At 57.1% G+C, this 57,671-nt stretch carries 45 protein-coding genes and 2 pseudogenes (1 of these 47 running past the window's edge); 35 read left to right on the plus strand and 12 right to left on the minus strand.

Annotated features, from left to right (window positions below; genetic code table 11):
• From PMI22_RS15370 to PMI22_RS15350, 5 genes and pseudogenes are all read left to right on the plus strand, one after another.
• Nucleotides 1-359: pseudogene (locus PMI22_RS15370) on the plus strand (PLP-dependent aminotransferase family protein); the annotation flags it as partial.
• A gap of 82 nt (nt 360-441) precedes the next feature.
• Complete coding sequence (locus PMI22_RS15365; protein ID WP_007945776.1) at nt 442-903, plus strand: hypothetical protein; 462 nt, start codon at nt 442-444, stop codon at nt 901-903.
• A 166-nt stretch (nt 904-1,069) separates the two neighbouring features.
• Nucleotides 1,070-1,324, plus strand: coding sequence for a YkgJ family cysteine cluster protein (locus tag PMI22_RS15360; protein WP_007945777.1), 255 nt, complete (start codon nt 1,070-1,072; stop codon nt 1,322-1,324).
• Nucleotides 1,325-1,364: 40 nt separating this feature from the next.
• A complete protein-coding gene (locus tag PMI22_RS15355; RefSeq protein WP_007945778.1) occupies nt 1,365-1,973 on the plus strand; it encodes an START domain-containing protein in 609 nt (202 codons plus the stop codon).
• Nucleotides 1,974-2,256: 283 nt separating this feature from the next.
• A complete protein-coding gene (locus tag PMI22_RS15350) occupies nt 2,257-4,350 on the plus strand; it encodes an LTA synthase family protein (RefSeq protein WP_007945779.1) in 2,094 nt (697 codons plus the stop codon).
• A 71-nt stretch (nt 4,351-4,421) separates the two neighbouring features.
• On the opposite strand, the gene PMI22_RS30550 is transcribed toward PMI22_RS15350, so the two are convergent.
• Nucleotides 4,422-4,580, minus strand: coding sequence for a DUF3309 family protein (locus tag PMI22_RS30550; RefSeq protein ID WP_177323429.1), 159 nt, complete (start codon nt 4,578-4,580; stop codon nt 4,422-4,424).
• A 280-nt stretch (nt 4,581-4,860) separates the two neighbouring features.
• Here PMI22_RS30550 and PMI22_RS15340 point away from each other — a divergent pair, with 280 nt between their 5' ends.
• The 3 genes from PMI22_RS15340 (at nt 4,861) to csrA (ending at nt 6,411) form a co-directional block, all read left to right on the plus strand.
• On the plus strand, nt 4,861-5,676 hold the full coding sequence (locus tag PMI22_RS15340; protein WP_007945782.1) for an SDR family oxidoreductase: 816 nt from the start codon (nt 4,861-4,863) through the stop codon (nt 5,674-5,676).
• Between the two features lie 63 nt (nt 5,677-5,739).
• A complete protein-coding gene (locus PMI22_RS15335; RefSeq protein ID WP_007945783.1) occupies nt 5,740-6,072 on the plus strand; it encodes a YnfA family protein in 333 nt (110 codons plus the stop codon).
• A 153-nt stretch (nt 6,073-6,225) separates the two neighbouring features.
• Entirely contained in the window at nt 6,226-6,411 is a 186-nt protein-coding gene (gene csrA, locus PMI22_RS15330) for a carbon storage regulator CsrA (protein ID WP_007945784.1), read from the plus strand.
• A gap of 5 nt (nt 6,412-6,416) precedes the next feature.
• On the opposite strand, the gene PMI22_RS15325 is transcribed toward csrA, so the two are convergent.
• From PMI22_RS15325 to PMI22_RS15310, 4 genes are all read right to left on the minus strand, one after another.
• Nucleotides 6,417-6,644 carry a YheU family protein gene (locus PMI22_RS15325; RefSeq protein ID WP_007945785.1) on the minus strand — a complete coding sequence of 76 codons (228 nt, stop codon included), beginning with the start codon at nt 6,642-6,644 and terminating at the stop codon, nt 6,417-6,419.
• A 213-nt stretch (nt 6,645-6,857) separates the two neighbouring features.
• Nucleotides 6,858-8,048: an osmoprotectant NAGGN system M42 family peptidase gene (locus PMI22_RS15320; protein WP_007945786.1), complete on the minus strand. Its 1,191-nt coding sequence runs from the start codon at nt 8,046-8,048 to the stop codon at nt 6,858-6,860.
• Nucleotides 8,049-8,190: 142 nt separating this feature from the next.
• On the minus strand, nt 8,191-9,936 hold the full coding sequence (ngg, locus tag PMI22_RS15315) for an N-acetylglutaminylglutamine synthetase (RefSeq protein WP_007945787.1): 1,746 nt from the start codon (nt 9,934-9,936) through the stop codon (nt 8,191-8,193).
• Between the two features lie 3 nt (nt 9,937-9,939).
• Nucleotides 9,940-11,712, minus strand: coding sequence for an N-acetylglutaminylglutamine amidotransferase (locus tag PMI22_RS15310; protein ID WP_007945788.1), 1,773 nt, complete (start codon nt 11,710-11,712; stop codon nt 9,940-9,942).
• A gap of 295 nt (nt 11,713-12,007) precedes the next feature.
• Between PMI22_RS15310 and PMI22_RS15305 the strand changes: the two genes are divergently transcribed.
• Nucleotides 12,008-16,810, plus strand: coding sequence for an NEL-type E3 ubiquitin ligase domain-containing protein (locus tag PMI22_RS15305; RefSeq protein WP_007945790.1), 4,803 nt, complete (start codon nt 12,008-12,010; stop codon nt 16,808-16,810).
• Between the two features lie 6 nt (nt 16,811-16,816).
• Here the strand turns inward: PMI22_RS15305 and mnmC are convergent, their stop codons facing one another.
• The gene (gene mnmC, locus PMI22_RS15300) at nt 16,817-18,796 is read right to left on the minus strand and encodes a bifunctional tRNA (5-methylaminomethyl-2-thiouridine)(34)-methyltransferase MnmD/FAD-dependent 5-carboxymethylaminomethyl-2-thiouridine(34) oxidoreductase MnmC (RefSeq protein WP_007945792.1); all 1,980 of its coding nucleotides are present in this window, start codon (nt 18,794-18,796) and stop codon (nt 16,817-16,819) included.
• A 129-nt stretch (nt 18,797-18,925) separates the two neighbouring features.
• On the opposite strand from mnmC, the gene pap reads away from it, so the two are divergent.
• The 3 genes from pap (at nt 18,926) to PMI22_RS15285 (ending at nt 22,988) form a co-directional block, all read left to right on the plus strand.
• Nucleotides 18,926-20,440, plus strand: coding sequence for a polyphosphate:AMP phosphotransferase (gene pap, locus PMI22_RS15295; protein ID WP_007945794.1), 1,515 nt, complete (start codon nt 18,926-18,928; stop codon nt 20,438-20,440).
• A gap of 102 nt (nt 20,441-20,542) precedes the next feature.
• Nucleotides 20,543-21,727, plus strand: coding sequence for a thiolase family protein (locus PMI22_RS15290; RefSeq protein ID WP_007945795.1), 1,185 nt, complete (start codon nt 20,543-20,545; stop codon nt 21,725-21,727).
• A gap of 301 nt (nt 21,728-22,028) precedes the next feature.
• Nucleotides 22,029-22,988: a DMT family transporter gene (locus PMI22_RS15285; RefSeq protein WP_007945796.1), complete on the plus strand. Its 960-nt coding sequence runs from the start codon at nt 22,029-22,031 to the stop codon at nt 22,986-22,988.
• A 122-nt stretch (nt 22,989-23,110) separates the two neighbouring features.
• Here the strand turns inward: PMI22_RS15285 and PMI22_RS15280 are convergent, their stop codons facing one another.
• Nucleotides 23,111-24,505, minus strand: a complete 1,395-nt coding sequence (locus PMI22_RS15280; protein WP_007945798.1) for a class II fumarate hydratase — start codon at nt 24,503-24,505, stop codon at nt 23,111-23,113.
• A gap of 192 nt (nt 24,506-24,697) precedes the next feature.
• Between PMI22_RS15280 and PMI22_RS15275 the strand changes: the two genes are divergently transcribed.
• From PMI22_RS15275 to PMI22_RS15245, 7 genes are all read left to right on the plus strand, one after another.
• Nucleotides 24,698-25,219: a DUF2059 domain-containing protein gene (locus PMI22_RS15275; protein WP_007945799.1), complete on the plus strand. Its 522-nt coding sequence runs from the start codon at nt 24,698-24,700 to the stop codon at nt 25,217-25,219.
• 12 nt (nt 25,220-25,231) lie between these two features.
• Nucleotides 25,232-25,531, plus strand: a complete 300-nt coding sequence (locus tag PMI22_RS15270; RefSeq protein WP_007945800.1) for a BolA family protein — start codon at nt 25,232-25,234, stop codon at nt 25,529-25,531.
• A 173-nt stretch (nt 25,532-25,704) separates the two neighbouring features.
• Nucleotides 25,705-26,646, plus strand: a complete 942-nt coding sequence (trhO, locus tag PMI22_RS15265) for an oxygen-dependent tRNA uridine(34) hydroxylase TrhO (protein WP_007945801.1) — start codon at nt 25,705-25,707, stop codon at nt 26,644-26,646.
• Nucleotides 26,647-26,685: 39 nt separating this feature from the next.
• Complete coding sequence (locus PMI22_RS15260; RefSeq protein WP_177323430.1) at nt 26,686-27,288, plus strand: DsbA family protein; 603 nt, start codon at nt 26,686-26,688, stop codon at nt 27,286-27,288.
• Complete coding sequence (locus PMI22_RS15255; RefSeq protein ID WP_007945803.1) at nt 27,281-29,098, plus strand: ABC transporter ATP-binding protein; 1,818 nt, start codon at nt 27,281-27,283, stop codon at nt 29,096-29,098. The genes PMI22_RS15260 and PMI22_RS15255 overlap by 8 nt, the downstream gene beginning before the upstream one ends.
• 139 nt (nt 29,099-29,237) lie before the next feature.
• Nucleotides 29,238-31,697 (plus strand): EAL domain-containing protein, encoded by a 2,460-nt coding sequence (locus PMI22_RS15250; RefSeq protein WP_007945804.1) that lies wholly within the window; start codon nt 29,238-29,240, stop codon nt 31,695-31,697.
• 78 nt (nt 31,698-31,775) lie between these two features.
• On the plus strand, nt 31,776-32,537 hold the full coding sequence (locus PMI22_RS15245; protein ID WP_405046872.1) for a TenA family transcriptional regulator: 762 nt from the start codon (nt 31,776-31,778) through the stop codon (nt 32,535-32,537).
• 75 nt (nt 32,538-32,612) lie between these two features.
• Here the strand turns inward: PMI22_RS15245 and PMI22_RS15240 are convergent, their stop codons facing one another.
• The 5 genes from PMI22_RS15240 to PMI22_RS15220 form a co-directional block, all read right to left on the minus strand.
• Nucleotides 32,613-33,539, minus strand: coding sequence for a GGDEF domain-containing protein (locus PMI22_RS15240; protein WP_007945806.1), 927 nt, complete (start codon nt 33,537-33,539; stop codon nt 32,613-32,615).
• A 371-nt stretch (nt 33,540-33,910) separates the two neighbouring features.
• Complete coding sequence (locus tag PMI22_RS15235; RefSeq protein ID WP_007945807.1) at nt 33,911-34,651, minus strand: YciK family oxidoreductase; 741 nt, start codon at nt 34,649-34,651, stop codon at nt 33,911-33,913.
• Between the two features lie 259 nt (nt 34,652-34,910).
• The gene (mupP, locus tag PMI22_RS15230) at nt 34,911-35,582 is read right to left on the minus strand and encodes an N-acetylmuramic acid 6-phosphate phosphatase MupP (protein ID WP_007945808.1); all 672 of its coding nucleotides are present in this window, start codon (nt 35,580-35,582) and stop codon (nt 34,911-34,913) included.
• Between the two features lie 4 nt (nt 35,583-35,586).
• Nucleotides 35,587-36,285: a bifunctional 2-polyprenyl-6-hydroxyphenol methylase/3-demethylubiquinol 3-O-methyltransferase UbiG gene (ubiG, locus tag PMI22_RS15225; protein WP_007945809.1), complete on the minus strand. Its 699-nt coding sequence runs from the start codon at nt 36,283-36,285 to the stop codon at nt 35,587-35,589.
• 57 nt (nt 36,286-36,342) lie between these two features.
• Complete coding sequence (locus PMI22_RS15220) at nt 36,343-37,677, minus strand: TRZ/ATZ family hydrolase (protein ID WP_007945810.1); 1,335 nt, start codon at nt 37,675-37,677, stop codon at nt 36,343-36,345.
• Between the two features lie 108 nt (nt 37,678-37,785).
• Here PMI22_RS15220 and mtnA point away from each other — a divergent pair, with 108 nt between their 5' ends.
• The 16 genes and pseudogenes from mtnA to wecB form a co-directional block, all read left to right on the plus strand.
• The gene (gene mtnA, locus PMI22_RS15215; protein WP_007945811.1) at nt 37,786-38,862 is read left to right on the plus strand and encodes an S-methyl-5-thioribose-1-phosphate isomerase; all 1,077 of its coding nucleotides are present in this window, start codon (nt 37,786-37,788) and stop codon (nt 38,860-38,862) included.
• 424 nt (nt 38,863-39,286) lie between these two features.
• Nucleotides 39,287-41,941: a DNA gyrase subunit A gene (gene gyrA / locus PMI22_RS15210; protein ID WP_007945812.1), complete on the plus strand. Its 2,655-nt coding sequence runs from the start codon at nt 39,287-39,289 to the stop codon at nt 41,939-41,941.
• A gap of 252 nt (nt 41,942-42,193) precedes the next feature.
• Nucleotides 42,194-43,279: a 3-phosphoserine/phosphohydroxythreonine transaminase gene (serC, locus tag PMI22_RS15205; RefSeq protein ID WP_007945813.1), complete on the plus strand. Its 1,086-nt coding sequence runs from the start codon at nt 42,194-42,196 to the stop codon at nt 43,277-43,279.
• Entirely contained in the window at nt 43,279-44,373 is a 1,095-nt protein-coding gene (gene pheA / locus PMI22_RS15200) for a prephenate dehydratase (protein ID WP_007945815.1), read from the plus strand. Before serC ends, pheA begins: the two co-directional genes overlap by 1 nt.
• A 10-nt stretch (nt 44,374-44,383) precedes the next feature.
• On the plus strand, nt 44,384-45,496 hold the full coding sequence (gene hisC / locus PMI22_RS15195) for a histidinol-phosphate transaminase (RefSeq protein ID WP_007945816.1): 1,113 nt from the start codon (nt 44,384-44,386) through the stop codon (nt 45,494-45,496).
• 28 nt (nt 45,497-45,524) lie between these two features.
• Nucleotides 45,525-47,732 (plus strand): bifunctional prephenate dehydrogenase/3-phosphoshikimate 1-carboxyvinyltransferase, encoded by a 2,208-nt coding sequence (locus tag PMI22_RS15190; protein ID WP_007945817.1) that lies wholly within the window; start codon nt 45,525-45,527, stop codon nt 47,730-47,732.
• Nucleotides 47,729-48,418, plus strand: coding sequence for a (d)CMP kinase (cmk, locus tag PMI22_RS15185; protein ID WP_007945818.1), 690 nt, complete (start codon nt 47,729-47,731; stop codon nt 48,416-48,418). The genes PMI22_RS15190 and cmk overlap by 4 nt, the downstream gene beginning before the upstream one ends.
• Before the next feature lie 120 nt (nt 48,419-48,538).
• Nucleotides 48,539-50,224 (plus strand): 30S ribosomal protein S1, encoded by a 1,686-nt coding sequence (gene rpsA, locus PMI22_RS15180; protein ID WP_007945819.1) that lies wholly within the window; start codon nt 48,539-48,541, stop codon nt 50,222-50,224.
• Between the two features lie 473 nt (nt 50,225-50,697).
• Nucleotides 50,698-52,012 (plus strand): annotated as a pseudogene (ltrA, locus tag PMI22_RS0129400) (group II intron reverse transcriptase/maturase).
• Between the two features lie 259 nt (nt 52,013-52,271).
• Nucleotides 52,272-52,550: a hypothetical protein gene (locus PMI22_RS15175; protein ID WP_007945821.1), complete on the plus strand. Its 279-nt coding sequence runs from the start codon at nt 52,272-52,274 to the stop codon at nt 52,548-52,550.
• A 142-nt stretch (nt 52,551-52,692) separates the two neighbouring features.
• Nucleotides 52,693-52,989, plus strand: a complete 297-nt coding sequence (gene ihfB / locus PMI22_RS15170) for an integration host factor subunit beta (protein WP_003369729.1) — start codon at nt 52,693-52,695, stop codon at nt 52,987-52,989.
• Between the two features lie 27 nt (nt 52,990-53,016).
• The gene (locus PMI22_RS15165) at nt 53,017-53,256 is read left to right on the plus strand and encodes a lipopolysaccharide assembly protein LapA domain-containing protein (RefSeq protein ID WP_007945823.1); all 240 of its coding nucleotides are present in this window, start codon (nt 53,017-53,019) and stop codon (nt 53,254-53,256) included.
• A 641-nt stretch (nt 53,257-53,897) separates the two neighbouring features.
• Nucleotides 53,898-55,127, plus strand: coding sequence for a glycosyltransferase family 4 protein (locus PMI22_RS15160; RefSeq protein WP_007945824.1), 1,230 nt, complete (start codon nt 53,898-53,900; stop codon nt 55,125-55,127).
• An 8-nt stretch (nt 55,128-55,135) separates the two neighbouring features.
• Nucleotides 55,136-55,993: a dTDP-4-dehydrorhamnose reductase family protein gene (locus PMI22_RS15155; protein ID WP_007945825.1), complete on the plus strand. Its 858-nt coding sequence runs from the start codon at nt 55,136-55,138 to the stop codon at nt 55,991-55,993.
• Between the two features lie 29 nt (nt 55,994-56,022).
• Nucleotides 56,023-57,033: a nucleoside-diphosphate sugar epimerase/dehydratase gene (locus tag PMI22_RS15150; RefSeq protein WP_007945826.1), complete on the plus strand. Its 1,011-nt coding sequence runs from the start codon at nt 56,023-56,025 to the stop codon at nt 57,031-57,033.
• A protein-coding gene (wecB, locus tag PMI22_RS15145; protein WP_007945827.1) for a non-hydrolyzing UDP-N-acetylglucosamine 2-epimerase crosses the window boundary here: on the plus strand, nt 57,026-57,671 show its 5' portion. 482 nt of this gene lie beyond the right edge of the window; 646 of the gene's 1,128 nt are visible here — the first part of the coding sequence; it begins with the start codon at nt 57,026-57,028; its stop codon lies off the right edge, out of view. The genes PMI22_RS15150 and wecB overlap by 8 nt, the downstream gene beginning before the upstream one ends.

The raw sequence follows: 57,671 nt of genomic DNA on the forward strand, positions 1-57,671 counted from the left end.
ACGGCGGTTACGACCGCCACTTACGCTACATCCGTCAGGAATACCGCAAGAACCTCAGCGCCTTCCAGCTGGCCGTTCAGCAATATTTCCCTGAAGGCACACAAATGACCCGACCCACCGGTGGCTTCATTTTGTGGGTCAGTTTGCCGGGGCGGGTCAACACACAGGAATTGCACGTGCGGGCGTTGCAGCAGGGCATCAGTATTGCGCCGGGGCTTATCTTCAGTAACACCGAGCAGTTCAATCACTGCATTCGGTTGAATTGCGGTACACCCTGGAACCGTGAAGCCGAGCGTGCATTGATGACCTTGGGGATGTTGGCCACGCAACTTTGCCAGGAGACGGCTGGCGGCTTCTGAGCCGGTCGTTCACGGCGGTGCTTGTCATGTGGCGTGCAACAGGGGAGCATATGACCCTCTGCCGTTTTTTGCTGTCGGGTTCATGAAACCAATTTTCCCTGCCATCTGCCTGTTTTTTTGCCTGTTGATGACCGTTCACGCTGAAGGTGTGATGGCGCAGACTGGTCAGGAAAAACCGGCGACCAGCGAAACCGCGGACAAACCGGCGCCGGCCAAAAAAGCCGAGCCCGTCAAGATGGTGAAAAAGCGTCCACCCATCGCCTCCAAGTCAAAAGCGGCCAGCGAAGTGGCGAAAACCGAACTCCCGCCCGCCCATCTTGACTTGAGACTGCCCCCGCAAATGGCACAGGAACTGAAACCGGTCGGCACGGTGCCGATGCCCAGCAATGATGCACTGCTGCCACCCATGTTTGGCGACAAGACTGGCAGCAGCCCATTTCAGCTCAACGGTCGGTTGCTCAATAATGAAATGCAGCTGCAGCTGCGCAATGAAGAGCGCCGCGAAGTCGAAGGCGCGGCGCTGGATTTCGAGTTCAAGCGGTAAATTCATCACTGTCCGTGACCCGCTGGCCAGACGCTTTGTCGGAGACTGCTCAGTCACGTTGATTTGAACGGAAAAACCCCGCTTCAGGTAATTTAAAACGACTGTTTTAGCGGTTACTCTGTGCCCCGTCCTTTTACACATCACACCTCATGAGGAGCCCGTCATCATGAAATGCCGTGAAGGCTGTGGCGCCTGTTGCATAGCCCCTTCCATCAGCTCACCGATTCCCGGTATGCCCAATGGCAAAGCCGCTGGCGAACGTTGCGTCCAACTTTCGGTCGATAACCTGTGCCTCATTTTTGGCAGTCCGCAACGCCCGGCAGTGTGCTCGGCCTTTGAAGCTGATATTGAAGTGTGCGGAAGCAGCAGTGACGAAGCGATCAAATTGCTGGGATGGTGGGAGCAAATGACGGCGGCGTGATGTGTTCAACAACGGAACTTCAACAATAAGGAATAAAACCATGGGTTCGCTGCATCGTATCGCTGTGTTGTGTGGATTGACCGCTGTGCTCGCCGCGACGGCCGCCCAGGCTGAAGACTGGAAGGTCGCCAAGAACGAAGACGGCATCAAGATCTCCCTGAGCGAAGTGCCTGGCTCGGACTACAAGTCCTATCAGGGCGTCACGCTGATAAAGACCACTGTTGCCAAACTGCGTGCTTTGCAGGAAGACGTGTCCGGTGCCTGTGCCTGGATTCACGAGTGCAAAATGCAGAAACTGCTCAAGCACGAGGGCGATCAAAGCTGGACCTACACCCAGTTCAATACCCCGTGGCCTGTCACCCCGCGTGATTCGGTGTTGCACATCACCACCATCGAAGGCGCCGATGGCAGCCTGACCCGCAAGCTCGAAGGCGTGCCTAAATACATTCCGGAAGAAAAAGGTTTTGTGCGGGTCTCCAAAGTCGACGGGTTCTGGAAGTTCGTGCCCAAGGGTGACCAGGTTGAAGTGACCTACCAGGTGCACACCGAGCCAGGCGGTAGCGTGCCTTCGATGGTCGCCAACAAGTTTGTGGTCGATGCACCGTTCAATACGTTGAAAACCCTGAAAGAGCGTGCCGAGAAGAAGTAATAGCCCCGTTGTTCTGCAAAGCGCCCCGGATGATTCGGGGCGTTTGCGTTTTCACCAGGGCGCGGCTTTATTGTGTTTCCGGATATGCGTTGCACAAAATTTTCACAATGCCTCCAAGACAATCCGCCCGCATCTGCCTGCCAAACAGTAATCAATGGCAATGAGGCGGGTGATCGTGCAACATTTGCGCACCGCGCAAGCCCCGGGGTCAGGTATTGACCAATAGAGGGCAGGGCGCCGCTGTATTTTTGAAACTTTAACTTCCAATGGGTCCTAAAACGACATGGCAATCCCGGACGCCCTGAATCAGCAGCGAGCTTCTAGTCGCCTGCTGCAACCGACCGTCAAATCGCATCTGGCCTACACGCTGTTATGCGCCTTGATCATGATGGTCATGTTCAGCCTGCTGCGTGTTGCGCTGCTGGTCTACAACCGCTCGATGATCCTCGACACACCGGCTGCGACCTTCCTTGAAGCGTTCGCCAACGGCCTGCGTTTCGACCTGCGTCTGGTGGTCTACCTCTGCGTTCCGCTGGTGCTGGCACTGTTCAGCGCCCGGGCCATGGCGGCTCGTGGGTTCTTCCGCTTCTGGCTGACCCTCACGTCGAGCATCGCGCTGTTCCTTGGTCTGATGGAGATGGACTTCTACCGTGAGTTTCACCAGCGCCTCAACGGCCTGGTCTTTCAGTACGTGAAAGAAGACCCGAAAACCGTGATGAGCATGCTCTGGTACGGTTTCCCGGTGGTTCGCTATCTGCTGGCATGGGCCTTTGGCACATTGATCCTGACCCTGGCGTTCAAGGGCGCGGATCGTGCGACCCGGCCTCGCGGCCCGTTCAGCGGTGGCAGCATCGGCACGCGCCAGATCGCCCCGTGGTATGCCCGCATCGGCGTGTTCGTCGTCTGTCTGCTGATCTGCGTGGTCGCGGCTCGTGGCACCCTGCGTCAAGGCCCACCGTTGCGTTGGGGTGATGTCTACACCACCGACTCGATCTTCGCCAACCAGTTGGGCCTCAACGGCACGCTGTCGCTGGTCGAGGCGGCCAAGAGCCGGATGTCCGAGGATCGCGACAACATCTGGAAAGCCAGACTGCCGCAGCCGTTGGCTCAGCAGACCGTGCGTGACCTGTTGGTGATGAAAGACGACAAACTGGTGGATGCCGAAACAGCCGCCGTGCGTCGCGACTACACGCCATCGGCCGACAAGACCCTACCGATCAAGAATGTGGTCGTGATCCTGATGGAAAGCATGGCCGGTCACTCGGTTGGCGCGCTGGGCGGGCCGGGTAACATCACGCCGTACCTCGACAAACTGTCGAAGGAAGGCCTGATGTTCGACCGCTTCTTTTCCAACGGTACCCATACCCACCAGGGCATGTTCGCCACCATGGCCTGCTTCCCGAACCTGCCGGGTTTCGAATACCTGATGCAGACCCCGGAAGGCAGCCACAAACTGTCCGGCCTGCCGCAGTTGCTCAGTGCCCGTGACTTCGATGACGTGTACGTCTACAACGGCGACTTCGCCTGGGATAACCAGTCGGGCTTTTTCAGCAACCAGGGCATGACTAACTTCATCGGTCGTAACGACTACGTGAATCCGGTGTTTTCTGATCCGACCTGGGGCGTATCCGACCAGGACATGTTCGACCGTGGCCTGGTAGAGCTCAAGGCTCGGGAAAACGGCAAGCCGTTCTATGCCTTGCTGCAAACGCTGTCCAACCACACGCCATATGCTTTGCCGACCCCTTTGCCGGTCGAGCGCGTGACTGATCGCGGCAACCTCAATGAACACCTGACCGCCATGCGCTACTCCGACTGGGCGCTGGGTCAGTTCTTCGAGAAGGCGCGTAAAGAGCCGTACTTCAAGGAAACCCTGTTTGTCATCGTGGGTGACCATGGTTTCGGTAACGAGCAACAAATCACCGAAATGGACCTGGGACGTTTCAACGTTCCGATGCTGATGATCGCGCCCGGTATCCAGGAAAAGTTCGGCCAGCGTGACCACACCGTGGGCACTCAGATCGACATCGTGCCGACCATCATGGGCCGTATCGGTGGCGAAGTGCGCCATCAGTGCTGGGGTCGTGACCTGCTCAACCTGCCGGAAGGTGACACTGGTTTTGGCGTGATCAAGCCGTCGGGCAGCGAACAGACTACGGCCATTATCACGGCTGACCAGATTCTGGTGCTGCCGAAAGAAAAGGAAATGGAGCCTAAGGTGTACCGCTACGAACTGGGCGCCAATCCGCGTGCCGAGATCGTTCCTAATGATCCACGCACAGCCGAGTTGAAGCTCAAGCTCGAATCGTTCCTGCAAACAGCGACCAAAAGCCTGATCGACAACACCGCCGGTGTAGTTGATGGCAAGCCGGACTAAGTTTTCGGCACAATAAAAAAGAGGCCCTTTTTCAAGGGCCTCTTTTTTTGTCTGTTAACTCGATATGTCCGTTATATCCGGCCAAGCAACAGCAGGACCAACAGCACCACCAGCACCACACCGATGATACCCGATGGGCCATAACCCCAACTTCTGGAGTGGGGGAAAACCGGCAGACCACCGATCAGCAAGAGGATCAGAATAACGATCAGAATTGTGCCCATGTCTATTTCCTTGTTGAAAGTGTTCTGGAATGACCTGTCATTTAACTGTCAGCTGGAAGGCAAAATTTTCTAGCTGCTTACAAAGTCCGACCGGTGCGCGAGTCGGAAAATTCCATGTTTTTTTAATGTTTTTCGAAGGCATGCTTATTTCATTTAATACAGCGTTAGTTGAGTGACACGCGCCCACGGTTTGCTCGGGCCATTCAGCAATCTGATGGAGCGTGGGTCGGGCAATGTCCTTCGCTACACTCAGCGCATCTTCCCCGGAACCACAAGGCTGTTTGCTATGCAAAATCGCATGATGATCACTGGCGCGGGCTCGGGCCTGGGTCGCGAAATCGCGCTGCGCTGGGCGCGCGAAGGCTGGCAACTGGCATTGTCGGATGTCAGTGAACCCGGCCTGCAGGAAACCCTGAAACTGGTTCGTGAAGCCGGTGGCGATGGTTTTGTTCAGCGGTGCGATGTACGCGATTACAGCCAGCTGACCGCATTCGCCCAGGCCTGCGAAGAAAAGCTGGGCGGCATCGATATTATCGTCAATAACGCCGGTGTTGCTTCCGGTGGCTTCTTCAGTGAACTGTCGCTGGAAGACTGGGACTGGCAGATCGCGATCAACCTGATGGGGGTGGTCAAAGGCTGCAAGGCGTTCCTGCCGCTACTGGAAGAAAGCAAAGGCAAGATCATCAACATCGCGTCGATGGCCGCCCTGATGCAAGGCCCGGCCATGAGCAACTACAACGTGGCCAAGGCCGGAGTGGTGGCGTTGTCGGAAAGCCTGTTGATCGAACTGGCACAGCAGGAAGTGAGCGTGCATGTGGTGTGCCCGTCGTTCTTCCAGACCAACTTGCTCGACTCTTTCCGTGGTCCGACCCCGGCGATGAAGGCGCAGGTCGGTAAATTGCTGGAAAGTTCGCCGATCACCGCCACTGACATTGCCGACTACATCTACCAACAGGTGGCCGCCGGCGAGTTCATGATCCTGCCTCACGAACAAGGCCGCATGGCTTGGGCGATCAAACAGAAGAACCCACAACTGCTCTATAACGAAATGACCGTCATGGCTGACAAAATGCGCGCCAAGGCCAAACAAAACGCTGGCTGAACTTGCCCGTAGGCATCAGCGTCGATAGGGTGGCCGCCACGGCCATCCTCACGAGGCATCTGCATGCTCAATTACCTGTGGTTTTTCCTCGCGGCGCTGTTTGAAATCGCCGGTTGTTTCGCGTTCTGGATGTGGTTACGCCAAGGCAAAAGTGTTTTGTGGGGTGTGCCGGCGCTGCTCAGCCTGACCTTGTTCGCATTACTGCTGACCCGAGTCGAAGCCACCTACGCCGGGCGCGCCTATGCCGCCTACGGTGGGATCTACATCATCGCCTCGATCGGTTGGCTGGCGGTGGTCGAGCGAATCCGTCCCTTGAGCTCGGACTGGATCGGCGTGTCGCTGTGTGTGATCGGGGCCAGCGTCATTCTGTTTGGCCCGCGCTTCTCCGCGTCCTGAAGGATCGGTCCTGCATTCAATCGATTTGTCGGACACTTCCGTCAGGGGTGATCATCTAGCCTTGTAGGGCAGGACTGATTTGCCGCCATCGCATTGAAGGCCCGTTAAACGCCGGGCATCTTCAAGGGCCGGCAATCCTCAAGGACCAATACCATGCTTGTACTCAGTCGCGTTGTGGGCGAGGTGATTTCCATCGGTGACAACATTTCAGTGCGTATCCTCGACGTCAGCGGCAACAGTGTGCGCTTTGGCGTTGAAGCGCCGCTGAGCGTGAATGTGCATCGGGCTGAGGTTTATGAGCGCATCCAGGCCAAACTGGCCAAGACCAAGGGTCGCTGAACCGTTCAGTCAAACAGATGCTTGGGCACATCGTGCTTGAGCATCAATTGGCATTGCTCGCTTTCCGGGTCGAAAACGATCAGCGCCTGACCTTTGGTCAATGCCTGGCGGACCCGTAACACACGGGTTTCCAGTGGCGTGTCATCGCCATTATCCGTACCGTCACGGGTCACGAAATCCTCGATCAGGCGGGTCAGGGTGTCGACTTCAAGTTGGTCGTAGGGAATCAGCATAGGCACCTCGGCTAAACAATGGCGCGATGCTACGGCGAATGATCGGTGGCGGCTAGCCTGAGCTTGATGTGGTGCCTTATCTAGCGCCATCGTGGGCAAGTCGGATCGCCGCACCGCCGCTCCCACAGGGGAATGCGATCAACTGTTGGAGCGGCGGTGCGGCGATCCGACTTGCCCGCGATGGCAATTTTTCAGGCGATAAAAATCCCAAGGTCAGCTATCGGACCGCTGCCCCACCAGACTATCCACCGACGGCACCCGCGTATCACTTTCCATCTGCGTGTCGTGTTCAATCTGATGACTGAACCGGTCCAGAGACCCCTTCGCCGGTTGCGCATCGCTGGCAAACACCGGCGGGCTCAGAATGTAGGCACCCAGCAAACGGCTCAATGCCGCAAGGCTGTCGATATGCGTACGCTCATACCCGTGCGTCGCATCGCAACCAAAGGCGAGCAGGGCGGTACGAATGTCATGGCCGGCAGTGACCGCCGAGTGCGCATCGCTGAAGTAGTAACGGAAGAGGTCGCGGCGTACCGGCAATTCATTGTCGCTGGCCAGGCGCAGCAAATGTCGCGACAAGTGATAGTCATAAGGCCCGCCGGAATCCTGCATCGCCACACTGACTGCGTGTTCGCTGGAATGCTGGCCGGGCGCGACGGGCGCAATGTCGATGCCGACGAATTCGCTGACGTCCCACGGTAACGCCGCAGCCGCGCCGCTGCCCGTTTCCTCGGTAATGGTAAACAGCGGATGGCAGTCGATCATCAACTCTTCGCCACTGTCGACGATGGCTTTCATCGCCGCGAGCAATGCAGCAACGCCGGCCTTGTCGTCCAGATGACGGGCGCTGATGTGTCCGCTTTCGGTGAATTCCGGCAAGGGATCGAAGGCCACGAAATCGCCAACGCTGATCCCCAGCGAGTCGCAGTCGGCACGGGTGGCGCAATAGGCATCCAGGCGCAACTCGATGTGATCCCAGCTGATCGGCATCTCGTCAACAGCAGTGTTGAAGGCGTGCCCGGAAGCCATCAGCGGCAACACGCTGCCGCGAATGACGCCGTTGTCGGTAAACAGGCTGACCCGACTGCCCTCGGCAAAACGACTGGACCAGCAACCGACCGGCGCCAGCGTCAATCGACCGTTATCTTTTATGGCGCGAACCGCCGCACCGATAGTGTCCAGGTGCGCGGAAACCGCGCGGTCGGGGCTGTTTTTCTTGCCTTTGAGGGTTGCACGGATGGTTCCGCGACGGGTCATTTCGAACGGGATGCCCAGCTCTTCAAGGCGTTCGGCGACATACCGCACGATGGTGTCGGTGAACCCGGTCGGGCTGGGAATGGCGAGCATTTCCAGCAGGACTTTTTGCAGGTAGTTGAGATCCGGTTCGGGAATTTTGCTGGTCATGGAAACTCCTGATGAATGAAGAGCTGATCGTTCCCATGCTCTGCGTGGGAATGCAGCCGGGGACGCTCTGCGTCCCAAGGGCGGACGCGGAGCGTCCGGTGAGGCATTCCCACGCAGAGCGTGGGAACGATCAAGAAGGGAACTAGGCAGCCGGCTGACTATGCGGAAACAACAAATCCACAAATCGCTCAGCCGTCGGCTGCGGTTCATGGTTGGCCAGGCCGGCGCGCTCATTGGCCTCGATAAACACATACTCCGGCTGATCGGCAGCGAGCACCATCAAGTCGAGCCCGACCATCGGGATATCCAGCGCCCGCGCTGCACGAACGGCCGCATCCACCAACGTCGGATGCAGAATTGCCGTGACGTCCTCCAAAATCCCGCCCGTATGAAGATTCGCCGTACGTCGTACGAACAAATGCTCGCCCGCCGGCAGAATACTGCTGTAGTCGTAACCCGCCGCATGCAACGTGCGCTGGGTCTCATGATCCAGGGGGATTTTGCTCTCGCCACTGGTCGCCGCTTGCCGTCGCCGGCTCTGGGCTTCGATCAGCGCGCCGATGGAGTGCTGGCCGTCACCGACCACCTCTGCGGGCCGTCGAATCGCCGCCGCCACCACCTCAAACCCGATCACCACAATCCGCAGGTCAAGGCCTTCGTGAAAACTTTCCAGCAGCACTCGACTGTCGAACTGGCGGGCGACTTCGATGGCTTGCTGCACTTCTTCAATCGTCCGCAAATCCACGGCAACGCCATGGCCTTGTTCGCCATCCAGCGGCTTGACCACCACCCGTTCGTGCTCATCGAGAAACGCCAGGTTGTCATCAGCGTTGCCCGCCAATTGTTGCGAAGGCAGGTTCAACCCGGCGGCTTTGAGTACTTTGTGCGTCAGACTTTTGTCCTGACACAAAGTCATACTGATAGCGCTGGTCAGGTCGCTCAACGATTCGCGGCAGCGCACCCGGCGCCCGCCATGGCTGAGCGTGAACAGGCCGGCGTCGGCATCATCCACATGCACATCTATGCCGCGTCGATGGGCTTCCTCGACGATAATCCGTGCATATGGATTAAATTCGGCTTCCGGCCCCGGCCCGAGAAACAGCGGCTGATTGATGCCGTTCTTGCGCTTGATGGCAAAGGTCGAGAGGTTGCGAAAACCGAGTTTGGCGTAAAGGTTTTTCGCCTGCCGGTTGTCGTGTAGAACCGACAAGTCGAGGTAACTCAGCCCACGGCTCATGAAGTGCTCGATCAAGTGGCGCACCAACACTTCGCCCACGCCTGGTCGCGAACAGTGCGGATCGACCGCCAGGCACCACAGGCTGCTGCCGTTTTCCGGGTCGTTGAACGCCTTATGGTGATTGAGGCCCATGACACTGCCGATGATCGCATCGCTGTCTTCGTCCTCCGCCAGCCAGTACACCGGGCCGCCCAGGTGACGCGGGGTCAGCAGACTTGCATCGATTGGCAACATCCCGCGCGTCTGATACAGCTGATTGATTGCGTGCCAGTCCGCATCGCTCTGTGTCCGACGAATGCGAAAGCCGCGAAACACACGGGTGGCCTGACGGTAATCACTGAACCACAACCGCAAGGTGTCGGACGGATCCAGAAACAGTTGCGCCGGTTCCAGCCCCAGGATTTGCTGAGGCGCGGCAACGTACAACGCAATGTCGCGCTCACCCGGCTGCTCATTGAGCAGCTCCTGGGCGAGGCTGGCCGGATCGGGAAAGGTGTGCCCGATCAGTAACCGGCCCCAGCCGCAGTGCACAGCGATCGGCGCGGCACTCAGTTCGCTGCCATCCTCGGCCAGGCGCGCCTGCAAACGCTCATAAGAAGGCGTCTGGCCGCGCAGCAAGCGTTGGCTGTAAGCCGTGGCATGAGGTTTCATCGGTCAGATTCCTTGTTCACTGAGCCACAGGTTCAGGGCCGCCAATTGCCACAATTTGGAGCCGCGCAGCGGAGTCAATTGACCTTGCGGGTCAGTCAGGAGACGGTCGAGCATGGCCGGGTTGAACAGGCCGCGATCCTGAGCGGGATCGAGCAGCAAGTCGCGCACCCAGTTCAACGTATCGCCTTGTAAATGCTTGAGACCGGGTACCGGGAAGTAACCTTTCTTACGGTCGATGACTTCACTCGGAATCACCAGGCGCGCCGCCTCTTTCAAGACCTGTTTGCCGCCGTCGGGCAGTTTGAATTTGCCCGGCACGCGAGCCGACAATTCCACCAGCCGATAGTCGAGAAACGGCGTGCGTGCTTCCAGGCCCCAGGCCATGGTCATGTTGTCGACGCGTTTGACCGGGTCATCCACCAGCATCACCGTACTGTCCAGACGCAGGGCCTTGTCCACCGCCGCGTCGGCGCCGGGCTGTGCGAAATGCTCTTTTACAAAGTCACCGGCTGCGTCATTGGCTGTCAGCCATTTCGGCTGCACGGTGGCGGCGTAATCGTCGTAGCTGCGATCAAAAAATGCATCACGGTAAGCCGTGTAGGGATTGCTTGCGCCCTCGACCTGGGGATACCAGTGATAACCGGCAAATAACTCATCCGCGCCTTGGCCGCTTTGTACCACTTTGCAATGTTTGGCCACTTCGCGGGACAGCAGATAGAAGGCGATGCAGTCATGGCTGACCATCGGCTCGCTCATGGCGCGGAATGCTGCGGGCAGTTGCTCGATGATCTCTTTTTCGTCGATGCGCAATTGATGGTGTTGGGTGCCGTAGTGTTTAGCGATCAAATCCGAATACTGAAATTCATCTCCACGCTCGCCGCCGGCATCCTGAAAACCGATGGAGAAGGTCGACAGGTTTTCCACGCCAACTTCCCGCAACAGCCCGACCAGCAGGCTCGAATCGACACCGCCCGAGAGCAATACACCGACGTCGACCGCCGCACGTTGACGGATCGCTACCGCTTCGCGAGTGCTGTCGAGCACGCGGTCACGCCAGTCTTCGAGGGTCAGGTTCATTTCGTCGGCGTGGGGGCCGTAGGGCAGGGTCCACCAGGTTTTCTGCGTGGTGCTGCCATCTGCCTCGATGCGCATCCAGGTGGCTGGCGGCAACTTTTCAATGCCGGCCAGCAAAGTGCGAGGCGCCGGGACCACGGCGTGGAAGTTCAGGTAATGATTGAGTGCCACCGGGTCGAGCATCGGGTTGATGTCGCCACCCTTGAGCAGCGCCGGCAACGCCGAGGCAAAACGCAGTCGTTGGCCGGTGCGCGACAGATACAGTGGCTTCACGCCGAGTCGGTCGCGGGCGATGAACAAGCACTTGGCGTCACGTTCCCAAATGGCGAACGCGAACATGCCGTTGAGCTTGGGCAGCAACGCTTCGCCCCACGCGTGATAACCCTTGAGCAGCACTTCGGTGTCACCGCCGGAATAGAAGGCATAGCCGAGGCTTTCGAGCTCGGCGCGCAGTTCCGGGAAGTTATAGATCGCGCCATTGAAAGCCAGGGACAAGCCCAATTGATTGTCGACCATCGGCTGCGCCGAGCCATCCGACAGGTCCATGATTTTCAGGCGCCGATGACCCAGGGCTATCGGTCCTTGAGCATGAAAACCCCAGGCATCCGGGCCGCGAGGGGCCAGGTGATGGGTGATTCGTTCAACGGCCGCGAGGTCCGCCGGTTGATGGTCAAAGCGTAACTCGCCAGCTAATCCGCACATAAAATCCTTACCGGTTTTTCCGTTGGGGAGGATCAATCTGTACCGGCCAAAACGGCAGGTACTCAGAAACTGACCCGGTGGGGTTGTGGGAGTTTTAGATCGATAAGTAATAAGGCCGCACGGTGGGCAAGGTCCGCATACCCGGAATAGCGGGAGCGGTGGCGGTATATATTGCTGCCATACATTGAAAATGCTGCTGCGAAACGACTGGATACCCTTGGTTTTCGAGTTATTCAAGCTTCGTTGAACAAGCTACTTTATGGGCTTCTTCTGCTTGCAATAAGGAACATTGCGAATGTCAGACAAGGACTCCCTTACCCCCGCTCCCCGGCCATTTTCGGATACAGACCGGTTATCGGCATTGATCGACATGACTGGCGATCTGGAAAGTGCCGAAACGCTTCAAAAAACCTTGCCAGTGGAGTTGACCGAGGCTGCGCCGGAACAGATCGCTGCTTTTGCCAGTGCGATGCGTGAACTTCACGCCAGTCAGCTCAAAGTTCAGCCAACGCTTGATGCGCTCAAGCCACTGTATGAGTTCTGTCGCGTTGAACTGACCCAGGCGTTAACGAAGCAGTTTGCTGTGGCATTCGATGTTGAAAAGGACGGTATTGAACTGCCGGGATTCGATTGTGGTTGCCCCGGATCAACAGAGCCTGATGATGTTGCCAAACAGAAAGTGATCGCCAAGCGCAGCCTGTTACTGGCTGCGATGCATAATTTTACCGAGGACGAAACGGCTGACGATGGCTTTCCTCCGGGCGCAATTGTGCGTGTGGTTTCAACGCCGGAAGGTTTACCCAAGTTGACGCCCTCGGCATTTGCCAAAGTGTGCCGCGATCTCGACTTGGGGAAGCGTTATCAAACGCATTTAGAAACAACCTTCAAGCCTGCTGCGGTCAGTGCGGACATCCGCCAACTCAAAATGAGTGCCCTGAAGGTTGATGCCCATGCAGCGTTGTTAAAAGGCCACATTGGCGATTCGGCTTTTCAGATGTTGCAAAGCCTGGAGTCAAACAGCGGCGCGGGCAACGCTTCGGGTATGAAGTCCATCCTCTACGACAACTCCCCGGTTCATGTGCAAGGACTGGAGTTGTTCGGCACCTGTATCTGGGGCGTAGTTATCTTTTCAAAACGCTCGCTAAAGGATCATCCGGTTGGCGGGTGTGTGGTGTACATGCCGAACGAGCCGACCCGGCCGTTATACGAGTACAGCACGTTCGTGCTGTTCGAGCATTATTTGACCCAACACCTGAAAGTCCGCACCTACGCTGATTTTTTTTCCGGTTACATCGATGAGAGCAAAAAAGCCGACTTTTACACCTCGGTCACCCAACAGAAGGCCTCGAACCTGCAGACGCCTCCTATTCCGGCGATGCTGTTCAGTTTCCTTTACCAGAGCCACGTCACAAAGATGCAGAGTGATGCTTTGGTGCTGGCCGTGCCTACGGCGGAGGTAGACGCCGAAACACGTCGCAAACTCCTGGAGGAATATGAAGAAGCCGGGTTGCTGATCGCCAACATCGCTGGTTTTTTTGTTCCGGTGTTGGGGCAATTGATGATGGGGGTTGCCGTTGGACAGTTGTTGGGCGAGGTCTACGACGGCATTGAAGACTGGCGTCACAATGACAGGGCGGACGCGATGGCCCACCTGCTCAACGTTGCAGAAAACATTGCCATGATGGCGGCGTTTGCGGCCGGCTCCAAAGTGATCGGTTCACTGGTCAAGAGGACTGTCGAGCAGCATCCGGATTTTTTCGGTCGGTTCACCACCATCAACAATGCGGCGGGTAAACCCAGGCTCTGGTTGTCGGACGGGACGCCTTACCGAAAGCCATTGATGACGGATGTGATCGCCGATGGAGAGGGCATCTATCGAGTGAATGAACAGCGATTCATCAAAATCGAAGATGCCCTTTATGAAATTGAATTCGATACGACACTGGCCAAATGGCGAGTCAGGCATCCCTACCGTCTTGCTGCGTTTTCACCCTTTGTCGAACACAACGGCGAGGGAGGCTGGCGCTTTGCTCATGAACAGCCTGAGGAGTGGACCAGCGGCCTCTATGTATTGAAGCGCATTGATCCAGGTCTGGCAGCGTTTGATGAAGGCCGGCTTGAAGCTCTCCGGAAAATCACCGATACCTCAATCAGCCGGTTACATTATTTTGCCGAAGAAAACAGGGGGTTATCAGCCCGGTTCAAGGACAGCGTGGAGCGTTTTCGCATCGAGCAGAAGCTGACCGATTTCATTGCGGACATGGAGAAAGGCGACACACGACGTTCCGAGTATGCCCAGGAGCAGCTGCATACCTTGCCGTCTCTGCGGGGTTGGCCCGCAGACCGTTACATCGAAGTGCTCGATAACGAGGGCAAGATCACCGCGATGTACCCGCCAACGACGTTGGTCCCGGACGAAGAGTTGAGTGTTGAAGTGACCGAGGCGCAGTTAGCCAGGGGCGAGTTGCTGGATACGGTGGTGGCCGGGCTTTATCAGAGTGAGATCGATGCATTGCTGGGCAAGAACGTCGCCAAAGGTTCAGAGAGCGGACTGCTTGCGAAGAAAATCGGAGCAGTGGTAAAGGCTGATCGCAGATCCGTCTTCAAGCACCTGTATCAACGGCATGACCAGAGCGTCGTCAGCGATGTGCAAAAAATACGCAGCGTCTTTTCCGAACTTCCCGCCGGTCTGGCGCAGGAGTTGATCGAAGCCTCTACCAGCACCGAACGCCTGCGCCTGCGAGCAACAGGACGGATTCCCATGGGGCTGGCGCAAAACGTCCGGCAAATGTTGGCCGATATCCGTCTGGACCGGGCCCTGGCCGGGTTTTCGTTACCCGAAATTGCCGATACCGACACGCGGAAGCTGGCCATACCATTGCTTTCCCATCTGCGCGGCTGGAGCAACGATGTGCGGATTGAGCTCCGTGAAAGTTCTCCCACCGGTACATTGACGGCCAGTGTGGGTAACGAAAACGCGGCACTCAAACGAGTCATCATCAGCACTGCCAATGGACACGAAGCGTTCGGCAGCGACGGCAAGTCGCTGGGCGCCGCTTCGGGGGCCAACAGCCTCTACAGCGCGATCTTGCGCGCGCTCCCCCTGGAAAAACGCACCGCCATGGGCATCGCCGGTATCGGGGATAGCGATGCGTGGCGCTTGCGTGATGACTTGCTGGGCAAGGGTGTTGAGGATAGAGCTATCGCAGAGCGGCTGTTTTCAGGTGCGGCTATCGAAGAGGCGGCTCCGTCCGGCGACTGCCTGCAAGCCGATGAACCTGCACCCGGCTCGCTTCACCCTCGAGCGCTGGTTCGCAAGGTCAGAAAACTCTACCCACTGTTTACCGAAACGCAGGCCCGGACGTTTCTTGATGGGTTGGGCAGTGACCACTTGACGCGGGCGAGGGAGGTCAGAAATCGACAACAGGCGTTGAAAAAGCTACGGAGCGTGCTCAGTACCTGGCGCGCGGATGAGAGCGGTCCAAGGTCGCCGACCGAGAGTCTGAGTGAGCGGCGCCAGAGCCGACTCCAAGTGTCAGACATGATCGAAAAAAGTTGGCGTCGTCTGTTTTTTGTACGCAATGAAAAGGGTATTTCGGTGCCGGGTTTGAATCTGAACGAGATGCGCGTTGGCAAGCTCCCGATACTGCCACCAGAGGTCACCTTTGATCATGTGCAATACCTGTCGCTCAAGAACATGGAGCTGGATAACGATGTGGCGTATTTCCTCAAGGCGTTCAAAAACCTGGAATCCCTGGAACTGGACACCAACAAGCTGACCCTGCTGCCGGAAGTACTTTCGCTGATGCCCAGGCTCAAACACCTCAGCCTGGCGAACAACGATCTGCAATTGACCGAGCAGACCTTGAAGAAGTTGAGCGGCATGCGAACCCTTGAAAGCCTCAAACTGAACGCTAACCGTCGGCTCAGTGCAACGCTGGATGTCGGCCGGTTGTTTGATTTGCGTTATCTGTCATTGCGGGACACTCGCGCGACTGAAATGCCGAAAAATCTGGCACGCCTACCCAATCTGGACCGGGTTGATCTGCGCGACAATGAGATCAAGGAGTTACCGGACTGGCTGTTTGGCAGCACCCGCCGGTTCAGCGAAACGCTCAACCTGCGGCATAACCCTCTTTCGGAGAACAGTCAGACCCTGCTCGAGCAATATCGCGAACGGGTCGGTGTTGGCATGGGATACCTGGAGGACGATATTGCCCGCTTGAACGAGCAACAGGCACGGGAACGCTGGTTGCCGGATGAGTGGGCCTCGACTGCGCGGACTGCAACATGGACGGCATTCAAGGACGACCCTGCATCTGATGGTCTGTTTCGATTACTGGCCGAGCTGGGGGACACCGCCGATGCCGAATATGTGCGCGAGGACATGACCCGACGAGTCTGGAGCGTACTGGACGCAGCCCAGAGCCATACCTCGTTGCGCGAGCAGGTGATCGAACTGGCGGCCAACCCGATCAATTGCACGGATGCGGCGGCACTGAATTTCAGCCATCTGGAAGTGGCGACGGAAGTGGACAAGGTGATCAATCCGATCGGGAATGTGCGTTCTACGGCGGCGGGTTTGTTGACGCTGGGGCGCGGTCTGTTTCGGCTTGAGGAACTGGAGATGATCGCTCAAAGCCACATCAAGCGGGACCCCAAGGCTGATCCGCTGGAAGTCAGCCTCGCCTATCGAACCGGGCTGGCCACCACACTGGATTTGCCGGGGCAGCCCACACATATGCGCTATGCCTCTTTGAGCGGTGTGAAACAGGCGGATCTCGACAAGGCGGAGGGCAAGATAAAAAGCGCCGAGTTGTCACCGCAATTTAAGAGGTTTCTGATTCGCCAACCGTTTTGGACGGATTACCTGAGTCGCCATTACCCTGGGCGATTCGCCTCCATCAGCGCGACGTATCCGCCAAAGTTGCAAGCGGTATTCGATAAGGCCGAGAGCCTGAAGACTGCCGACTATCTCAGTCAGGTCTCGGTGATCAAAACCGAAAAGGAAACCGCGGAGAACGCCGTTTTCGAGCGCTTGACTGAGGACGTCATGAAAATGGTGGAACTGGGCACTTGCTCTTTGGCGGACAGTTGAGCGGATTCATTTACCCCGGATCAAACGTCGCAAGGCAAATCGGTTTGGATGACAGGCTTCGGCCACTGCTCTGGGCACAGGCAGTGGTTCGTCATCCAGCCACGCAGCCAGCAACTCGCCCGACAGCGGCGCGGTGATCAGCCCTCGTGAACCATGGCCGCTGTTGACGTACAAACCGTCCAGCCATGGGCAAGGGATGTCCGGGGTTTGCCGGGCATCCTTGCTCAGGGCGATGTAGGCGTCGGCGAAAGCCTGGCTATCGGCCATGGGGCCGACAATCGGCAAGTAATCAGGGCTGGTGCAGCGAAAGGCCGCGCGACCTTCAAGTGCTTCAGGTTGCAAGGTGTCTGCGCCAAGCCGAGCAACCAGGTCCTGCGAAATTTCTTCAAGCATGTGCAGGTTGCCGGCATGTTCGGCTGCCGTTGGCGTCAGGTCATCGTTGTTGAAATCGAAACTGGCGCCCAGCGTGTGTTCACCCAAGCGCGCCGGGGCGACATAACCTTCGGCGCAGACGACGGTGCTCAGGCTTTGGCTCTCAGGTGTCTGTTGCAGGCGAGTAATTTGCCCGCGAATCCGTTTGAGCGGAAGCTCGCTGCTATATGGGAAGCGCTTGATCTCGGCTGCGCCGGCGAGCACCACGACGGGAGCGTCAGCCAATAATGATGCGCCATCCCAGGCTTGCCAGTGCCCGTCGACACGGCGCAGTTCCAGCACATCGCGATGGGTAAGAATCTGGATATTCGGATGCTTCGCTTGCCAGTGGCACAGGGCGGGCGGATGCACCCAACCACCTTCGGGGTAAAACAGACCGCCCGAGTGCAGCGCGATACCGGCGCGTATCTCGGCGTTTTCTCGATCCAGGACGTGCAGCAGGTCCTCGGGGAACGCCGCCGCCAACTGCGCCTGACGCTCCGCTTCCTTGGCATTGAAGGCAAGTTGCAAGACCCCGCAACCGTCCCAGTCGACACCGCGCTGCAAATGTTCGAGCAAGCGCCGCGTGTATCCAAAACCGCTGACGATCAACTGAGACAATGCGGTGCCATGGGCCGAAAGCTTGAGGTACAAAACACCTTGTGGATTGCCCGAGGCTTCTTGCGCCAGCGCGTCATGGCGCTCCAGCAAACTGACCTGCCAGCCCCGTGTGGCGAGGCTGGCGGCCGTGGCGCATCCGGCCAGACCGGCACCAATTACCAAGGCTCGACGTTCGCCATTCGATGGTCTCGGTCGAGCAAACCAGGGTTTTGCAGCAACTAGTGCCTCGGGGTCTTCGGGCCAGCCAAGGAACACACCCCGCAGGATTTCCCACTTGTGGCCAATGCCCGGTGTGCGCTTCATCTTGAAACCTGCCGCGTTCAGCAGCCGGCGCACCCAACCGGTGCTGGTGAATGTGCTGATGGTCGAGCCAGGCGCTGCCAGCCGTGCCAGCTCGGCAAACAGTTCGGCGGTCCACATGTCGGGGTTTTTCGCCGGGGCGAAACCATCGAGAAACCAGGCGTCAACCTGCGCGTCCAGTTGCGGCAACTGCTCCAGCGCATCGCCAATCAGCAAGGTCAGTATCACGCGGCCGTTGTCCAGGACCAGTCGCTGGAAGCCTTGATGGATCGCCACGTACTGCGCGAGCAATGGATCGGCGAACTGTTTGAGTTCTGGCCATAACGCCAGCGCCCGTTGCAGATCGGGCAAACTCAGCGGGTATTTTTCAACGCTGACAAAGTGCAGTCGCGCACCCGGCACCGCATGCTGTTCAAACAATTGCCAGGCGCACAGGAAATTCAATCCGGTACCAAAACCGGTCTCGCCAATGACCAGTCGACCACCGTCCGGCAACGCAGCAAAGCGTTCACGCAAACCGTTCTGCTCAAGGAACACATAGAGGGTTTCTTCAAGGCCCGACTTGTCCGAAAAATACACGTCGTCGAACACCCGCGAATAGGGGCGACCCTGGTCGTCCCAGTCGAGTTGGGCGTGAGGCAGTACAGGTTTCATGGCAGGCTCGGCAACGGCAAGGTCGCCATTCTAGCCCCCTCGCCACAAAAGCCCACACTGTGGGGAATTTCTCTGCGTGCTATCGGCCCAATCCGCTAGTCTTGATCAATCTGGAAAGGGAGCCGTCCAATGTTTGAATCCGCTGAAATCGGTCACGCCATCGACAAAGAAACCTATGACGCCGAGGTGCCGGCGCTGCGCGAAGCGTTGCTTGAAGCGCAGTTCGAACTTCAGCAGCAAAAGCGTTTCCCGGTGATCATTCTGATCAATGGCATCGAAGGCGCCGGCAAGGGCGAGACGGTCAAGTTGCTCAATGAATGGATGGACCCGCGTCTGATCGAGGTCCGTACCTTCGACCAGCAGACGGATGAGGAACTGGCGCGACCTCCGGCCTGGCGTTATTGGCGGATGCTGCCGGCCGCGGGTCGCATGGGGATTTTCTTCGGTAACTGGTATAGCCAGATGCTGCAAGGCCGGGTTCATGGCCTGTTCAAAGACGCCGTGATGGATCAGGCGATCAACCAGTCCGAGCGTTTTGAAAAGATGCTGTGCGATGAAGGCGCGCTGATTTTCAAGTTCTGGTTCCACCTTTCCAAAAAACAGATGAAGGGGCGACTCAAGGCCCTGGCCGACGATCCGCTGCACAGCTGGCGCATCAGTCCGCTGGACTGGCAACAATCCGAGACCTACGACAAATTCGTGAAATACGGCGAGCGTGTGTTGCGCCGTACCAGTCGTGACTACGCGCCGTGGCATGTGATTGAAGGGTTGGACGCCAATTACCGCAGCCTGGCGGTGGGCAAGATCCTGCTGGAAGGTCTGCAAACTGCGCTGAAACGCCCCGATGTCCATCCCGACAAGGTCAATGCCGCGCCTCTGCCGATCCATATCGATCAGTTCAACCTGCTCGACAGTCTCGACTTGAACCTGCGCCTGGACAAGGACGATTACGAAGAACAACTGATTACCGAACAGGCGCGATTCTCGGGCCTGATGCGCGACAAACGCATGCGTCAGCATGCTTTGATAGCGGTGTTCGAAGGCAACGATGCGGCGGGCAAGGGCGGGGCGATCCGGCGGGTCGCGGCGGCGCTCGATCCGCGCCAGTACAGTATCGTGCCGATTGCCGCGCCGACCGAAGAGGAGCGGGCGCAGCCGTATCTATGGCGGTTCTGGCGCCACCTTCCGGCCAAGGGAAAATTCACCGTTTTTGATCGCTCCTGGTACGGGCGAGTACTGGTGGAGCGCGTCGAAGGCTTCTGCCCGCCGACGGACTGGCTGCGGGCCTACAGCGAGATCAACGACTTCGAAGAACAGATTTCCGATTCGGGTGTCATCGTGGTCAAGTTCTGGATGGCCATCGATAAGCAAACACAACTGGAGCGTTTCCAGGCCCGGGAAGAAATTCCCTTCAAGCGTTTCAAGATTACCGAAGACGATTGGCGCAATCGCGACAAGTGGGACGCTTACCGCGCGGCTGTGGTTGACATGGTCGATCGCACCAGCACTGAAATCTCATCCTGGACGCTGGTTGAGGCCAATGACAAGCGCTGGGCGCGGGTCAAAGTCCTACGCACGATCAATCGGGCGCTGGAAACCGCGTTTGAAAAGTCCGACAAGAAGGCCAGAAATCACAAGAACTGAGTCGATGGTTACGCATACGCGGGATGAATGATTGTCGCGGTCGGTTATGAGGTGGACTTATGCTCGATCCACTCTCAACCGATAACAACAATGAGGTATGCCATGCGTGAAGTGGTGATCGTCGACAGCGTGCGGACCGGCCTGGCCAAATCCTTTCGCGGCAAGTTCAATCAGACCCGGCCAGATGATATGGCTGCGCATTGTGTCGACTCTTTGTTGGCACGTAATGGCATCGACCCGGCCAGCGTCGAGGACTGCATCGTCGGTGCGGGCTCCAACGAAGGCGCACAGGGCTATAACATCGGTCGAAATGTCGCCGTGTTGTCGCGCTTGGGTATCGGCGCCGCCGGCATGACCCTGAACCGCTTTTGCTCCTCGGGCTTGCAGGCGATTGCCATCGCCGCCAACCAGATTGCTTCGGGGTGCAGCGACATCATCGTTGCCGGTGGCGTCGAGTCCATCAGCCTGACGATGAAAAGCGTCAATACCGATAACCTGATCAACCCGCTGCTGAAGGAACAGGTGCCGGGCATCTACTTCCCGATGGGCCAGACCGCCGAAATCGTCGCGCGTCGTTACAACGTCAGCCGTGAAGCGCAAGACCTGTACGCCCTGCAAAGTCAGCAGCGCACCGCTCAGGCTCAGGCCGCCGGGTTGTTCGATGATGAAATCGTGCCGATGGCGGTGAAGTACCGGGTTGAAGACAAGACCACCGGGCAGATTCAAATCCTCGATGGCATCGTCGATCGCGACGACTGCAACCGCCCGGACACCACGCTGGAAAGTCTGGCGGGCTTGAAACCGGTATTCGCCGAAGACGGTTCGGTCACGGCAGGCAACTCTTCACAGCTGTCCGACGGGGCGTCGATGACGCTGGTGATGAGCCTGGAAAAAGCGCTGGAGCTGGGATTGAAGCCCAAGGCGTTCTTCCGTGGTTTCACGGTCGCCGGGTGCGAGCCGGATGAGATGGGCATCGGGCCGGTGTTCTCGGTGCCGAAGCTGCTCAAGGCCGAGGGGTTGCAGATTGCCGACATTGATCTGTGGGAACTCAACGAAGCGTTTGCCTCGCAGTGCCTGTACAGCCGCAACCGGCTGGAGATCGATAACGAGAAGTACAACGTCAATGGTGGTTCGATCTCCATCGGGCACCCATTCGGCATGACCGGTTCACGTCAGGTCGGGCATCTCGTGCGGGAATTGCAGCGGCGCAAACTGCGTTACGGCATCGTCACCATGTGCGTGGGTGGCGGGATGGGCGCGACTGGGTTGTTTGAGGCGGTGCGTTAAGCCTTGAATAGTTGAGTTGTCTGATTAATCGCTTTCGCGAGCAGGCTCGCTCCCACAGTTGATCGCATTCCAATGTGGGAGCGAGCCTGCTCGCGAAGGCAGCGCCTCGGTTAATCGGCGGGCACATAAAATCCGCATCCGCTCGATATACACCCGAATCTCCCGCTCCGCCGTCTGCGGACGATCAAACGATGCTGCGACCTGCACAGTTTCATTCGCGCCTGCTCGCCAACTGTCCCTGTGTGCCAGACGCCTCTGCGCCTAGAATGACGCTTCTTGCCATCTGGCTGTTGGGGTTCGCATGCACATTTCATCCGGTCGCTGGGTCTACGGTCTGTTTCTGGCCTTGCTGACTGCGCTGTTGTGGGGAATCCTGCCGATCAAACTCAAGCAAGTGCTGCTGGTGATGGACCCGGTGACCGTCACCTGGTTTCGCCTGATCGTGTCCGGTGGGTGCCTGTTTGTGTATCTGGCGGCGACCCGGCGTTTGCCGAGTCGCAAAGTCCTCGGCCCGCGGGGTGGCTGGCTGGTGTTGATGGCGGTGCTCGGTCTGGTCGGCAACTACGTGCTGTACTTGATGGGCTTGAATCTGCTCAGCGCCGGGACCGCACAATTGGTGGTGCAGATGGGCCCGATCATGTTGCTGATCGCCAGTCTGTTTGTGTTCAAGGAACGTTTCAGCGTGGGGCAGGGGATTGGCCTGTTGGTGCTGCTGATCGGGTTCGCACTGTTCTTCAATCAGCGCCTGGCCGAGCTGCTCACTTCGCTGACCGATTACACCACCGGCGTGCTGTTGGTGTTGCTGGCGTCCACGGTCTGGACCTTCTACGCCTTGGGGCAGAAGCAATTGCTGACGGTGTGGAATTCGCTGCAGGTCATGATGGTGATCTACCTGTTCTGCGCGTTGCTGCTGACACCGTGGGTGCATCCACTTGAGGCGTTGCAACTGAGCCCGCTGCAAGGCTGGTTGCTGCTGGCATGCTGCATGAATACGCTGATCGCCTATGGCGCGTTTGCCGAAGCGCTGGCCCACTGGGAAGCGTCGCGGGTGAGTGCGACGCTGGCGATCACGCCGTTGGTGACCTTTGTCGCGGTGGCCATGGCCGCGTGGTTGTGGCCTGACTATGTGCATGCCGAGACGATCAACGGCTTGGGCTATGGCGGGGCGGTGCTGGTGGTGTTGGGGTCGGCGTTGGTGGCGTTGGGGCCTTCACTCATTGCAGGGCTCAAGGCACGCCGGGTTCGGATGGCAGCAGGTTAACCTGCGTTATCGTTCTTCGCGAGCAAGCCCAGTCCCACATTCAACCGTATTCCCCTAAAAGGACTCGGTGAAATGTGGGAGCGGGCTTGCTCGCGAAGACTGACTGTCAGGCGCTACAAATCTCAGCCCTTGGCCCCAGCCTCCAGCATATTCTCCGGCCGCACCCAGGCATCAAACTCTTCATCCGTCAGATACCCCAGCTGCAACGCCGCCTCCCGCAACGTCAGGCCTTCGGCGTAAGCCTTCTTGGCAATCTCCGCTGATTTGTCATAGCCGATGTGCGGGTTCAGCGCTGTCACCAGCATCAACCCCCGCTCCAGATGCTCAGCCATTTTTTCTGCATCCGGTTCCAGACCGGCAATGCAGTGCTGCTGGAAGTTGCTGCAACCATCCCCCAGCAGGCGGATCGATTGCAGCAGGTTGTGAATAATCACCGGTTTGAACACGTTCAATTGCAGATGCCCCTGACTTGCCGCGAACCCAATGGCGACGTCATTGCCCAGGACCTGACACGCCAGCATCGACAGCGCCTCGCACTGCGTCGGATTGACCTTGCCCGGCATGATTGAGCTGCCCGGTTCATTGGCTGGCAATTTCACCTCGGCGAAACCGGCCCGGGGACCGGAGCCCAGCACGCGCAGGTCGTTGGCGATTTTCATCAGGGTTACCGCCAGGGTCTTCAGCGCGCCGGAAAGTGTCGTCAACGGTTCATGACCGGCCAGTGCGGCGAATTTGTTCGGCGCGGTGACGAAGGGCAGACCGGAGAGGGCGGCCAGTTCGGCAGCAATGGCTTCGCCGAAACCGTGAGGCGAATTCAGGCCCGTGCCGACGGCGGTGCCGCCCTGGGCCAGTTCACACACGTCAGGCAGCGCGCTGCGGATCGCCCGCTCGGCGTAATGCAGTTGCGCGACGAACGCCGAGACTTCCTGGCCGAAGGTGATCGGCGTAGCGTCCATCATGTGCGTTCGACCGGTCTTGACCAGTTTCATGTGGCGCGCCGCCAGCTCGGCCAACCCGCCCGACAGTTCACTGATGGCCGGCAGCAAATGTTGCTGTACCGCTTGGGCTGCAGCGATGTGCATGGCGGTGGGGAAGCAGTCGTTGGAGCTCTGCGAGCGGTTGACGTGATCGTTAGGGTGCACGGGCAACTTGCCGCCGCGCGGGTTGCCAGCCAGCTCGTTGGCGCGACCGGCGATCACTTCGTTGACGTTCATGTTGCTTTGGGTGCCGCTGCCGGTCTGCCAGACCACCAGCGGAAACTGGTCGTCGTGGGTGCCATCGAGCACTTCGTCGGCGGCCTGTTCGATCAACCTGGCGATGTCGGCGGGTATGTCGCCGTTACGGTCATTGACCCGCGCCGCGGCTTTTTTGATCAGCGCCAGGGCATGCAGCACCGCCAGCGGCATTTTTTCGTTGCCGATAGCGAAGTTGATCAGCGAGCGTTGCGTCTGAGCGCCCCAGTAGGCTTCATCCGGGACTTCCACCTGGCCAAGGCTGTCGGTTTCGATACGGCTCATCGTGCACACTCCTGTAGGTCTGATAGCGCAGTTTAGGCGCTGATCGGCAGCTGTGGTTCCATCTGACTGGTTTTTGCCCCTTCAACCCCTCTAATTCAGGGCCGACAAGGCTTGGGGTTGAGCGACACACTTTTTTAGGCGCAGAATGGACGCCCTTGGGGTTTTACCTCGCCTGCTAGAAAAGGAAACTCGATGACTCGTCTTCGTGCCATCTGTACCGCGGTTGCACTGGTCTGCGCCAGCGGCCCAGTTTTTGCCGATACCGCCAGCCACAACGCCAGTGCCGAAGCTTTCCTGACCCTGGCGCACGCTGACAAATTGGGCACTCCGGTGTACATGCAAGTGCAGCAAATGTTCGCTCAGCGCTTTGCACAGACCAAAGCGCCTGAATCGAAAAAAGCCGTGCTGGAAACGTATCAGGCCAAAGCCAATACCGCGCTGGACCAAGCCATTGGCTGGAACAAGCTGAAGCCGGAAATGGTCAAGCTTTACACCTCCAACTTCAGTGAGTCCGAGCTCAAAGACCTGGTTGCGTTCTACCAGTCGCCACTGGGCAAGAAAGTCCTGGAAAAAATGCCACAGCTGACTCAGCAATCGGCCCAGATGACTCAAGCCAAGCTGGAAAGTGCGGTGCCTGTGGTCAACAAGCTGCTGGCTGACATGACGGCCGAGCTGGAGCCTAAAGGCGCCGCTCCAGCCAAGAAAAAGCCTTAAGCGGAGTTCGGTATGACCATGCAACAACGCATTGAATCGACGCTGGGCCTGTTACAGCCGCAGCATCTGCAAGTGCTGGATGAAAGCCACATGCACAGTCGTGGGTTGCAGACCCACTTCAAGGCCGTGGTGGTCAGCCAGCAGTTCGAAGGGCTGAACCGGGTCAAGCGTCATCAAAAGGTCTACGGCACGCTCGGCGAGCTGATGGGCGAGTTTCACGCGTTGGCGCTGCATACCTACACGCCTGAGGAATGGGCACAGATCGACGCGGCCCCGGCCTCACCGACCTGTGCGGGCGGAGAGAGGCAGTAAAAGCAGCTACAAGCTGCAAGCTGCAAGTTTGGGGGGCTACCTTGAGCTTGTAGCTCGAAGCTTGCCGCTTAAAGCTGCTCCTTTGCTACAATCCGCAACGCGCCGCTCACCCGGCGCGTTTTTTTTCGCATCCGGTTCACCCCTTACGAGGGTAGCCACCTGGAGAATCACCCATGACACAACAGATTGTCGTGGCGGCACTGTATAAGTTCGTCACCCTGGAAGATTACGTCGCCCTGCGCGAGCCACTGCTGCAAGCAATGGTCGACAACGGCATCAAAGGCACGCTGCTGATCGCCGAAGAAGGCATCAACGGCACCGTGTCCGGCAGTCGCGAAGGTATTGACGGGCTGATGGCGTGGCTCAAGAACGACCCACGCATGGACGACATCGATCACAAAGAGTCGTACTGCGACGATCAGCCGTTCTATCGCACCAAGGTCAAGCTCAAGAAAGAAATCGTCACCCTCGGCGTTGAAGGCGTGGACCCGAACAAAAAGGTCGGCACTTACGTTGATCCTCAGGATTGGAATGCGCTGATCAGCGATCCTGAAGTGCTGTTGATTGATACCCGTAACGATTACGAAGTTTCGATCGGTACCTTCGAAGGCGCCATCGACCCGAAAACCACCAGTTTTCGCGAGTTTCCCGAGTACATCAAAGCCAACTTCGACCCGGCCGTACACAAGAAAGTCGCGATGTTCTGCACCGGTGGCATCCGCTGCGAGAAAGCGTCGAGCTACATGCTCAGCGAAGGCTTCGATGAGGTCTATCACCTCAAGGGTGGCATTCTGAAGTACCTCGAAGAGGTGCCGCAGGAAGAAACCAAATGGCAGGGCGACTGCTTTGTGTTCGATAACCGCGTGACCGTACGTCATGACCTCAGTGAAGGTGACTACGATCAATGTCATGCCTGCCGTACACCGATCAGCATCGAAGACCGCGCCTCCGAGCATTACGTGGCAGGCATTAGCTGCCCGCATTGCTGGGATACGCTGAGCGAGAAGACCCGCCGCAGTGCCATTGATCGGCAGAAGCAGATTGAACTGGCCAAGGCTCGCAACTTGCCTCACCCGATCGGTTACAACTACAAGCAAACCCCTTCCGAGGCTTGAATCATGTCTGCACGCCGCCTGCTCTATGTGATGGACCCGATGTGTTCCTGGTGCTGGGGCTTTGCGCCAGTGGCAAACGCCTTGGTCGAGCAGGCGCACGCGGCGGGCGTAGAGGTGCATCTGATCGTCGGTGGTTTGCGCACCGGCAGTGGAGCGGCGCTGGAACCGACCACCCGCCGCTATATTCTGGAGCATTGGCAGGCGGTCACTGAGGCCACCGGCCAATCGTTCAAAACCGAAGGCGCTCTGCCCGACGGCTTTGTCTACGACACCGAGCCTGCGTGCCGGGCGCTGGTGACTGCGCGTAGCCTGGCGCCGGATTGTGCATGGAAACTGCTGGGCCTGATTCAGCACGCGTTCTATGTCGAGGGTCGCGACGTCACCCACGCCAGCGTGCTGGTGGAGCTGGCCGAGCAGGCCGGTCTGCCGCGCATCGAATTCGCCGCGGCATTCGACCGCGCAGATATGCACACCGCCACGGCGGCTGATTTCACTTGGGTCCAGGACCTGGGCATCGCCGGTTTCCCTACGTTGCTGGCTGAGCGCAATGGTCAATTGGCGTTGCTGACCAATGGTTATCAGCCCCTGAGTGAACTGTCCCCGTTGCTCGGCCGCTGGCTGGAGCGCGCTGCCTGTGCATGATGTACCCGATGACGCCCCGGCTCCCAAGCATGTCGATCGATTGAGCTGGGCTGAAATCCGCCGACTGGCCCTGCACCATAAAAAATCCCTGTGGATCGCCAATGGCGTCGCGGTGCTGGCTACCTTGTGCAGTGTGCCAATTCCCTTGCTGCTGCCGTTGTTGGTGGACGAAGTGTTGTTGGGGCACGGCGACACCGCGCTGAAGGTCATGAACCAGGTGCTGCCCGAAGGCTGGCAGAAAGCGGCGGGCTACATAGGCCTGATGTTGCTCGTAACCTTGTTGCTGCGCTGCGGTGCCCTGTTGTTCAACGTGGTGCAGGCAAAATTGTTCGCGGCACTGGCCAAGGACATTGTCTATCGAATTCGCACCCGGCTGATCGAGCGGCTCAAGCGCATTTCCCTTGGCGAATACGAAAGTCTGGGCAGTGGCACGGTGACCACGCACATGGTTACTGACCTGGATACACTGGACAAATTCGTCGGTGAAACCCTCAGTCGTTTCCTTGTGGCGATGCTGACCCTGGTCGGCACCGCGAGCATTCTGATCTGGATGCACTGGAAGCTGGCGCTGCTGATCATGTTGTTCAATCCGTTGGTGATTTACGCCACGGTGCTGCTGGGCAAGCGAGTCAAACACCTGAAGAAACTCGAGAACGACAGCACCTCGCGCTTCACCCAGGCACTGACCGAAACCCTCGACGCGATCCAGGAAGTCCGCGCTGGCAACCGTCAGGGATTTTTCCTCGGTCGCCTTGGCCTGCGGGCCCGGGAAGTGCGCGACTACGCGATCAACTCGCAATGGAAAACCGATGCCTCGAACCGGGCAAGCGGTTTGCTGTTCCAGTTTGGCATCGATATTTTTCGCGCGGCGGCCATGCTTACCGTGCTGTTCTCCGACCTGTCCATTGGCCAGATGCTGGCGGTATTCAGCTACCTGTGGTTCATGATCGGCCCGGTGGAACAACTGCTCAATTTGCAATACGCCTATTACGCCGCCAGCGGTGCGTTGTCGCGGATCAACGAACTGCTGGCCCGGGCCGATGAACCTCAATACCCCGGAGGCGTCGACCCGTTTCAGGGCCGTGATACCGTGGGCATTGAAGTCCAGGGCCTGAGTTTCGGTTACGGCGATGAGTTGGTGCTGAACAAGATGGACCTGTCCATTGCTCCCGGTGAAAAAGTCGCCATTGTGGGCGCCAGTGGGGGCGGCAAGAGTACGTTGGTGCAATTGTTGCTGGGCTTGTACACGCCACAGGCCGGGACCATTCGCTTCGGCGGCTCGACCCAACAGGAGATCGGCCTGGAAACCGTGCGTGAAAATGTCGCCGTGGTCTTGCAACATCCAGCGTTGTTCAATGACACCATCCGGGCCAACCTGACGATGGGCCGAGTGCGCAGCGACGAAGCCTGCTGGCAAGCACTGGAGATTGCGCAGCTGCACCACACGGTTCGAGCGCTGCCTGACGGCCTCGATAGCATCGTCGGACGTTCCGGTGTGCGTTTGTCCGGTGGCCAGCGCCAACGCCTGGCCATTGCGCGGATGGTCCTGGCCGAACCCAAAGTGGTGATTCTCGACGAGGCCACCTCGGCGCTGGACGCCGCCACCGAATACAATCTGCACCAAGCGCTGGCGCGGTTCCTCAGCCACCGCACCACGTTGATCATTGCGCACCGCTTGTCAGCGGTGAAGCAGGCCGACCGGGTGCTGGTGTTCGATGGCGGACAGATAGCCGAGGATGGCGACCACCAGCAATTGATCGCAGAGGGTGGTTTGTACGCCAAGCTGTATGGGCACTTGCAACAGCTATAACGCCGGATGCAGTTCAGCACGTCATTATCAGCGCAGGTACAGATGTTGACAGTTTGCTTGCCCGGATCGGGATCGCACCCTAGTCTAACGGTAGCGATCACATTGGGATGATGATCTGGCAGTGCTAAAAAGGGACCTCATGAATCAAACCCGGACTCTCGGAACACCACGGTTGTTGGGCATTGTCTGGCCATTTATTGCCGTCGTACTGTTTCAGGCCCTGTTGGGCGGCGTGAGCCTTTACGTTCTGTCGGCGGTGCGCGGCTATGTTGCCGGTGAAAGCCTGTGGTCGAAGGGGCAAAAAGACGCCATCTATTACCTCAACCTCTACGCTGACAGTCGCGACGAGGCGATATTCCTCAAATACCAGAACGCCATTGCCATACCCCAGGGTGGTCATGAGTTGCGTCTGGCGCTGGATCACCAGCCACCTGAAATCGATGCCGCGCGAGTGGCGATTCTCAAGGGGGGCAACCACCCTGACGACGTTTCCAGTCTGATCTGGCTCTACCTCAACTTCCGGCATTTCTCTTATCTCGAAAAAGCCATCGACCGCTGGACGGTGGGTGACGCCTACCTGCAGCAACTCGATGATGTTGCGCAGCAGATGCACCAACGCGTTGCCGACAGAAAGGTCACACCCGCTGATATCTGGCGCTGGAAAGACCAGATACTCGCCATCAACGATGCAGTGACGCCAGCCGCCAAAGCGTTCAGTGATGCATTGGGCGAAGGCTCGCGCTTGATCCTCCGGTTCCTGCTGGTGACCAACCTCGCCACGGCGCTGGGCTTGATTGCGCTTGCGTTGATGCGTACGCACAAGTTGCTCAAGCAGCGCCATGAATTCGCCGAAGCGCTGCAACTGGAGAAAGACCGGGCGCAGATCACGTTGCAGTCCATTGGCGACGGCGTGATTACCACGGATGTCGAAGGTGCTATCACCTACATGAATCCCGCCGCCGAGGCGCTGACCCACTGGAAAGGCGAACAGGCGACGGGTCTGCCGCTGGCTGCGCTGTTCAATCTCCTGGATGAAAACGCTCAGGCTGACGGGTTCACGTTGATCGAGCATATTCTGAGCGGTCAGCTCAGCGGTGGCAGCGAACATTCCAAACTGATTCAACGTCTGGATGGCAGCACGGTTTCGGTAACGCTGGTGGGTTCGCCGATTCGCAATGCGGGCAAGGTCAGTGGCACCGTGCTGGTGTTGCATGACATGACGCAGGAGCGCCAATACATTGCCAATCTCTCCTGGCAGGCGACTCATGACGCCTTGACCGGGCTCGCCAACCGCCGCGAGTTCGAGTTTCGACTGGAGCAGGCACTGCACAACCTGACGCGTCATACCGGGCGCCATGCCCTGATGTTTCTCGATCTGGATCAATTCAAACTGGTCAATGACACGTGCGGTCACGCGGCGGGCGATGAACTGCTGCGGCATATCTGTGCGTTGTTGCAATCCGGTTTGCGCGAAGGTGACACCCTGGCTCGGCTGGGTGGCGATGAGTTCGGCATCCTGCTGGAAAACTGCGCCCCAGACGCTGCGGAGAAGATTGCCGAAAGTTTGCGCCTTACCGTACAAAACCTGCACTTCGTCTGGAAGGGTCGACCCTTTGTCACCACGGTGAGCATCGGGCTGGTGCATGTCGCGCACCCTCCTACGACGCTGGAAGCATCACTGCGCGCCGCTGATATGGCGTGCTACATGGCCAAGGAAAAAGGGCGCAATCGAGTTCAGGTCTATCACGCCGACGACTCGGAACTGTCATTGCGTTTTGGCGAGATGGCCTGGGTGCAGCGCCTGCATATAGCGCTGGAAGAGAATCGCTTTTGCCTGTACTCCCAGCAAATCGCGCCGTTGGGGCATACAGAGCGCGGCGGCGGGCATATCGAAATCCTGTTGCGTCTGCATGACGAAGCTGGCCGCATGATCTTGCCGGACAGTTTTATTCCAGCTGCGGAGCGTTATGGATTAATGACCGCACTTGATCGTTGGGTGGTGGAGAACGTCTTCAAGATCATTGCCCAATGCAGGGCCGAAGAGCGCAAAGGCCCATTAGCGATGTGTGCGATTAATCTGTCAGGCACAACTATCGGAGATGAGGCGTTTCTGGACTTCCTGCGTGAACAATTTGTTAACTATTCAATTCCACCTGAAATGATTTGTTTTGAAATCACAGAAACCAGTGCAATTTCAAATTTGGGCAGCGCAATTAGATTTATCAATGAACTCAAAGGTTTAGGTTGCCACTTTTCGTTAGATGATTTTTGCGCCGGAATGTCCTCGTTCGCTTACTTGAAACATTTGCCTGTAGACTTCCTGAAGATCGACGGGAGTTTCGTAAAGGATATGTTGGACGACCCGATTAACCGCGCCATGGTCGAAGTAATTAACCACATCGGGCATGTCATGGGTAAGCGCACGATTGCCGAGTTTGTAGAGTCACCCCAGATTGAGCAGGCACTGCTTGAAATCGGGGTCGATTTCGCTCAAGGGTATGTCATTGAACGCCCGAATCCGTTTACCTGCGATAGTTTGCAAAGTCGTCCTGCCAGGCCTCAGCCTTTGTTATTCAAGGCCCCTGGCACGTTCCGTTGAAATCTCTCGCTGATCCGAACAATCACAATCAAAAGGAGCTCGACAGTGATCGACACATTCCACCGAACCGGACCCCTCATGGAAGCGGCAAGCTATCCCGCCTGGGCTCAACAGCTCATCAAGGATTGCAGCGAGAGCAAGCGCCGGGTTGTTGAGCACGAACTGTATCAGCGCATGCGAGACAACAAGCTCAGCGCCAAGACCATGCGCCAGTACCTTATTGGTGGCTGGCCGGTTGTAGAGCAGTTCGCGTTATACATGGCACAAAACCTGACCAAAACCCGCTTTGCCCGCCATCCCGGTGAAGACATGGCGCGGCGTTGGCTGATGCGCAATATTCGTGTGGAATTGAACCATGCCGATTATTGGGTGCATTGGAGTCGGGCCCACGGTGTCAGCCTGGAAGACCTGCAAGCACAACAGGTTGCCCCTGAACTTCACGCCTTGAGCCATTGGTGCTGGCACACCAGTTCGGCCGATTCGTTGATCGTGGCCATCGCTGCGACCAACTATGCCATTGAAGGCGCGACCGGTGAGTGGTCGGCCCTGGTCTGCTCCAGTGGCGTCTACGCTGCGGCATTCCCGGAGGAAGATCGCAAACGGGCCATGAAGTGGTTGAAGATGCATGCCCAGTACGACGATGCTCATCCATGGGAAGCGCTGGAAATCATCTGTACCCTGGCGGGCATGAACCCGAGCAAATCCCTGCAAGTGGAACTGCGACAGGCGGTGTGCAAGAGCTATGACTACATGCACCTGTTTCTGGAGCGCTGCATGCAACTGGAGCATTCGGAAAAGGCGCCTGTGACGCGTGAGCGCCTGGCCTTGGCTGAAAGCTGATCCATAGGCAATACAAACCAAAACGTGGGAGCGAGCAGGCTCGCTCCCACAGTGGTTTCTAGTGTTGCCTAGGGCTCAACCCGCCATTGCCAGCCGGTTGCGTCCCTCGCGCTTGGCGACATACAGCGCACTGTCGGCCCGCCGCACCAAGCTTTCGGCAGATTCGCCAGGCAGGAGGGTCGAGCATCCGAGGCTGACGGTCAGCTCTATTGCATTGCCTTCGGCTTGGTAATCCTCGACCTGAGCCGCCATGCGCAGGCGCTCGCCGACCATGGCCGCGGCGTCCCGGGTGGTGTTGGACAGCAGGATCAGGAACTCTTCGCCGCCAAACCGGAACACCATGTCGACATTGCGCAACTGGTTTTTGATCGCGGTGGCGACAGCCTTGAGCACCTCATCGCCCGCATTGTGGCCGTAACTGTCGTTGACGTTTTTGAAGTGATCGATGTCCAGCATCAGCAACGACAAAGGCATCAAGTGGCGTCGCGACATCTCGATTTCCCGTTCCAGGGTCTGATCCATGGCAATGCGGTTCCCGGTATCGGTCAGCGGGTCGCGCAACGCGCTTTGGGTCGCGGCTCGGTAAAGAAGGGCATTTCGCATCGGGAAGAGCAGTGCGGACAACAACGACTCCAGATTGCCTTGATCCTGCTCGCTGAATCGCTGATTGCGCCGGAACACCAGTTCGCCGAGCTGTTCGCCTTCATGGCTGAGGCTATAACTGACCGAATGATGGCCGCGCTGGCCAAACTCCAGGCGCAAGTCACTCTCCTGATGCTGATAGTTCAAGGCATCCAGTGGCACCAGTTGCTGAACTTCGCGGAAGAAAAGCCCGAGAATGCGTTGTGGCTCAAGACTGGTTTGCAGCTGCTGACCCAGTTGCTGGCGCAATTGCGCAAGACTGACAGGCCGCTCCAGAAGGGGAGGCAGCTGAGCAAATCCCAGGCGTTGCAACTTGGCACTGTCGAAGTCAATTGCGTTGGACTGGGAAGGTAATTTCATATGGCGTAAGCCCCTAAGCGGTAAAGCTGTCTTACAAGCTGGGTGAGAGCGGCTTTGGGCTACGCGTCATACTGGTCCATCAGTCCCGTAGGACATATGCCGCAAGTTTAGTCCGCTTTGCCGAAGGTCAATAATCTATCGACTCAGGCGTGCACCCGTTGCTTTCACACTGCTGTCTGAGAAGCTTTAGAGCGAAAGTCGTGCCATTCGGTTCAGTCTTATAAAAACCTATATGAATCATCAGGTTGGATGCTATGGCAAAGGTGGGAGATGAAATGGGTGACGGTTGTTTGACTCATAAGGGGGCATGGTAATGGCGCGCTTTGTGTGCCACGCCGGGAAGTCGGCACGGCACTAAGCGACGCACGGTGTTACTGGGCGTTGAACGCCTGGCCATTGATGCCTGTACTGTCCGGGCCCATCAGGTACAGATAGACCGGCATGATTTCTTCCGGAGTCGGGTTGTCGAGCGGATTTTCCCCCGGGTAAGCCTGGGCCCGCATGCTGGTGCGGGTGGCGCCCGGGTTGATGCTGTTGGAGCGGACCGGGGCCACGGTGTCCACTTCGTCGGCCAGGGTTTGCATCAGGCCTTCGGTGGCAAACTTGGACACACCATAAGCGCCCCAATAGGCACGCCCCTTGCGGCCGACGCTACTGGAAGTAAACACCACCGAAGCGTCCTGCGACAGCTTTAGCAGAGGCAGCAGGGTACTGGTGAGCATGAACATGGCGTTCACGTTGACGTGCATGACGCGCATGAAGTTTTCGCCGGACAGCTGTTCGACCGGCGTGCGCGGACCGATGATCGACGCGTTATGCAGCAAGCCGTCGAGATGGCCGAATTCGGTCTCGATCATGGCGGCCAGTTCGTCGTACTGGTGGGGCAGGGCGGTTTCCAGGTTGAACGGGATCACCGCCGGCTGTGGGTGCCCGGCTGCTTCGATTTCGTCATAAACCTGAGTCAGGTTGGCTTCGGTCTTGCCCAGCAGCAAGACGGTGGCGCCATGGGCTGCGTAGGTTTTCGCAGCCGCCGCGCCGATGCCGCGACCAGCACCGGTGACCAGAATGACCCGGTCCTTGAGCAGTTCAGGGCGAGCGGAATAATCAAACATAAAAAACCCTCAACAAAAACAGTAAAGAGAGCGCGACACGACCATTCGCGAGCAAGTCCGTCAGGCCCGGATGCGGTCTGTAGCAGCTGGCGAAGCCTGCGTTCGGCTGCGCAGCAGTCGCAAATACTGCGAGCATGGACAAGCTGAAACACCGGGTCGTCTGATTTCACGACTGCTTCGCAGCCGAACGCAGCCTACGGCAGCAGCTACAAGGAATGCATAGTTGCTGGCATTCCTGACTCGCTCACAGAATCGGTTCTCAGCAACCACACAAAGCGCTATCAAGCACCTTGCGCAGTTCCAGCGGATGATCCACTACCACGTCCGCGCCCCAGTGTCGCGGGTTGTCGTCGGGGTGAATGTAGCCGTAGGTCACCGCAGCTGTCTTGGTGCCGGCATCACGCCCCGACTCGATATCGCGCAGGTCATCGCCGACAAACAGCACGCTGGCCGGGTCCAGGTCGAGCATTTTGCACGCCAGAATCAGCGGTTCCGGATCGGGCTTGCTGTTCTTCACGTGATCGGGGCAGATCAGGAGTGCGGAACGCTCGGCCAGCCCCAGTTGCTGCATGATCGGCTCGGCGAAACGCAGTGGCTTGTTGGTGACCACGCCCCAGATCAGGTTGGCCTTCTCGATGTCGGCCAGCAGTTCGCCCATGCCATCGAAGAGTTTGCTGTGCACCGCACACCCGGCCAGATAGCGCTCCAGGAACTCCAGTCGCAGTTCCTCAAAGCCCGGTGATTCCGGGTCGATCGAAAAGGTCACGGCGACCATCGCCTTGGCGCCGCCGGAGATCTCGTCACGAATGTGCTGGTCATTCATGGGCGGCATGCCACGATCAGCGCGCATCGCCTGGCAGATGGCAATAAAGTCCGGCGCGGTGTCGAGCAGCGTGCCGTCCATGTCAAAAAGGACTGCTCTGATACGCATCGGCTTACTCCTCTCGCAGGGTCTGGATCATGTAGTTGACGTCCACATCGGCCGCCAGTTTGTAGTGCTTGGTCAACGGGTTGTAGGTCAGGCCGATGATGTCCTTGACGGTCAGGCCCGCCATGCGACTCCAGGCGCCAAGCTCGGATGGGCGGATGAATTTCTTGAAATCGTGCGTGCCGCGCGGCAGCAGTTTCATGATGTATTCAGCGCCGACAATGGCGAACAGGTAAGCCTTCGGGTTGCGGTTGATGGTGGAGAAGAACACCTGGCCGCCGGGCTTGACCATGCGGAAGCAGGCGCGGATGACCGAAGACGGATCGGGTACGTGCTCAAGCATTTCCAGGCACGTGACGACGTCGAATTGCTCGGGCATTTCCTCGGCGAGACCTTCGGCCGTGATCTGTCGGTATTCGACGTTCACGCCCGACTCCAGTTGGTGCAACTGCGCGACCGCGAGCGGCGCTTCACCCATGTCGATACCCATGACGGTGGCGCCGCGCTGGGCCATGGCCTCGCTGAGAATCCCGCCGCCGCAACCGACGTCCAGCACCTTCTTGCCGGCCAGATTGACGCGTTCGTCAATCCAGTTGACCCGCAGCGGATTGATGTCGTGAAGTGGCTTGAACTCGCTTTCACGGTCCCACCAGCGATGGGCCAGGGCTTCGAATTTGGCGATCTCGGCGTAGTCGACGTTGCTCATGGTTCAGTCCTCTAAAACTTGAAAAATCCTGTTGCCCCGGTGTTGGGTCCGGGGATCTTACGAATCGGTGCGGCCACTTATACGTTGGCCCCACGCCTTGGCGGTGGCGCATAACTGCTCTTCATCCAGGCGGGTCAGGCGCCGGTCGTCGAGCAGTTGCTTGCCGGCGACCCACAGGTGTTTCACACAATCGCGACCGGTGGCGTAGATCAGTTGCGAAACCGGGTCATAGACCGGTTGCTGCGCCAGACCGGACAGGTCAAACGCCACTATATCGGCCGCCTTGCCAACTTCCAGCGAACCCGTTTCAGCCTCGATCCCCAAGGCGCGGGCGCCATTGAGTGTGGCCATGCGCAAGGCGCGATGGGCATCCAGCGCGGTGGCCGAGCCGGCGACGGCCTTGGCCAACAACGCAGCGGTACGGGTTTCGCTTAGCAGGTCGAGGTCGTTGTTGCTGGCGGCACCATCAGTGCCGACGGCGACGTTGACGCCCGCCTGCCACAACCGCTCGACCGGGCAAAAACCGCAGGCCAGCTTCAGGTTGGATTCCGGGCAATGAATCACATTGGTGTTGCTTTCTACCAGCGTCACCAGGTCTTCATCGCTGATTTGGGTCATGTGAACGGCCTGGAAGCGCGGCCCGAGCAAGCCCAGGCGGGCAAGGCGGGCCAGCGGGCGTTCACCGCGCTGCTCGACCGATTGCTGCACTTCGAAAGCGGTTTCATGGACGTGCATGTGGATCGAGGCATCCAGCTCTTCGGCGATCACGCGGATTTTCTCCAGGTTTTCGTCGCCCACGGTGTACGGCGCATGGGGGCCAAAGGTGATTTTTATGCGCTCGTGATGCTTGAGGTCGCCAAACAATTCCACGCCCTGACGAATGGCTTCGTCCGCCGTGCTGGCGCCCGGGATCGGGAAGTCGAGGATCGGAATCGCAATTTGTGCGCGAATACCGCTGTTATGTACGCGCTCGCTGGCAACCTTCGGGAAGAAATACATGTCAGAGAAGCAGGTGATGCCGCCTTTGATCTGTTCGGCGATGGCCAGGTCCGTGCCATCTCGTACGAAGGCTTCATCGACCCACTTGGCTTCTGCCGGCCAAATGTGGTTTTCCAGCCAGGACATGAGTGGAAGGTCATCGGCGAGGCCACGAAACAGCGTCATGGCCGCGTGCCCGTGAGCGTTGATCAGCCCGGGGCTGAGCAGCATGTCCGGCAACTCACGGACTTCAGTTGCGTTAAGCTTCAGCGCAATCGAGCGTGGGCCGATAAATACAATGCGTCCGTCACGGATGCCCAGGCCATGCTCTTTGAGGACAACGCCAGCGGGTTCGACGGGTACCAGCCAGGTCGGCAGCAACAACAAGTCGAGCGCAGCGGCAGTGTTCGGCATCGAGGATCGGTTCCAGTGCTTTTGTAAAGGATGGCGAAGTATACCCGAGCGTCTTGGCGGGGTGATCGCTATAATCGGCGGCTTTTGTGCTTGAGTGCGGGGTGAGGGATGCGCGATCGACTGTTGGCTGCGGAGAAAGTGAAGGCCATCGATTGGCGTGATGGCACCCTCTACCTGCTGGATCAGCGGATTTTACCTTTCGAAGAAACCTGGATTGCCTACACCAGTGCAGCCGGTGTGGCCGAGGCCATCCGTTCGATGGTGGTGCGCGGTGCGCCAGCGATCGGCATCAGTGCGGCGTATGCCATGGTGCTATCGGCCCGCGCCCGAATTGCCGAGGGCGGTGACTGGCAGGCCGCGTGGGAAGAGGATTACGCATTACTGGCCGATTCCCGTCCTACGGCAGTGAATCTGTTCTGGGCCTTGAGTCGCATGCGTGACCGCCTGGACCGTCTTAAGGAAGCCGCAGACCCTCTGGCAGCGCTGGAGGCGGAAGCCATTGCCATTCATGAAAGTGATCGCGAAGCCAACCTGACCATGGCCCAATTGGGTGTGGACCTGATCCGCAAGCACCAGGGCAACGCCCAGGCAATCCTGACCCACTGCAACACCGGCGCGCTGGCCACTGGCGGCTTCGGTACCGCGCTGGGGGTAATTCGCGGGGCCTTTATCGAAGGCATGGTCGAGCGCGTTTACGCCAACGAAACCCGACCATGGCTGCAAGGTTCGCGTTTGACCGCATGGGAACTGGCCAATGAAGGCATTCCCGTGACCGTAAATGTCGACTCCGCTGCCGCGCACATCATGAAAGTCAAAGGCGTGACCTGGGTGATCGTCGGCGCTGACCGGATCACCGCCAATGGCGACGTGGCGAACAAGATCGGCACCTATCAGCTGGCGGTCAACGCCATGCATCATGGCGTGCGCTTCATGGTGGTGGCGCCGAGTTCTACCATCGACCTGAACATGGCCAGTGGCGACGAAATTCCTATCGAAGAGCGCGACGGCCGCGAGTTGTTGGAGATTGGTGGCAAGCGGCTCGGGGCGGATATTGGTGCGTTCAATCCGGTGTTCGATGTAACGCCAGCGGACCTGATCGACGTGATCGTCACCGAAAAAGGCATCGTCGAACGGCCGGACACCGCGAAAATGGCGCAGTTGATGTGCCGCAAGCGTCTGCATTGAGGGCGCCGGCGCCTTGTGAATCGCCATCGCCAGCAGGCTGGCTCCCACAGGCTATGGGATCGACAACGATCTTGTGGGAGCCAGCCTGCTGGCGATAAGGCCCTCAAAGTCAATAAATAAGCGTAATTCAGTCGCGAATTCTTCATTCGGAGCGGCTCTAAGCCCCTCTCGTCCCCGTTAAGCCTGTCACCGGTCAACTAACTATGCTCCATGCGCGTCTGGGGGATAGGTGCGTGGCGGCTCTTGTGATAACATCCGGCGTTTTCCGAGGCAGCCCCATGGGGTTGTCTTTACTGCGCAAATCCATGGTTCTTCTTGTTGATTTGTCGTAAGTCGGTGTATGGCACTCAGCCTGCAGCGGCGAGCTTCGTTCGTCCCATATGGATGTGACGAAGTTTCACCAGAAAAAGGAATCGAGCTTCTCATGGGCGAACTGGCCAAAGAAATCCTCCCGGTCAATATCGAAGACGAGCTGAAGCAGTCCTACCTCGACTACGCAATGAGCGTAATTGTCGGGCGGGCCCTGCCGGATGCGCGCGATGGCTTGAAGCCCGTGCACCGGCGTGTGCTGTTCGCGATGAGCGAGCTGGGCAACGACTTCAACAAGCCGTACAAGAAATCTGCCCGTGTTGTCGGTGACGTCATCGGTAAGTATCACCCGCACGGTGATACCGCGGTGTACGACACCATCGTCCGCATGGCGCAGCCGTTCTCGCTGCGTTACCTGCTGGTCGACGGTCAAGGCAACTTCGGTTCGGTGGACGGCGACAACGCCGCGGCGATGCGATACACCGAAGTGCGCATGACCAAGCTGGCGCACGAGTTGCTGGCCGACCTGCACAAGGAAACCGTGGACTGGGTGCCGAACTACGACGGCACTGAAATGATCCCGGCGGTCATGCCGACCCGTATTCCCAACCTGCTCGTCAACGGCTCCAGCGGTATCGCCGTGGGCATGGCGACCAACATTCCGCCGCACAACCTCGGTGAAGTCATCGACGGTTGCCTGGCCCTCATCGACAACCCAGAGTTGACCATCGATGAGCTGATGCAATACATCCCCGGTCCGGACTTCCCGACTGCCGCGATCATCAACGGTCGCGCCGGCATCATCGAAGCCTACCGCACCGGTCGCGGCCGCATTTACATGCGCGCTCGCTCGACGATCGAAGACATCGACAAGGTCGGTGGCCGTCAGCAGATCGTCATTACCGAACTCCCTTACCAGCTCAACAAGGCCCGTCTGATCGAGAAGATCGCCGAGCTGGTCAAAGAGAAGAAGCTGGAAGGCATCACCGAGCTGCGCGACGAGTCCGACAAGGACGGTATGCGCGTCGTGATCGAACTGCGTCGCGGCGAAGTGCCTGAGGTGATCCTCAACAACCTCTACGCCCAGACTCAGCTGCAAGCCGTGTTCGGCATCAACATCGTTGCGCTGATCGATGGCCGTCCACGGATCCTCAACCTCAAGGACCTGCTGGAAGCTTTCGTTCGTCACCGTCGCGAAGTCGTTACCCGCCGTACCGTGTTCGAGCTGCGTAAAGCTCGTGAACGTGGCCATATTCTCGAAGGTCAAGCGGTTGCCCTGTCGAACATCGACCCGGTCATCGCCCTGATCAAGGCCTCGCCAACGCCGTCGGAAGCCAAGGAAGCGCTGATCAGCACGGCCTGGGAATCCTCCGCCGTGGTGGCCATGGTCGAGCGCGCCGGTGCCGATTCTTGCCGTCCAGAGACCCTGGACCCGCAATACGGCCTGCGCGACGGCAAGTACTTCCTGTCGCCAGAACAGGCGCAAGCCATTCTGGAACTGCGTCTGCACCGTCTGACCGGTCTGGAGCACGAAAAACTGCTGGCCGAGTATCAGGAGATCCTCAACCAGATCGGCGAACTGATCCGCATCCTCAGCAGCGCCACGCGCCTGATGGAAGTGATCCGCGAAGAGCTGGAAGTGATCCGCGCCGAGTACGGCGACGTGCGCCGCACCGAAATTCTGGATGCCCGTCTCGACCTGACCCTGGGTGACATGATCCCGGAAGAAGAGCGCGTCGTGACCATTTCCCACGGTGGCTACGCCAAGACCCAGCCACTGGCTGCGTACCAGGCTCAGCGTCGTGGCGGTAAAGGCAAATCGGCGACCGGCGTCAAGGATGAGGACTACATCGCTCACCTGCTGGTCGCCAACAGCCACACCACGCTGCTGCTGTTCTCCAGCAAAGGCAAAGTGTACTGGCTGAAAACCTATGAAATTCCGGAAGCGTCCCGCGCTGCCCGTGGTCGTCCGCTGGTCAACCTGCTGCCGCTGGACAGTGATGAATACATCACCACCATGCTGCCGGTCGAGGAATACACCGAAGGTCACTTCATCTTCATGGCGACTGCCAAAGGCACTGTGAAGAAGACCCCGCTGGAATCCTTCAGTCGTCAACGCAGCGTCGGTCTGATCGCGCTGGAGCTGGACGAAGGTGATGTACTGATTTCTGCCGCCATTACCGATGGCGAGCGTGAAGTCATGCTGTTCTCCGACGGTGGCAAGGTCACTCGCTTCAAGGAAACCGACGTTCGCGCCATGGGCCGTACCGCTCGCGGTGTCCGTGGCATGCGTCTGCCGGAAGGCCAGAAGCTCATTTCCATGCTGATCCCGGAAGAAGGCAGCCAGATCCTCACCGCTTCGGCGCGTGGTTTCGGCAAGCGCACGGCGATCACCGAGTTCCCTGAGTACAAGCGTGGCGGTCAGGGCGTTATCGCCATGGTCAGCAACGACCGTAACGGCCGTCTGGTCGGCGCGGTCCAGGTGCTCGATGGCGAGGAAATCATGCTGATTTCCGACCAGGGCACCCTGGTTCGTACCCGTGTCGACGAAGTGTCCAGCCTGGGTCGTAACACCCAGGGCGTTACCCTGATCAAGCTGGCCAGCGATGAAACACTGGTTGGTCTGGAGCGGGTTCAGGAACCGTCGGAAGTCGAAGGTGAAGAGCTGGAAGGTGAAGAGGGTGCAGAGTTCGTTGGTGAGGTCGTGATCGACGACGTTGTTGACGATCAGCAACTCGATGCCGCCGCTGACGAAGAGCCACAAGAGTAAGCGTACAAACAGGGGGCGGATGAGAATTCGCCCCCTTGTTGTTTGTCCGAACGGAAAATTTCGATATCAGTGGAGATCCCTTGTGGGAGCGAGCCTGCTCGCGATGCAGGCGCTGCGGTACCTCTGAAACACCGCGGTGATGCATTCGCGAGCAGGCTCGCTCCCACAGGTTTTCTGCTTCGGCAGGGACTCTGTGTCGATTGATATTGTGATGTATTGCGTGATTACCACCAAATCAGAGCGAGATTGGATGTGAGCAAGAGAGCCTATAACTTCTGTGCCGGTCCTGCGGCACTTCCCGAAGCTGTCCTGCAGCGCGCCCAGGGTGAACTCCTTGATTGGCACGGCAAGGGCTTGTCGGTCATGGAAATGAGCCATCGCAGTGATGAGTTCGTGTCCATCGCCACCAAGGCCGAGCAGGATCTGCGTGATCTGCTGAATATCCCTTCGAACTATAAAGTGCTGTTTCTGCAAGGTGGCGCCAGCCAGCAATTTGCTCAGATTCCTCTGAACCTGTTGCCGGAAAGCGGCACCGCCGACTATATCGATACCGGTATCTGGTCGCAGAAAGCCATCGAAGAAGCTTCGCGCTACGGCAATGTGAATGTCGCCGGTACCGCCAAGCCTTACGACTATTTCGCTATTCCCGGTCAAAACGAATGGAGCCTGTCCAAAGACGCGGCCTACGTTCACTACGCGCCGAACGAAACCATCGGCGGCCTGGAATTCCAGTGGATCCCCGAAACCGGTGACGTTCCGCTGGTGGCTGACATGTCTTCGGATATTCTGTCGCGGCCAATCGATGTTTCGCGCTTTGGCATGATCTACGCCGGCGCCCAGAAAAACATCGGCCCGAGCGGCATCGTGGTCAACATCGTCCGCGAAGACCTGCTGGGTCACGCCCGTTCGCTGTGCCCGACCATGCTCAATTACAAGGTCGCGGCCGATAACGGCTCGATGTACAACACCCCGCCGACCCTGGCCTGGTATTTGTCCGGCCTGGTGTTCGAGTGGCTGAAAGAGCAGGGTGGTGTTGAAGCCATCGGCAAGCTCAACGAAGTGAAGCAGCGCACGCTTTACGACTTCATCGACGCCAGCGGCATGTACAGCAACCCGATCAACAAATCGGATCGCTCGTGGATGAACGTGCCGTTCCGTCTGGCTGACGACCGTCTGGACAAGCCATTTTTGGCTGGTGCCGACGCGCGTGGCCTGTTGAACCTCAAGGGTCATCGTTCCGTGGGCGGCATGCGCGCCTCCATCTATAACGCCGTTGACATCGTTGCGGTCAACGCGCTGATTTCGTACATGGCAGAGTTCGAGAAGGAACACGGCTAATGTCTGAGCAAGAACTCAAGGCTCTGCGCGTTCGCATTGATGCCCTGGACACTAAAGTCCTGGAGCTGATCAGTGAGCGCGCACGCTGCGCCCAGGAAGTTGCGCGAGTAAAGATGGCCTCGCTGGCCGAAGGCGAAGTGCCGGTGTTCTATCGTCCTGAGCGCGAGGCTCAGGTGCTCAAACGTGTCATGGAGCGTAATAAAGGGCCGCTGGGTAACGAAGAGATGGCGCGGTTGTTCCGTGAAATCATGTCCTCGTGCCTGGCGCTTGAGCAGCCGCTGAAAGTGGCTTACCTGGGCCCTGAAGGCACCTTCACCCAAGCGGCGGCCATGAAACACTTCGGCCACGCGGTGATCAGCAAGCCGATGGCGGCGATCGACGAAGTGTTCCGCGAAGTGGCGGCCGGTGCGGTGAACTTTGGCGTGGTCCCGGTGGAAAACTCCACCGAAGGCGCGGTCAACCACACCCTCGACAGTTTCCTCGAACACGACATGGTCATCTGTGGTGAAGTCGAGTTGCGGATTCACCACCACCTGTTGGTCGGTGAAAACACCAAGACCGACAGCATCAGCCGCATCTATTCCCATGCCCAATCGCTGGCCCAGTGCCGCAAGTGGCTGGACGCCCATTACCCGAATGTCGAGCGCGTGGCGGTGTCCAGCAACGCCGAAGCCGCCAAGCGGGTTAAAGGTGAGTGGAACTCGGCCGCCATTGCCGGCGACATGGCCGCTGGCTTGTATGGCTTGACCCGTCTGGCCGAGAAAATCGAGGATCGTCCGGATAACTCCACGCGATTCCTGATGATCGGTAGCCAGGAAGTGCCGCCGACCGGCGACGACAAGACCTCGATCATCGTCTCCATGAGCAACAAGCCCGGTGCGCTTCACGAATTGCTGGTGCCGTTCCATGACAACGGCATCGACCTGACGCGCATCGAAACGCGTCCGTCGCGCAGCGGCAAGTGGACCTATGTGTTCTTCATCGACTTCGTCGGCCACCATCGCGATCCGTTGATCAAAGGTGTGCTGGAAAAGATAAGTCAGGAAGCGGTGGCACTCAAAGTGCTGGGTTCCTACCCGAAAGCAGTTCTCTAAGGGGTAGCAAATGAGTGATGACTTCCTCGCTCTGGCACAGCCGGGCGTACAACAACTTTCGCCGTACGTCCCGGGCAAGCCTGTGGACGAACTGGCCCGTGAGCTGGACCTTGATCCGGCAAGCATCGTCAAACTGGCCAGTAATGAAAACCCGCTGGGCGCGAGTCCAAAGGCGCTGAGGGCGATTCAGGATTCGCTGGCCGAGCTGACCCGGTATCCGGACGGCAACGGTTTTGCGCTCAAGACCCTGTTGGCCGAGCAGTGCCGCGTCGAACTGAATCAAGTGACGCTGGGCAACGGCTCCAACGACATTCTGGAACTGGTTGCGCGTGCTTATCTGGCGCCAGGCCTCAATGCCGTGTTCAGCGAACACGCGTTTGCGGTCTATCCGATTGTGACCCAGGCCGTCGGTGCCCAGGCCAAAGTGATTCCAGCCAAGGACTGGGGGCATGACCTGTCGGCGATGCTGGCGGCGATCGACGCGGACACTCGCGTGGTGTTCATTGCCAACCCGAACAACCCGACCGGAACCTGGTTCGATGCCGAGGCGCTGGATGAATTCCTCCAGGATGTTCCTGCGCATGTGCTGGTCGTGCTGGACGAGGCCTACATCGAATACGCCGAGGGCAGCGACTTGCCGGACGGTCTGGACTATCTGGCGGCTTATCCGAACCTGCTGGTGTCACGCACGTTCTCCAAGGCTTACGGTCTGGCAGCGTTGCGAGTCGGCTATGGGCTGTCCACCGCCGTGGTCGCCGACGTACTGAACCGTGTGCGTCAGCCGTTCAACGTGAACAGTCTGGCCTTGGCCGCTGCCTGCGCTGCGCTGCAAGACACCGATTACCTGGCTGAAAGCCGTCGCTTGAACGAGTCCGGCATGTTGCAACTGGAAGCGGGTTTGCGTGAGTTGGGGCTGAGCTGGATTCCGTCCAAGGGCAACTTCATTTGCGTCGATCTCGGCCGTGTTGCTGCGCCGGTCTTCCAGGGGTTGTTGCACGAAGGCGTGATCGTGCGTCCGGTGGCCAACTACGGCATGCCGAACCACCTGCGCATCACCATTGGTTTGCCGGCTGAAAACAGCCGCTTCCTTGAGGCGCTGACCAAGGTTCTGGCTCGTGGTTGATGTCACTGCACTGCAATCTGCTGCGCCTATGATCGGTCGCCTGGTGGTGGTCGGTCTGGGATTGATCGGTGGTTCTTTCGCCAAGGGTTTGCGTGAAAGTGGCCTGTGCCGCGAAGTGGTCGGGGTCGACCTCGACCCGCAGTCACGCAAGCTGGCGGTCGAGTTGGGCGTGGTGGATCGCTGCGAAGAAGACCTGGCGACAGCTTGTCAGGGCGCTGACGTGATTCAACTGGCCGTACCGATCCTTGCCATGGAGAAAATGCTGGCGCACCTCGCTGCAATGGATCTGGGTTCGGCCATTTTGACGGATGTCGGTAGCGCCAAAGGCAACGTCGTCCATGCGGCAACCGCGGCCTTTGGCGGCATGCCGTCGCGTTTCGTGCCGGGGCATCCCATTGCCGGCTCCGAGCAGAGCGGGGTGGAAGCCTCAAACGCCGAGCTGTTCCGTCGCCATAAAGTGATTCTGACGCCGCTGGATCAAACCGATCCGGCCGCGTTGGCAGTGGTCGACCGTTTGTGGCGCGAATTGGGCGCCGATGTCGAGCACATGGAGGTCGAGCGCCACGATGAAGTGTTGGCGGCGACCAGCCATTTGCCACACCTGTTGGCGTTCGGTTTGGTCGATTCATTGGCCAAACGCAATGAAAACCTTGAGATCTTCCGTTACGCTGCGGGCGGTTTCCGCGATTTCACAAGAATCGCGGGGAGCGACCCGGTCATGTGGCACGACATCTTCCTCGCCAACCGCGAAGCTGTCCTGCGCACACTTGATACATTTCGCAGCGATCTCGACGCCTTGCGCGACGCGGTCGATGCAGGGGATGGGCACCAATTGTTGGGCGTGTTCACGCGCGCCCGGGTTGCCCGCGAGCATTTCAGTAAAATCCTGGCCCGCCGGGCCTATGTGGACGCTATGAACTCCAACGACCTGATTTTCCTGGCACAACCTGGTGGCCGCCTGACTGGGCGGATTCGTGTACCGGGCGATAAATCGATTTCCCACCGTTCGATCATGCTTGGCTCCCTGGCCGAGGGTGTCACCGAAGTCGAAGGCTTCCTCGAAGGTGAAGACGCTCTGGCGACCCTGCAAGCCTTCCGCGACATGGGCGTTGTAATCGAAGGTCCGCATCATGGTCGCGTGACCATTCACGGCGTTGGCCTGCATGGCCTGAAGCCAGCGCCAGGCCCGATCTATCTGGGCAACTCCGGTACCTCGATGCGTCTGCTGTCTGGCCTGTTGGCTGCGCAGAACTTCGACAGCACCCTGACCGGTGACGCTTCGCTTTCCAAGCGTCCGATGAATCGCGTCGCCAACCCGTTGCGTGAAATGGGCGCCGTGATCGAGACCGCTGCTGAAGGTCGTCCGCCGATGACCATTCGTGGCGGCAACAAGCTCAAAGGCCTGACCTACACCATGCCGATGGCCAGTGCTCAGGTGAAATCCTGCCTTTTGCTGGCGGGTTTGTACGCCGAAGGCAAGACCACCGTCACTGAGCCTGCACCGACCCGTGACCATACCGAGCGCATGTTGCAAGGTTTTGGCTACCCGGTCAGCGTCAACGGCGCGACCGCTTCGGTCGAATCCGGGCACAAGCTGACTGCGACCCACATTGAAGTACCGAGCGACATCTCGTCCTCCGCGTTCTTCCTCGTGGCTGCATCGATCGCCGAAGGTTCGGAGCTGGTGCTGGAGCATGTCGGCATCAACCCGACCCGTACGGGCGTGATCGACATCCTGCGTCTGATGGGCGGCGATATCACCCTGGAAAACCAGCGTGAAGTCGGCGGCGAACCTGTTGCGGACTTGCGCGTACGTGCAGCTAAACTCAAGGGTATCGAGATTCCCGAGGCGCTGGTTCCGCTGGCCATCGACGAATTCCCGGTGCTGTTCGTGGCTGCGGCCTGTGCCGAAGGGCGCACTGTCCTGCGTGGCGCTGAAGAGCTGCGGGTCAAGGAGTCGGACCGGATTCAGGTCATGGCTGATGGCTTGCTGGCGCTGGGTGTCAAGTGCGAACCGACCCCGGACGGCATCATCATCGATGGCGGCCCGATCGGCGGCGGCGAAGTGCATGGTCATGGCGACCACAGAATTGCCATGGCATTCAGCGTTGCATCGTTGCGCGCTACTGCACCGATCCGCATCCATGATTGCGCCAACGTAGCGACGTCGTTCCCGAACTTCCTCGCGCTGTGCGCGCAGGTCGGCATCCGGGTTGCTGAAGAGGCTCAGTCGTGATCAACAAGTCGCCAGTCATTACCATTGATGGCCCGAGCGGTTCCGGTAAAGGCACGATCGCCGGGATACTGGCGAAGCGTCTGGGCTGGAACCTGCTGGATTCCGGTGCGCTGTACCGTTTGCTGGCTTTCGCCGCGCACAATCATGGTGTTGATCTGACCAACGAAGAGTTGCTGAAAAAACTGGCCGCTCATCTGGACGTGCAATTCATCGCTGCGACGGATGGTCAACTGCAGCGAATCATTCTCGAAGGCGACGAAGTCAGCGATGTGATTCGTACGGAAAGTATCGGTGCCGGTGCATCGCAAGTCGCTGCGCTGCCCGCCGTACGCGAGGCGCTGCTGCAGCGCCAGCGTGCTTTCCAGGAAATGCCGGGGCTGGTCGCCGATGGCCGAGATATGGGCACGGTGGTTTTTCCGGACGCGCCTTTGAAGATTTTCCTCACTGCCAGTGCCGAGGAGCGTGCGCGCCGTCGATACTTGCAGTTGAAGGGCAAAGACGATGGTGTTAGTCTGTCGAGTCTGCTAGATGAGATACGTGTTCGCGATGAGCGTGACACCCAGCGAGCGGTAGCCCCGCTCAAACCGGCGGCTGACGCCATTCAGCTGGATTCCACGGAATTATCCATCGATCAGGTGCTGGAACACATCATGAGCGAAATCGCCATTCGCGATATCGCCGGGTGACCAAGAAGGCGGCAGGGGACCAGTCATAGTCCTGCGGTGACTTCTTTTAAATGAAACTAACCCATACCGTCTGGGGTGTGGAGATGGGCGTAGTCTTCGCCCTCATCAACAGGAATTAAAATGAGCGAAAGCTTTGCGGAACTCTTTGAAGAAAGCCTAAAAACCCTGAACCTTCAGGCAGGCTCCATCATCACCGGTGTTATCGTTGATATCGATTACCAGGCTCGCTGGGTAACCGTTCACGCTGGCCTGAAGTCTGAAGCACTCATCCCGCTTGAGCAGTTCTACAACGACGCTGGCGAACTGAACATCAACGTCGGTGACGAAGTTCACGTTGCTCTGGACTCGGTTGAAGACGGCTTTGGTGAAACCAAGCTGTCCCGTGAAAAAGCCAAGCGCGCTGAATGCTGGATTGTTCTGGAAGCAGCCTTCGCAGCCGAAGAAGTGGTCAAGGGCGTTATCAACGGTAAGGTTAAAGGCGGCTTCACTGTCGACGTTAACGGCATCCGTGCGTTCCTGCCAGGTTCTCTGGTTGACGTCCGTCCTGTGCGCGATACTACGCACCTGGAAGGCAAAGAGCTGGAATTCAAGGTCATCAAACTCGACCAGAAACGCAACAATGTTGTCGTTTCCCGTCGCAGCGTCCTCGAAGCCGAGAACTCCGCCGAGCGTGAAGCTCTGCTGGAATCCCTGCAGGAAGGTCAGCAAGTCAAAGGTATCGTCAAAAACCTCACCGATTACGGCGCATTCGTCGATCTGGGTGGCGTCGATGGCCTGCTGCACATTACCGACATGGCTTGGAAGCGTATCAAGCATCCTTCCGAAATCGTCAACGTTGGCGATGAGATCGATGTCAAGGTTCTGAAGTACGATCGCGAACGCAATCGTGTTTCCCTGGGCCTCAAGCAACTGGGCGAAGATCCATGGGTTGCTATCAAAGCCCGTTACCCAGAAAGCACTCGCGTTACCGCTCGTGTAACCAACCTGACCGACTACGGCTGCTTCGCTGAGCTGGAAGAAGGCGTTGAAGGTCTGGTACACGTTTCCGAAATGGACTGGACCAACAAGAACATCCACCCTTCGAAAGTCGTACAAGTCGGCGACGAAGTGGAAGTTATGGTTCTGGACATCGACGAAGAGCGTCGTCGTATCTCCCTCGGCATCAAGCAGTGCAAATCTAACCCATGGGAAGATTTCTCTGGCCAGTTCAACAAGGGCGATAAAATCTCCGGCACCATCAAGTCGATCACCGATTTCGGTATCTTCATTGGTCTGGACGGCGGCATCGACGGTCTGGTTCACCTGTCCGACATCTCCTGGAACGAAGTGGGCGAAGAAGCCGTTCGCCGCTTCAAGAAGGGCGACGAGCTGGACACCGTTATCCTGTCGGTTGACCCAGAGCGCGAGCGCATCTCCCTGGGTATCAAGCAACTGGAAAGCGATCCGTTCTCCGAGTACGTTCAAGAGAACGACAAAGGCGCAATCGTTAAAGGCATCGTGAAAGAAGTTGACGCCAAAGGCGCCATCATCACTCTGGCCGACGATATCGAAGCGACTCTGAAAGCCTCCGAAATCAGCCGTGACCGCGTTGAAGACGCGCGCAACGTTCTGAAAGAAGGCCAGGAAGTAGAAGCCAAGATCATCAGCGTTGATCGTAAGAGCCGCGTCATTCAGCTGTCGATCAAATCAAAAGACGATGCTGAAGAGAAAGAAGCTATCCAGAGCCTGAAAACTGCTCCGGAAGGCGAGTCAACTGATACCACCATGGCGGCACTGCTGCGCCAGGCAATGGCCAAACAGAACTAAGTTCTGCTTGATCATTAAAAAGGGCGACTTCGGTCGCCCTTTTTTGTGTGCGCCCAGCATGGGCGCAATCTTGCGGGTGTGAGTCCCGCCGTAAGCTGACCACAGCGAACGAAGTGAAGCGCAACTGCACTAGGGCGACCGAGTGTGGGGAGGAAGCGTGAATCGAAGCCATGAGCCGATGTACAAGAACCGGATAAAAGGCGAAGCCGATCAGGGCGAGCGGGCACAAAACCGCGAAGCTCTTGTGGTCAAGGATCAGGCTGCGTAAATCCGGCGGTTGTGTGGTGAAGGATTGCGTTCTTACCTGGGGAGATCTCGCTTTATGCCTGAAAGGGCGACGGCGCCAGTCGGAGCGAGAAGTCAGCAGAGGCCGTAGTAGTCTTTTTTTTGACGAAGGGCCGAACGAGAGAAAGCGCTATAGGCCATGTTGATACGAAAGACCGGAAGTCAGATGCCTGCCGAACGCGGGGCGGATGGAGATAACGAGCGGTGAAGCCGTGAGAAGTCCTGTCAGCGACGAGGTCAATCGCCCGCAAGATGAATCCGATAACGCAGGGCAAGGGCTGCTGGAGCGGGCCTTTGCGAGAGAAAACCTGAAGCGGGCATGGAAGCGGGTCAAGGCCAACAAAGGTGCAGCGGGAGTCGATGGTCTGGATATTGAACAGACCGCCGAACACCTTCTGAGCCAATGGCCGAAGATTCGTGAGCAGCTTCTTTCAGGTGCCTACCGGCCCAGTCCGGTAAAGCGCGTAGTAATCCCCAAACCTGACGGCGGCGAACGCGAGTTGGGTATCCCGACGGTCACTGACCGTTTGATCCAGCAAGCGTTGCTGCAAATTGTGCAGCCGCTAGTCGATCCCACTTTCAGTGAGCACAGCTACGGCTTTCGTCCGGGGCGTCGTGCGCAGGACGCCGTTTTGGCGGCCCAGCGCTACGTATCTTCTGGGCGCGAAGTGGTGGTGGACGTTGATCTGGAGAAGTTTTTCGACCGAGTCGATCACGACATCTTGATGGACCGTTTACGCAAGCGGATTCTGGATCGGGCGGTTATCCGACTGATTCGGACTTATCTGGACGCTGGGACGATGATCAATGGAGTGGTCGAGAAAAGCCGTTGCGGGGCGCCGCAAGGCGGTCCGTTGTCGCCGTTTCTGGCGAATGTGCTGCTGGACGAGGTGGATCGTGAGCTTGAGCGTCGAGGTCATTGTTTTGTGCGCTATGCCGATGATGCGAATGTGTATGTTCGCAGTCATAAAGCAGGGCTCCGAGTGATGACCTTGCTGAGGCGCCTTTATGAAAAGCTTCACTTGAGCGTTAACGAAAGTAAAAGTGCAGTGACGAGCGCATTTGGTCGTAAGTTTCTGGGCTACGAGTTCTGGTCGGCCCGCGGCGACGTCAAACGAGCTGTGCCCTATAAAGCGCTGAAGCAATTCAAGCAACGAATACGCTGGTACACGGCGCTCGTGTGGCCGTGGCTTGCAGCAGATTGCCGATGAGCTGCGACCTTACATTTTGGGCTGGAAAGCTTACTTCGGATTGTCGCAAACCCCTGCCGTCTGGCGTGAGCTGGACGAATGGCTGCGACATCGACTGCGAGCGATCCAACTAAAACAATGGAAGCGTGGAACGACGACGTACCGTGAGCTGCGAGCACTTGGCGCGAGTAACCAAGTGGCGCAGAAGGTGGCAGGGAACACCTCTCGCTGGTGGCATAACAGTCGTCTTGCGCTGAATCGCGTGCTTACTATTGCGTGGTTCGACAGGCTGGGATTAGTGCGTCTTTCATAACCTCAATCTCTCGAACCGCCCGGTGCGGACCCGCATGCCGGGTGGTGTGGCAGGGGAGCGGCCTGTGAAGGTCGCCTCCCTATGCCGATGCCTGCGATTTGGTGGGCTCATCGTCGCTACCGGGCTGCATTAGATGCTTGTGAAACCAACATGCTCGATAAGCTGTCTGTTTCTTTAATCGGATCAATCGTTTCTTTGCAGCTAACCTGTAGCCTGAAAGGAACGATAGTCGGGCAGGGCGCCTGGTATAGGGAGGTGAATGAACAAGCTCATTGTCGCAATAGCAGTGCTGACATTGGCGGGTTGCGCGACTAATGCCAAAACGCACGTCGTGCGCGGGGTTAGCGGAATCGAGATCGATTGTTCGGGGCTGGGTTCCGGATGGGAGAAATGCCTCAAACGCGCAGAAAAGGAGTGTAAGGCGGCGGGGTATAAGGTCTTGGCAAGGTCTGATGATGCCAAAGAGGAGGATGTATTCCCGTTTGGCTTCAATCCTGCGGGATACCTGACTCGAACCATGCTGGTGGTCTGTAGATGAGGCTGATCTGTGTTGAAGCTCTTTGAGATTGGTTGGCTCGACCTGGTAAAGATATGTCAAAGCTCAGGCTGTTCAAATTCTTCCGGGCATGCTAAAACCTTTGAAGCGCTTTTCCTAGCTGCTTGAAAAAGAAGGGAAAAATATGACGAAGTCGGAGTTGATCGAACGAATTGTCACCCATCAAGGGCTGCTCTCATCCAAGGATGTGGAGCTGGCCATCAAGACCATGCTCGAGCAAATGTCCCAATGCCTGGCGACTGGGGATCGTATCGAAATCCGTGGTTTTGGTAGTTTTTCGTTGCACTATCGCGCGCCGCGGGTTGGGCGTAATCCGAAGACTGGTCAGTCGGTTAGTCTGGATGGTAAGTTTGTTCCGCATTTCAAGCCGGGGAAGGAGCTTAGGGATCGGGTGAATGAGGACGAGGAGGAAGGGCTTTGACAGTTTCCGAAACGCGAGGAGTCGCTCATGCCTAATTTGAAGCGCGCACTGACGGCATTGTTCGCTTTGTTGCTGGTTTTGGCGATTCTGGCTTTTATTCTCGAGAATCAGCAATCGGTTTCCTTGTTGTTCCTCGGTTGGGCGGGGCCGCAACTGCCAGTATCGCTGGTGATAATTCTTGCTTTGCTAATTGGCATGATTATGGGCCCAATTCTTGGTTGGCTTCTGGGACGTACGTCCAGGGTTTCTCGCAAGCACCTTGTCTGATTGAAGCAGGTACGCGGTGCACGTCGTATTTGTGTCGCAGTTTGTCTATATCTATTAGTAAATCCTTCACTAAGCTGTAAAATGCAGTGTTTTTCCGGGTGGTGGTATATGGCCACTTTGGTTGAGGTCGGCTCTGTCTGGGGCTTCAGCTAGCACGGATGGCTTTGCATTCATGGATTAGGCAGAGGTAAGTAGATGGCTGCCAGGAACTCAAGGGTATAGTTTTACATGAAAACGCTCGTAACCTGCGGCGCTGGACTTATCAGATCGGTAGTCATTCGTCATATCATCCCCAGCAAGAGCGACTCGGTAGTTAACACCGAAAAGCTTGCTTTCGCAGTTAGTCTTGAAACACCAATCGACGTTAGCCAGAAACCTTGTAATGTTTTGGAGGCGATTTACAGCCTTGTAGAGTGTGCTCGTCAATCCTTTTTCCTTGGCTTCCAATTCTCGCTGATTGGGTGTAGGTGTGTCGATTTGTCCAAGGCGGCCGGAGTTTTACAGAGATATAGCTTACTTGCTTATATAATGTTTTTTGTGATGTTTGCTAGTGGTCTGTTTTTTAGTCTGCTTTGCGAAATTTTTCGCCGGAAGAAGTTGCTTCTGATAGTGCGCGTATATAATAGATTTGACGAGCGTATATGCGTATTTTACTGATGTCTCAATATTTTTGGCCTGAGTCATTTATTATAAATGATTTGGCGATCAAGCTTGCTAGCGAGGGGCATGAGGTTACGGTTGCCACCGGTAAGCCCAATTATCCTGACGGGGATATTTATAGCGGTTACAGTGCCAAGGGAGTGCAGCGTGAGCGCTATTCCTCGCTGATCGATGTAGTCCGTGTGCCCGTTTACCCCCGTGGCAAAGGAGGCGCCAAAAAACTAGTATTAAACTATTTGTCGTTTGTTGTGATGGGGCTTTGGTATTTTCCTAAACTCCTGAGAGGCAAAAAAATCGATGTGATTATAGTTTTCGCGCCTTCACCTATTGTCCAGGTAATACCCGCGATACTCTTGAAGTGGCTCAAGCGCGCGCACTTGGCTGTATGGGTGCAGGACTTATGGCCTGAAAGTCTTTCTGCGACGGGCTTTATTAAGAAGTCTTGGGTGCTTAAGTCGGTAGGTTGCATGGTCCGTGGAATTTATAAATATTGTGATACTTTATTGCTACAGTCCCGAGCTTTTTTTGAGCCGACAAAGAAGTACGCTGATCCGGAAAAGTTGGTTTACTTTCCAAATTCAATAGATATTAAAAATTTTTCAGTGAGAGGAAATATCATTCCGAGCGATCTGAAATGCGAACTCGAAAACCATTTCAGCGTGGTGTTTGCAGGTAACATTGGTACGGCTCAGTCAGTAGAAAGTATTGTTGAGGCCGCGTCGATATTAAAGCAAGAAACTGCGTTGAGGATATTCATTGTCGGTAGTGGCAGTATGCTCGAATGGGTAGTGGGTCAAAAAAAGTCGCTTAATCTGGATAACCTTGTGTTGCCTGGTCGCTTTCCGGCTGATGCCATGTCTGAAATATTTGAATGTGCTGCTGCGTTGTTGGTTTCTCTGAATGATGAGGAAATTTTCTCTTATACGATACCTAGCAAGATCCAAGCTTATCTAGCCGCCGGTCGTCCGATTATTGCGGCCTTAAGGGGTGAAGGGGCTCGGGTGGTCAGTGAGTCTGGCGCGGGATTGGTGTGCCCCCCGGCAAATGGTCAGTTGCTAGCGGCAACCATTTTATCTTTGAAAGAGAGCTCGAGCGTTGAGCGTGATAAAATGGGGGCGGCAGGTTTACAGTATTTTAATGAAAATTATGATATGGATTTTCAAAGCGGTCGATTGATTGATATTTTGACCGCTCGGCTCAATAGAAAATAGGTGCTGGAATGCGTGTATTGGTCTTGGGTGCAACAGGTATGCTGGGTAATGCTGTTTTCAAAGTACTCAGCAGTTCGTCTGCCTTGAGTGTTGTTGGAACAGTTCGTAATGCTAAGGCAATTGATAGCTTTGATAGTAAGGTTAAAGGTAATTTGATTTCAGGCGTGGATGTGCTTGATCAAGATTCTTTAGTTGATGTCTTTGAGCGGTCTAAGCCTGATGTTGTAATTAACTGTATTGGGCTAATCAAGCAATTGAGCTCCGCTAAGGATCCTTTGTCTGTTTTGCCTATTAACGCGATGTTGCCCCATCGACTGTCCAAGCTATGCGCTTTAGTTGGGAGTCGCTTAGTGCATATTAGTACGGATTGCGTTTTTTCCGGTCGAAAAGGTATGTATAAAGAAGCAGATGTTTCTGATGCTGAAGATTTGTATGGGAAGTCTAAATATATCGGAGAAATTGTTGATCAGCCGCACGCGATTACTCTTCGTACTTCAATCATCGGGCATGAACTGAACGGTCAATCATCGCTTGTTGACTGGTTTCTTGCGCAGTCCGGCTCTGTCAAAGGGTTTTCAAAAGCCATCTTTTCCGGGTTGCCAACGGTTGAGCTTGCTCGCGTCATTCTGGATTTTGTAATACCGCAACCCGCACTCCAGGGGCTATACCATGTTTCTACGCAGCCAATCGATAAGCTTACGTTGCTGCGTTATGTCGCCAAAATCTATCAAAAAGAAATCAGCATTGTCCCGGATGAGCAACTTGAAATCGATCGGTCATTAGATTCGTCCCGGTTCCAAACAGCTACAGGGTACGCGCCTCCACAGTGGCCTGATTTAATTGAAGCGATGCGCGCTAGCCGTTAAACTCCCATTTTTAAATTTTGGTGATCATAATGTTCGACGATAAGATTTTGATGATAACAGGCGGTACCGGCTCGTTCGGAAATACTGTTCTCAAACGTTTTCTCGATACAAACGTCAAGGAGATTCGTGTTTTTAGTCGTGATGAAAAAAAACAGGAAGACATGCGCATAGCTTTAGGTAATGACAAAGTCAAGTTTTATATTGGCGACGTCAGGGACTACGCTAGTGTTTCCCAAGCGATGGTCGGTGTGGACTATATATTTCACGCCGCAGCGCTCAAACAAGTTCCATCGTGTGAGTTTTACCCGATGGAGGCCGTTAAAACCAACGTAATTGGTACTGAAAACGTACTCAATGCGGCCATTGCCAATAATGTTAGTCGAGTTGTTGTTCTCAGCACTGATAAAGCCGTATATCCCATCAACGCAATGGGTATTTCGAAGGCTATGGCCGAGAAGCTTGTAGTTGCCAAGTCCAGGATCATTCCGGAAACAGGGCCTGTCATTTGCTCTACACGTTACGGCAATGTGATGGCGTCTCGAGGTTCGGTAATTCCTCTTTTTGTCAAACAGCTTAAAGATGGTCATGAGCTGACTGTGACAGATCCAAGCATGACGCGTTTCCTAATGTCACTTGATGACTCAGTAGATTTGGTTCTTCACGCATTTGAGCATGCCGAACAAGGCGACATTTTTGTTCAAAAAGCACCGGCATCCACTGTTGCTGATTTGGCTCAAGCACTCAAAGAACTTTTCTCGGGCGATAACGCAATCAAGGTGATTGGTACTCGTCACGGCGAAAAACTCTACGAATCGCTAATTTCACGTGAAGAAATGGCAAAAGCCGAAGATATGGGGCGCTACTACCGTATTCCCGCCGATAATAGGGATCTGAATTACAAGAAGTATTTTGTTGAAGGTGAGCAAAATATCTCCGAATTGGATGACTACACTTCGCATAATACTGAGCGTTTGGACGTTCCTGGCATTAAAGAGCTTTTGTTGAAATTGGATTTCATTAAGGAGCAATTAGATGCTTAAGGTCATGACGCTGGTGGGAACACGGCCCGAGCTGATCAAGATGAGTCGTGTTATTGCAGAGTTGGATAAACAGACTGATCATGTGCTCGTTCACTCCGGTCAGAACTATGACTATGAGTTGAATCAGGTTTTTTTTGATGATCTCGAAATTCGCAAGCCTGATCATTTTCTTGGTGCAGTGGGCGAGACGGCTGCCCAAACTATTGCGGAAGTTATCTCAAAGTCAGATGAGATATTCGAGCTGGAAAAACCTGATGCACTTTTGTTGTATGGGGATACTAATACCTGCTTAGCTGTTATCGCTGCGAAGCGTCGAAAAATTCCAGTCTTTCATATGGAGGCGGGCAATCGCTGTTTTGATCAGCGAGTGCCTGAAGAGTTGAATCGTAAGGTTCTTGATCATCTAAGTGATATTAATCTGGTTTTGACTGAGCATGCTCGTCGATATCTATTAGATGAAGGTATCAGGCCTGAAACGATCATTAAAACAGGGTCGCACATGGAGGAAGTACTTGATCATTATATGCCGAATATTTTGGCATCTGATATCTTGGAGCGTGAGCAACTCGAAGACGGTAAATTTTTTATCGTTAGTGCTCATCGTGAAGAAAACGTAGATACACCTAAAAACCTGCTCG

It is taken from the genome of Pseudomonas sp. GM21 (assembly GCF_000282215.1).
Lineage (GTDB): Bacteria > Pseudomonadota > Gammaproteobacteria > Pseudomonadales > Pseudomonadaceae > Aquipseudomonas.

Bases quoted from the DNA above. Each gene is read 5' to 3' on its own strand.
- PMI22_RS15365 (WP_007945776.1), top strand. From the start codon at position 442: ATGAAACCAATTTTCCCTGCCATCTGCCTGTTTTTTTGCCTGTTGATG.
- PMI22_RS15360 (WP_007945777.1), top strand. From the start codon at position 1,070: ATGAAATGCCGTGAAGGCTGTGGCGCCTGTTGCATAGCCCCTTCCATC.
- PMI22_RS15355 (WP_007945778.1), top strand. From the start codon at position 1,365: ATGGGTTCGCTGCATCGTATCGCTGTGTTGTGTGGATTGACCGCTGTG.
- PMI22_RS15350 (WP_007945779.1), top strand. From the start codon at position 2,257: ATGGCAATCCCGGACGCCCTGAATCAGCAGCGAGCTTCTAGTCGCCTG.
- PMI22_RS15340 (WP_007945782.1), top strand. From the start codon at position 4,861: ATGCAAAATCGCATGATGATCACTGGCGCGGGCTCGGGCCTGGGTCGC.
- PMI22_RS15335 (WP_007945783.1), top strand. From the start codon at position 5,740: ATGCTCAATTACCTGTGGTTTTTCCTCGCGGCGCTGTTTGAAATCGCC.
- csrA (WP_007945784.1), top strand. From the start codon at position 6,226: ATGCTTGTACTCAGTCGCGTTGTGGGCGAGGTGATTTCCATCGGTGAC.
- PMI22_RS15325 (WP_007945785.1), bottom strand. From the start codon at position 6,644: ATGCTGATTCCCTACGACCAACTTGAAGTCGACACCCTGACCCGCCTG.
- PMI22_RS15320 (WP_007945786.1), bottom strand. From the start codon at position 8,048: ATGACCAGCAAAATTCCCGAACCGGATCTCAACTACCTGCAAAAAGTC.
- ngg (WP_007945787.1), bottom strand. From the start codon at position 9,936: ATGAAACCTCATGCCACGGCTTACAGCCAACGCTTGCTGCGCGGCCAG.
- PMI22_RS15310 (WP_007945788.1), bottom strand. From the start codon at position 11,712: ATGTGCGGATTAGCTGGCGAGTTACGCTTTGACCATCAACCGGCGGAC.
- PMI22_RS15305 (WP_007945790.1), top strand. From the start codon at position 12,008: ATGTCAGACAAGGACTCCCTTACCCCCGCTCCCCGGCCATTTTCGGAT.
- mnmC (WP_007945792.1), bottom strand. From the start codon at position 18,796: ATGAAACCTGTACTGCCTCACGCCCAACTCGACTGGGACGACCAGGGT.
- pap (WP_007945794.1), top strand. From the start codon at position 18,926: ATGTTTGAATCCGCTGAAATCGGTCACGCCATCGACAAAGAAACCTAT.
- PMI22_RS15290 (WP_007945795.1), top strand. From the start codon at position 20,543: ATGCGTGAAGTGGTGATCGTCGACAGCGTGCGGACCGGCCTGGCCAAA.
- PMI22_RS15285 (WP_007945796.1), top strand. From the start codon at position 22,029: ATGCACATTTCATCCGGTCGCTGGGTCTACGGTCTGTTTCTGGCCTTG.
- PMI22_RS15280 (WP_007945798.1), bottom strand. From the start codon at position 24,505: ATGAGCCGTATCGAAACCGACAGCCTTGGCCAGGTGGAAGTCCCGGAT.
- PMI22_RS15275 (WP_007945799.1), top strand. From the start codon at position 24,698: ATGACTCGTCTTCGTGCCATCTGTACCGCGGTTGCACTGGTCTGCGCC.
- PMI22_RS15270 (WP_007945800.1), top strand. From the start codon at position 25,232: ATGACCATGCAACAACGCATTGAATCGACGCTGGGCCTGTTACAGCCG.
- trhO (WP_007945801.1), top strand. From the start codon at position 25,705: ATGACACAACAGATTGTCGTGGCGGCACTGTATAAGTTCGTCACCCTG.
- PMI22_RS15260 (WP_177323430.1), top strand. From the start codon at position 26,686: ATGTGTTCCTGGTGCTGGGGCTTTGCGCCAGTGGCAAACGCCTTGGTC.
- PMI22_RS15250 (WP_007945804.1), top strand. From the start codon at position 29,238: ATGAATCAAACCCGGACTCTCGGAACACCACGGTTGTTGGGCATTGTC.
- PMI22_RS15245 (WP_405046872.1), top strand. From the start codon at position 31,776: ATGGAAGCGGCAAGCTATCCCGCCTGGGCTCAACAGCTCATCAAGGAT.
- PMI22_RS15240 (WP_007945806.1), bottom strand. From the start codon at position 33,539: ATGAAATTACCTTCCCAGTCCAACGCAATTGACTTCGACAGTGCCAAG.
- PMI22_RS15235 (WP_007945807.1), bottom strand. From the start codon at position 34,651: ATGTTTGATTATTCCGCTCGCCCTGAACTGCTCAAGGACCGGGTCATT.
- mupP (WP_007945808.1), bottom strand. From the start codon at position 35,582: ATGCGTATCAGAGCAGTCCTTTTTGACATGGACGGCACGCTGCTCGAC.
- ubiG (WP_007945809.1), bottom strand. From the start codon at position 36,285: ATGAGCAACGTCGACTACGCCGAGATCGCCAAATTCGAAGCCCTGGCC.
- PMI22_RS15220 (WP_007945810.1), bottom strand. From the start codon at position 37,677: ATGCCGAACACTGCCGCTGCGCTCGACTTGTTGTTGCTGCCGACCTGG.
- mtnA (WP_007945811.1), top strand. From the start codon at position 37,786: ATGCGCGATCGACTGTTGGCTGCGGAGAAAGTGAAGGCCATCGATTGG.
- gyrA (WP_007945812.1), top strand. From the start codon at position 39,287: ATGGGCGAACTGGCCAAAGAAATCCTCCCGGTCAATATCGAAGACGAG.
- pheA (WP_007945815.1), top strand. From the start codon at position 43,279: ATGTCTGAGCAAGAACTCAAGGCTCTGCGCGTTCGCATTGATGCCCTG.
- hisC (WP_007945816.1), top strand. From the start codon at position 44,384: ATGAGTGATGACTTCCTCGCTCTGGCACAGCCGGGCGTACAACAACTT.
- PMI22_RS15190 (WP_007945817.1), top strand. From the start codon at position 45,525: ATGATCGGTCGCCTGGTGGTGGTCGGTCTGGGATTGATCGGTGGTTCT.
- rpsA (WP_007945819.1), top strand. From the start codon at position 48,539: ATGAGCGAAAGCTTTGCGGAACTCTTTGAAGAAAGCCTAAAAACCCTG.
- PMI22_RS15175 (WP_007945821.1), top strand. From the start codon at position 52,272: ATGAACAAGCTCATTGTCGCAATAGCAGTGCTGACATTGGCGGGTTGC.
- ihfB (WP_003369729.1), top strand. From the start codon at position 52,693: ATGACGAAGTCGGAGTTGATCGAACGAATTGTCACCCATCAAGGGCTG.
- PMI22_RS15165 (WP_007945823.1), top strand. From the start codon at position 53,017: ATGCCTAATTTGAAGCGCGCACTGACGGCATTGTTCGCTTTGTTGCTG.
- PMI22_RS15160 (WP_007945824.1), top strand. From the start codon at position 53,898: ATGCGTATTTTACTGATGTCTCAATATTTTTGGCCTGAGTCATTTATT.
- PMI22_RS15155 (WP_007945825.1), top strand. From the start codon at position 55,136: ATGCGTGTATTGGTCTTGGGTGCAACAGGTATGCTGGGTAATGCTGTT.
- PMI22_RS15150 (WP_007945826.1), top strand. From the start codon at position 56,023: ATGTTCGACGATAAGATTTTGATGATAACAGGCGGTACCGGCTCGTTC.